Source organism: Bacillus salacetis (genome assembly GCF_049177075.1).
GTDB classification, from domain to species: domain Bacteria; phylum Bacillota; class Bacilli; order Bacillales; family Bacillaceae_B; genus Rossellomorea; species Rossellomorea salacetis_A.
The window spans coordinates 1598082-1655752 of sequence record NZ_CP185377.1 but is presented as its reverse complement, the minus strand read 5'-3'; the positions used below and the strand labels follow the sequence as shown (position 1 = coordinate 1655752).

Annotated in this window: 48 protein-coding genes and 1 other annotated feature (2 of these 49 cut by a window edge); of the genes, 4 read left to right on the top strand and 44 right to left on the bottom strand. The window is 42.6% G+C overall.

Annotated elements, in window-relative coordinates:
• The 3 genes from ACOJQI_RS08315 to yfcC all read right to left on the bottom strand — a co-directional run.
• Nucleotides 1–878: the 5' portion of a nitrilase-related carbon-nitrogen hydrolase gene (locus tag ACOJQI_RS08315; protein ID WP_421384752.1), read on the bottom strand. The gene continues 13 nt to the left of window position 1, outside the view; 878 of the gene's 891 nt are visible here — the first part of the coding sequence; it begins with the start codon at nucleotides 876–878; its stop codon lies beyond the left edge, outside the window.
• A 426-nt stretch (nucleotides 879–1304) separates the two neighbouring features.
• Nucleotides 1305–2483: a beta-aspartyl-peptidase gene (iadA, locus tag ACOJQI_RS08310; RefSeq protein ID WP_421384750.1), complete on the bottom strand. Its 1179-nt coding sequence runs from the start codon at nucleotides 2481–2483 to the stop codon at nucleotides 1305–1307.
• A gap of 76 nt (nucleotides 2484–2559) precedes the next feature.
• Entirely contained in the window at nucleotides 2560–4062 is a 1503-nt protein-coding gene (gene yfcC, locus ACOJQI_RS08305; RefSeq protein WP_421384748.1) for a putative basic amino acid antiporter YfcC, read from the bottom strand.
• A 161-nt stretch (nucleotides 4063–4223) separates the two neighbouring features.
• Between yfcC and ACOJQI_RS08300 the strand changes: the two genes are divergently transcribed.
• Complete coding sequence (locus ACOJQI_RS08300) at nucleotides 4224–6263, top strand: sigma-54 interaction domain-containing protein (protein ID WP_421384746.1); 2040 nt, start codon at nucleotides 4224–4226, stop codon at nucleotides 6261–6263.
• Between the two features lie 118 nt (nucleotides 6264–6381).
• Here the strand turns inward: ACOJQI_RS08300 and spoVK are convergent, their stop codons facing one another.
• From spoVK to ACOJQI_RS08275, 5 genes are all read right to left on the bottom strand, one after another.
• Complete coding sequence (gene spoVK / locus ACOJQI_RS08295; protein ID WP_421384745.1) at nucleotides 6382–7332, bottom strand: stage V sporulation protein K; 951 nt, start codon at nucleotides 7330–7332, stop codon at nucleotides 6382–6384.
• A gap of 332 nt (nucleotides 7333–7664) precedes the next feature.
• A complete protein-coding gene (gene hfq, locus ACOJQI_RS08290; RefSeq protein WP_421384743.1) occupies nucleotides 7665–7898 on the bottom strand; it encodes an RNA chaperone Hfq in 234 nt (77 codons plus the stop codon).
• Nucleotides 7899–7925: 27 nt separating this feature from the next.
• Nucleotides 7926–8879 carry a tRNA (adenosine(37)-N6)-dimethylallyltransferase MiaA gene (gene miaA, locus ACOJQI_RS08285; RefSeq protein WP_421384741.1) on the bottom strand — a complete coding sequence of 318 codons (954 nt, stop codon included), beginning with the start codon at nucleotides 8877–8879 and terminating at the stop codon, nucleotides 7926–7928.
• 368 nt (nucleotides 8880–9247) lie between these two features.
• The gene (locus tag ACOJQI_RS08280; protein ID WP_421384739.1) at nucleotides 9248–9814 is read right to left on the bottom strand and encodes an MFS transporter; all 567 of its coding nucleotides are present in this window, start codon (nucleotides 9812–9814) and stop codon (nucleotides 9248–9250) included.
• On the bottom strand, nucleotides 9811–11247 hold the full coding sequence (locus tag ACOJQI_RS08275) for an FAD-binding protein (RefSeq protein WP_421385426.1): 1437 nt from the start codon (nucleotides 11245–11247) through the stop codon (nucleotides 9811–9813). Before ACOJQI_RS08275 ends, ACOJQI_RS08280 begins: the two co-directional genes overlap by 4 nt.
• 163 nt (nucleotides 11248–11410) lie before the next feature.
• Between ACOJQI_RS08275 and ACOJQI_RS08270 the strand changes: the two genes are divergently transcribed.
• Nucleotides 11411–11665 carry a small, acid-soluble spore protein, alpha/beta type gene (locus ACOJQI_RS08270; RefSeq protein WP_421384737.1) on the top strand — a complete coding sequence of 85 codons (255 nt, stop codon included), beginning with the start codon at nucleotides 11411–11413 and terminating at the stop codon, nucleotides 11663–11665.
• 55 nt (nucleotides 11666–11720) lie between these two features.
• Here the strand turns inward: ACOJQI_RS08270 and ACOJQI_RS08265 are convergent, their stop codons facing one another.
• Complete coding sequence (locus ACOJQI_RS08265; RefSeq protein WP_421384735.1) at nucleotides 11721–12209, bottom strand: GNAT family N-acetyltransferase; 489 nt, start codon at nucleotides 12207–12209, stop codon at nucleotides 11721–11723.
• 13 nt (nucleotides 12210–12222) lie between these two features.
• Nucleotides 12223–13218, bottom strand: a complete 996-nt coding sequence (locus tag ACOJQI_RS08260; protein WP_421384733.1) for a tryptophan--tRNA ligase — start codon at nucleotides 13216–13218, stop codon at nucleotides 12223–12225.
• 39 nt (nucleotides 13219–13257) lie between these two features.
• Nucleotides 13258–13491, bottom strand: a binding site (T-box leader).
• 153 nt (nucleotides 13492–13644) lie between these two features.
• Between ACOJQI_RS08260 and ACOJQI_RS08255 the strand changes: the two genes are divergently transcribed.
• Nucleotides 13645–13980 (top strand): DUF948 domain-containing protein, encoded by a 336-nt coding sequence (locus ACOJQI_RS08255; RefSeq protein WP_421384731.1) that lies wholly within the window; start codon nucleotides 13645–13647, stop codon nucleotides 13978–13980.
• 40 nt (nucleotides 13981–14020) lie between these two features.
• Here ACOJQI_RS08255 and ACOJQI_RS08250 read toward each other — a convergent pair whose 3' ends face one another.
• From ACOJQI_RS08250 to cotE, 6 genes are all read right to left on the bottom strand, one after another.
• On the bottom strand, nucleotides 14021–15691 hold the full coding sequence (locus tag ACOJQI_RS08250; RefSeq protein WP_421384729.1) for a glycerol-3-phosphate dehydrogenase/oxidase: 1671 nt from the start codon (nucleotides 15689–15691) through the stop codon (nucleotides 14021–14023).
• A gap of 160 nt (nucleotides 15692–15851) precedes the next feature.
• The gene (gene glpK / locus ACOJQI_RS08245; RefSeq protein ID WP_421384727.1) at nucleotides 15852–17342 is read right to left on the bottom strand and encodes a glycerol kinase GlpK; all 1491 of its coding nucleotides are present in this window, start codon (nucleotides 17340–17342) and stop codon (nucleotides 15852–15854) included.
• A gap of 180 nt (nucleotides 17343–17522) precedes the next feature.
• Nucleotides 17523–19427, bottom strand: coding sequence for a DNA mismatch repair endonuclease MutL (gene mutL / locus ACOJQI_RS08240; protein WP_421384725.1), 1905 nt, complete (start codon nucleotides 19425–19427; stop codon nucleotides 17523–17525).
• A gap of 12 nt (nucleotides 19428–19439) precedes the next feature.
• Complete coding sequence (gene mutS / locus ACOJQI_RS08235) at nucleotides 19440–22064, bottom strand: DNA mismatch repair protein MutS (protein ID WP_421384723.1); 2625 nt, start codon at nucleotides 22062–22064, stop codon at nucleotides 19440–19442.
• Nucleotides 22065–22259: 195 nt separating this feature from the next.
• Nucleotides 22260–22628 carry a VOC family protein gene (locus tag ACOJQI_RS08230; protein WP_421384721.1) on the bottom strand — a complete coding sequence of 123 codons (369 nt, stop codon included), beginning with the start codon at nucleotides 22626–22628 and terminating at the stop codon, nucleotides 22260–22262.
• A gap of 194 nt (nucleotides 22629–22822) precedes the next feature.
• Nucleotides 22823–23359 carry an outer spore coat protein CotE gene (gene cotE / locus ACOJQI_RS08225; protein WP_421384719.1) on the bottom strand — a complete coding sequence of 179 codons (537 nt, stop codon included), beginning with the start codon at nucleotides 23357–23359 and terminating at the stop codon, nucleotides 22823–22825.
• 264 nt (nucleotides 23360–23623) lie between these two features.
• Here cotE and ACOJQI_RS08220 point away from each other — a divergent pair, with 264 nt between their 5' ends.
• Nucleotides 23624–24355 (top strand): class I SAM-dependent DNA methyltransferase, encoded by a 732-nt coding sequence (locus ACOJQI_RS08220; RefSeq protein WP_421384717.1) that lies wholly within the window; start codon nucleotides 23624–23626, stop codon nucleotides 24353–24355.
• 333 nt (nucleotides 24356–24688) lie between these two features.
• On the opposite strand, the gene ACOJQI_RS08215 is transcribed toward ACOJQI_RS08220, so the two are convergent.
• From ACOJQI_RS08215 to dpaB, 28 genes are all read right to left on the bottom strand, one after another.
• Nucleotides 24689–25117: a RicAFT regulatory complex protein RicA family protein gene (locus tag ACOJQI_RS08215; protein WP_421384715.1), complete on the bottom strand. Its 429-nt coding sequence runs from the start codon at nucleotides 25115–25117 to the stop codon at nucleotides 24689–24691.
• Between the two features lies 1 nt (nucleotide 25118).
• Nucleotides 25119–26684, bottom strand: a complete 1566-nt coding sequence (gene miaB, locus ACOJQI_RS08210) for a tRNA (N6-isopentenyl adenosine(37)-C2)-methylthiotransferase MiaB (RefSeq protein WP_421384713.1) — start codon at nucleotides 26682–26684, stop codon at nucleotides 25119–25121.
• Nucleotides 26685–26971: 287 nt separating this feature from the next.
• Nucleotides 26972–27892: a dipeptidase gene (locus ACOJQI_RS08205; RefSeq protein ID WP_421384711.1), complete on the bottom strand. Its 921-nt coding sequence runs from the start codon at nucleotides 27890–27892 to the stop codon at nucleotides 26972–26974.
• 143 nt (nucleotides 27893–28035) lie between these two features.
• Entirely contained in the window at nucleotides 28036–28296 is a 261-nt protein-coding gene (gene spoVS, locus ACOJQI_RS08200) for a stage V sporulation protein SpoVS (protein WP_119116493.1), read from the bottom strand.
• An 807-nt stretch (nucleotides 28297–29103) separates the two neighbouring features.
• On the bottom strand, nucleotides 29104–29904 hold the full coding sequence (locus tag ACOJQI_RS08195; protein ID WP_421384708.1) for a TIGR00282 family metallophosphoesterase: 801 nt from the start codon (nucleotides 29902–29904) through the stop codon (nucleotides 29104–29106).
• A 165-nt stretch (nucleotides 29905–30069) separates the two neighbouring features.
• Nucleotides 30070–31632: a ribonuclease Y gene (gene rny / locus ACOJQI_RS08190; RefSeq protein WP_421384706.1), complete on the bottom strand. Its 1563-nt coding sequence runs from the start codon at nucleotides 31630–31632 to the stop codon at nucleotides 30070–30072.
• A gap of 272 nt (nucleotides 31633–31904) precedes the next feature.
• Nucleotides 31905–32942 carry a recombinase RecA gene (gene recA / locus ACOJQI_RS08185; RefSeq protein ID WP_421384704.1) on the bottom strand — a complete coding sequence of 346 codons (1038 nt, stop codon included), beginning with the start codon at nucleotides 32940–32942 and terminating at the stop codon, nucleotides 31905–31907.
• 340 nt (nucleotides 32943–33282) lie between these two features.
• Nucleotides 33283–34530 (bottom strand): competence/damage-inducible protein A, encoded by a 1248-nt coding sequence (locus ACOJQI_RS08180; RefSeq protein WP_421384702.1) that lies wholly within the window; start codon nucleotides 34528–34530, stop codon nucleotides 33283–33285.
• Between the two features lie 121 nt (nucleotides 34531–34651).
• The gene (gene pgsA, locus ACOJQI_RS08175; RefSeq protein WP_421384700.1) at nucleotides 34652–35230 is read right to left on the bottom strand and encodes a CDP-diacylglycerol--glycerol-3-phosphate 3-phosphatidyltransferase; all 579 of its coding nucleotides are present in this window, start codon (nucleotides 35228–35230) and stop codon (nucleotides 34652–34654) included.
• A 48-nt stretch (nucleotides 35231–35278) separates the two neighbouring features.
• Nucleotides 35279–36193: a helix-turn-helix domain-containing protein gene (locus ACOJQI_RS08170; RefSeq protein ID WP_421384698.1), complete on the bottom strand. Its 915-nt coding sequence runs from the start codon at nucleotides 36191–36193 to the stop codon at nucleotides 35279–35281.
• Nucleotides 36194–36202: 9 nt separating this feature from the next.
• Nucleotides 36203–36994 (bottom strand): DUF3388 domain-containing protein, encoded by a 792-nt coding sequence (locus tag ACOJQI_RS08165; RefSeq protein ID WP_006837460.1) that lies wholly within the window; start codon nucleotides 36992–36994, stop codon nucleotides 36203–36205.
• Between the two features lie 579 nt (nucleotides 36995–37573).
• Nucleotides 37574–37831, bottom strand: a complete 258-nt coding sequence (locus tag ACOJQI_RS08160; RefSeq protein ID WP_421384696.1) for a DUF3243 domain-containing protein — start codon at nucleotides 37829–37831, stop codon at nucleotides 37574–37576.
• A 148-nt stretch (nucleotides 37832–37979) separates the two neighbouring features.
• The gene (ymfI, locus tag ACOJQI_RS08155) at nucleotides 37980–38702 is read right to left on the bottom strand and encodes an elongation factor P 5-aminopentanone reductase (RefSeq protein WP_421384694.1); all 723 of its coding nucleotides are present in this window, start codon (nucleotides 38700–38702) and stop codon (nucleotides 37980–37982) included.
• Between the two features lie 75 nt (nucleotides 38703–38777).
• Nucleotides 38778–40070 carry an EF-P 5-aminopentanol modification-associated protein YfmH gene (yfmH, locus tag ACOJQI_RS08150; protein ID WP_421384692.1) on the bottom strand — a complete coding sequence of 431 codons (1293 nt, stop codon included), beginning with the start codon at nucleotides 40068–40070 and terminating at the stop codon, nucleotides 38778–38780.
• A gap of 3 nt (nucleotides 40071–40073) precedes the next feature.
• On the bottom strand, nucleotides 40074–41348 hold the full coding sequence (gene yfmF / locus ACOJQI_RS08145; RefSeq protein ID WP_421384690.1) for an EF-P 5-aminopentanol modification-associated protein YfmF: 1275 nt from the start codon (nucleotides 41346–41348) through the stop codon (nucleotides 40074–40076).
• Nucleotides 41349–42004: 656 nt separating this feature from the next.
• Nucleotides 42005–42970, bottom strand: coding sequence for an ABC transporter permease (locus ACOJQI_RS08140; RefSeq protein ID WP_421384688.1), 966 nt, complete (start codon nucleotides 42968–42970; stop codon nucleotides 42005–42007).
• The gene (locus tag ACOJQI_RS08135) at nucleotides 42971–44014 is read right to left on the bottom strand and encodes an ABC transporter permease (RefSeq protein WP_421384686.1); all 1044 of its coding nucleotides are present in this window, start codon (nucleotides 44012–44014) and stop codon (nucleotides 42971–42973) included.
• Nucleotides 44007–45542 (bottom strand): ABC transporter ATP-binding protein, encoded by a 1536-nt coding sequence (locus tag ACOJQI_RS08130; RefSeq protein WP_421384684.1) that lies wholly within the window; start codon nucleotides 45540–45542, stop codon nucleotides 44007–44009. Before ACOJQI_RS08130 ends, ACOJQI_RS08135 begins: the two co-directional genes overlap by 8 nt.
• A gap of 209 nt (nucleotides 45543–45751) precedes the next feature.
• Nucleotides 45752–46834, bottom strand: coding sequence for a BMP family lipoprotein (locus ACOJQI_RS08125; RefSeq protein WP_421384682.1), 1083 nt, complete (start codon nucleotides 46832–46834; stop codon nucleotides 45752–45754).
• Nucleotides 46835–46894: 60 nt separating this feature from the next.
• The gene (locus tag ACOJQI_RS08120; protein ID WP_421384680.1) at nucleotides 46895–47620 is read right to left on the bottom strand and encodes a GntR family transcriptional regulator; all 726 of its coding nucleotides are present in this window, start codon (nucleotides 47618–47620) and stop codon (nucleotides 46895–46897) included.
• A 442-nt stretch (nucleotides 47621–48062) separates the two neighbouring features.
• Nucleotides 48063–50411 (bottom strand): DNA translocase FtsK, encoded by a 2349-nt coding sequence (locus ACOJQI_RS08115; protein WP_421384679.1) that lies wholly within the window; start codon nucleotides 50409–50411, stop codon nucleotides 48063–48065.
• 236 nt (nucleotides 50412–50647) lie between these two features.
• The gene (locus ACOJQI_RS08110) at nucleotides 50648–50854 is read right to left on the bottom strand and encodes a YlzJ-like family protein (protein ID WP_421384677.1); all 207 of its coding nucleotides are present in this window, start codon (nucleotides 50852–50854) and stop codon (nucleotides 50648–50650) included.
• Nucleotides 50851–51600 carry a ClpP family protease gene (locus tag ACOJQI_RS08105; RefSeq protein ID WP_421384676.1) on the bottom strand — a complete coding sequence of 250 codons (750 nt, stop codon included), beginning with the start codon at nucleotides 51598–51600 and terminating at the stop codon, nucleotides 50851–50853. The genes ACOJQI_RS08110 and ACOJQI_RS08105 overlap by 4 nt, the downstream gene beginning before the upstream one ends.
• 173 nt (nucleotides 51601–51773) lie before the next feature.
• Nucleotides 51774–53441 carry a ribonuclease J gene (locus ACOJQI_RS08100; protein ID WP_421384674.1) on the bottom strand — a complete coding sequence of 556 codons (1668 nt, stop codon included), beginning with the start codon at nucleotides 53439–53441 and terminating at the stop codon, nucleotides 51774–51776.
• 275 nt (nucleotides 53442–53716) lie between these two features.
• Nucleotides 53717–54589, bottom strand: coding sequence for a 4-hydroxy-tetrahydrodipicolinate synthase (dapA, locus tag ACOJQI_RS08095; protein ID WP_421385425.1), 873 nt, complete (start codon nucleotides 54587–54589; stop codon nucleotides 53717–53719).
• A 13-nt stretch (nucleotides 54590–54602) separates the two neighbouring features.
• Nucleotides 54603–55841 carry an aspartate kinase gene (dapG, locus tag ACOJQI_RS08090; RefSeq protein WP_421384672.1) on the bottom strand — a complete coding sequence of 413 codons (1239 nt, stop codon included), beginning with the start codon at nucleotides 55839–55841 and terminating at the stop codon, nucleotides 54603–54605.
• Nucleotides 55842–55940: 99 nt separating this feature from the next.
• Nucleotides 55941–56993 (bottom strand): aspartate-semialdehyde dehydrogenase, encoded by a 1053-nt coding sequence (gene asd, locus ACOJQI_RS08085; RefSeq protein ID WP_421384670.1) that lies wholly within the window; start codon nucleotides 56991–56993, stop codon nucleotides 55941–55943.
• A gap of 278 nt (nucleotides 56994–57271) precedes the next feature.
• Nucleotides 57272–57671, bottom strand: the 3' portion of a protein-coding gene (dpaB, locus tag ACOJQI_RS08080; RefSeq protein ID WP_421384669.1) for a dipicolinate synthase subunit B. It continues 194 nt past the right edge of the window; only the last 400 of its 594 coding nucleotides appear in the window; the start codon falls outside the window, past its right edge — the gene reads right to left on this strand; the stop codon is at nucleotides 57272–57274.

Here is a 57671-nt window from a genome sequence, read left to right as displayed (position 1 = left end):
GCAGTCATTTCATTGTACGTTTCTGGCCTGCGGTCACGGTAGAACTGCCATGTATCCCGCACCTCCCGAATCATCTTCTTATTCATTTCACCTATGATTACTTCATCACTGGCCCGGCTTCCGATTGACACGAAACCTCCCCGTGGATCCACCAGGTATGACTGGCCGTAAAATTCACCCATATTCCACGGACCTTCATATCCCACTCGGTTTATCGCTCCTAAATAGTAGCCATTCGCCACAGCGTGGGCCGGTTGTTCCAGTTTCCATAAATACTCGGAAAGGCCGGCAACCGTGGCAGAAGGGTTAAAGACTATTTCTGCCCCTTTCAAGCCCAATAGGCGTGCGCCCTCAGGAAAATGGCGGTCATAACAAATGTAGACGCCCACTTTGGCATATGCCGTATCAAAGACTGGATATCCAAGGTTTCCTGGTTTAAAGTAATATTTCTCCCAGAATCCATATCCTTTATCCCCTACGCCGACATGTGGAATATGCTGTTTTCGGTATTTTCCAAGATAAGAACCATCGGCATCAATGACCGCGGCCGTATTGTAATATGTAGCAATCCCTTCCCTTTCATAAATCGGCAGGACAATGACTACGTTCAACTCTTTCGCCAAATCTTGAAATCTCTTCGTGGTTGGTCCATTTGGGATTTCCTCCGCGGAATCGTACCATTTAGGATTCTGTTCAGAGCAAAAATAAGGGCCATAAAAAATTTCCTGGAGACAAATGATTTGCGCTCCCTTCTTGGCCGCATCCTTTACCAGTTCAATATGTTTTTTGATGGCCTGCTCTTTATGAACCTCAACTGGCTCGTTTCCATCCACATCATGCGAAGCCTGGATCAGGCCGATCTTAACCACATCTGACATTTCAATTCCCCCTTAAAAGTCTTATTATAGAAAGCGCTTACAAATATATAGCTATACTTTCAGCGCTTTTCTGCAAGCTTGGCTATTCATCTGTATATTCATGGGATTTGCTTCATTTTAACTCGTACACCTGCTCAAAACATCTTACATTCTGTAACATCTAATCCAGAATATAATTGTCAAAGTGTCTACTCATACTTTAAGAACTTCCCTTGCTACTACCCTAGCACAGGTAATCTACGAAATTTGTAAAACAAGCTGTCCTGTTCAGAAGAAAATTCTTCTATTTATCGACAGTTTTTATAATTTTCAGATATTAATATTTATTATTAGCGAAATCGATAGAGACAATCGGCCGCCAAACTGCTGGAAAAGAAAAAAACTCGAACAAGATTTGTCCAAGTTTTTTTCTTTTCCATATTATCTTTACTCGAATGTTCCTTTTATTACAGCTTGTCCTTTTTCAACCATCACTTTCCCTCTTGCAACAACGGTATGAACTGCAAGAGTCTCTTTATCAACAATTACCGCGTCTGCATCTTTCCCTACCGTGATCGAGCCCTTCTGGTGAAGTTTCAGTATTCTGGCTGGGTTTGAGGTGATGACCTTGATGGCTGTCTCCAGGGGTATTCCCTCTTCAAGGACAGCATCCCTGACAGCATTGAACAAACTCGATACCTGTGCCACCTTAAGGCCTTTAAACTCTCCTTCTTTATTAAATTCCGGCAAGCTTCCCTGTCCATCTGAAGTAAAGGTAATATTTTCAACAGGCACCCCTTCATCAAGCATACGCTTCAATCCTTTTCCACACTCCACTTCACCGTCTTCAAGGAACTGAGGGATGGTACTTGTAGTGAAATCAACATATCCCCCCTTAAGGGCGAAATTGATTCCTTCTTCGAATAAATAAGGGTTGCGGTTAATATGTGTCGGATAAAATTGCTTAATCGGGATATCTGTATTTTCAATGACCTCATAAATTAATTTTAAGCAGTCACGGCTGTCTCCCAGGTGCACATTCACCACTCCTGATTTGCCGGATAATATGCCGCCGACCCTAGACTGGGATGCAATCCGCGCAAATTCTTCAGCTGTCGGCTGTGAAGAACGATGATCGCTAATCGCAATCTCACCTGTACCGATGATTTTATCTACAAGAAGAATGTCATCCTCAATTTTTCCAGTCAACGTTCTGACTGGCACTTGATAGGAACCAGTCTGTACATAGCAGGTGATCCCCTCTTCATCAAGTCCGCGCGCTTTTGCAACCAGGCTTGCCATCGTTCTCGTCGTGCCATCCGTCCCGATTACACCGACCAGCGTTGTGATTCCTGATAATGTCGCGTCAGTCAGCTTGATTTCCGGGGTCCGGGTTTTGTAGCCACCCTCACCTCCTCCGCCAAGTATATGGACATGGGAATCAATGAACCCGGGAAGAATTACTTTCCCCTCTGCATCAATGACCTTTATTCTCTCTGCAAAAAATCCTTCCGGTATATCTATCCGGTCTTCTATGAAACCTATTTTCTCATCGATGATCAATAAATCTTTCCTGCCTAAGTAATCTGGAGCATAGACTTCTCCATTACGTATTAGTACCAACATGATGTAAGCTCCTTTCAGTAAAGCACTTCCTTCTCAGGAGGAATCAATTCTCCCTCCTGAGCCTATTTATCTATCTCTAATATCCCATAAATACAGCTGTTATAACAAAAATCGACGACAATAGAAAGAGAATCAGCATAAATTTAATAATAAATTTCGCCCAAACACCCCAATCAACACGGGCAGCTCCCAAAGTCCCCATCAAGGCGGCAGAAGTCGGAACAAAGATGTTCGTCAATCCATCTCCCAGCTGAAACGCAAGAACGGCTACCTGCCGCGTTACACCGGCAATATCGGCAAGCGGGGCCATCAATGGCATCGTCAGTGCTGCCTGGCCTGAACCGGATACAACGAAAAAGTTGAAGATGGATTGAAACAGATACATGCTCCACGCTGAAATAGCTTCAGGGAAATCCCCTACAACCTGACCGGCTCCATATAAAACCGTATTGAGGACAGAAGGTGCATCCGGGCTGTCTCCGCCAAGAATGATGACAATACCCTTCGCCATACCGACTACAAGTGCTGCCGGAAGCAAATCTTTGGCCCCTTCAATAAATCCTTCTGCTAAGTCGTTCCAAGTCATGCCATTCAATTTGAACAATACTCCGATAACACCTGCAACTAAGCCGATGGTAAAGAACTGACTTGCAATCTCAGGGATATAGTAGGCATGTTCAATGACTCCCCAAATAATCCAGCCGATTCCTACCGCCACTGCACCAATCACAAGCATATGACCAATCGTAAAGGAAGCATTCAGATCTTGTACCCTTCCCTCTTTCCGAAAATAACTGTCTGTTTCATAAGAAGCACTTCTCTTTGGATCTTTCTTGATACTCTGAGCATACTTCCAAGTATAAAAAATTCCGAAAGCCGTGAAAACAACCCACATAACAATACGGAATGGCGCCCCGGAAAGAACCGGAACTCCGGAAACCCCTTGGGCGATCGCAACTCCGAACGGGTTCATCCACGAGGTGGCAAATCCTATTTGTGTCGCTACGTAAGTAATCATGATTCCTGTGATGGCATCATAACCAATTGCAACCATGATCGGAATCAGAATCATCGCAAACGCTATGGCTTCTTCACCCATTCCGAATACAGCCCCACCTAATGAAAATAGGAAGAACATAATAGGGATAATTAAAACTTCTTTGCCTTTTGTCCGGTCAATCACTTTCAATATCCCTTCTTCAATCGCCCTTGTCCTCATGATGATTCCGAATGCTCCGCCAATGATAAGAATAAAGGCAATAACACCAACAGCTGACCCCCATTTATCTCCAGATACAAGTCCTTCAAAGACATAATTTAAGAAACCTGCACCACCGCCAGGTTCAAATAAACTAGTTCCTTCCCTGACAAGATTCCCGTCATCATCTGTCACATAACTGAAAGAATTCGAATCAAGAACCGTTTTCGTCTGCTCTTCTCCGTCTTTCATATAAGTTATTTCCTGTGTTTCAAATTGCCCTTTTGGCACCATGTAGGTCAGCAAGGCTGCCAATATTACTACAAAAAATACAATTATGAATGTATGCGGCACCTTCCATGCTTTTTGTTCTTTACTCATTTCTTCCTCCCCCTCAATTTGTTCTCGCTTACATAGATGCAAGAATCGTGCCAATAAAAATAATCAGAAAATACTAATAAAATTGTGTTAAACTAATAGAACAGGTTAACCAATTACAACTCAAAACAACAAACATAAACCATTTAAAGGGGTGTACATAAATGCGTAAGTTAATTGTCATTGCCGGAACAAAAGAAACAGAGAAAGCATTGGTGAATCAGTTATCCTCTATTTTTGGAAAGCTCATTCAATTAGAAGGCTATGCAATTGATGAGGGGCTGCCTGACCGGTTTGAAAATGACCTCATTTTGTATTCTTCCTCATTAATAGAGGAAGAAGTCGAGAAACATATAGATTTTTCAACATGCACCATCATCGTTTCCACCAGAACGGTCAACTATGAGTTTATAGACCGTATCTTTGAATTATCTCCAGGCCAGAAGGTTTTATATGTAAATGACTTCATGAGAACAGCAGATGAGGCGATCGCCACACTGAAGGGTCTTGGAATCAACCATGTAGACTATATTCCCTTTTCCAGTGAAAGCGAAAGTATTCCCCCTGAAATTGATGTTGCAATTTCTCCAGGTGAAAACCATTTGATACCTGAAAGAATCAACACCAAAATTGATATCGGGGTAAGGCTCATTGATTTGAATACCATCATGAAAATCATCAGCCACTTTCGTTTATCTGATGAACTGAGTATCGATATCACCAACCGGTATACTAAGAAAATCATCGATCTTAGCCAGAAATTGTCCCATGTCCATATGCAGGCCAGGACTCTTAATAAATTTCTGAACAGAGTAGTAGACGGAGTGAACGACGGGATACTGGCATTTCAGGAGAATGGAGAAATCACCGTCTTTAATGAAGTCCTTGAAAAAATGCTTGGAATTTCTGCTAACTTCGCTAAAGGCAAAAAACTTTCACAGGTGTTTAAGAATATTGAACTGACCAAGTTCCTTTATTCTGAAGAAACAGAAGCCCAGGTCTTTCTTACGTTACGGCAGAGGGATGTCATGGTCTTTCGTTTTAGGATGAACGATGAAGCCATCACTGTGGCTACCTTTAAAGATTTGGATGAAACCCTGGAAATGGAAAAGGTCCGTAAGCAGGAACTGCAAAAGAAGGGCTACATTGCCAAGTATACCTTCTCGAGCATTCTCGGTTCTTCTACCATAATAAAGGAGACGAAAGCGATTGCTGCAAAACTTGCCAGAAGCGGACTCCCAATATTGATCCATGGAGAAACCGGAACAGGGAAAGAGTTGTTTTCTTCTGCCATCCATAATGAATCATCCAGGAAACATGAACCCTTCCTGGCGATCAATTGCGGTGCACTGCCGGATGATCTGCTTGAAAGTGAATTATTCGGATATGAAGAGGGCGCCTTTACAGGCGCAGTGAAGGGCGGCAAAAAAGGTGTGTTTGAGCAGGCAGACGGAGGCACTCTTTTTCTTGATGAAATCGGTGATATCAATCTGAAACTGCAGGCCAGGCTTCTAAGGGTACTGGAAGAAATGGAAGTCAGGCGGATCGGAGGAACCAAAAATATTTCCGTAGACGTCAGGATCATTTCAGCAACGAATAAAAACCTGGCCGAACTCGTTGCTGATGGAACCTTCAGGGAAGACCTTTATCATAGATTAAAAGTGCTGAATTTGAATCTCCCAAATCTCAAGGAGCGCAAGGAAGACATCCGCCTGCTGGCTGAGACGTTTATCCTGCAAGAATCGGGTACCCAAAAGACCTTATCACCAGAACTTCAGCACACTTTGGAAAATGCTGAATGGAAAGGGAATATCCGTGAGCTGAAAAACACGATCCTTTATATGCTTGCTGTTTCTGAAAGCAGCACGTTGACGGTACACGATCTTCCAAAGTCAGAATCTTTCCATCAACAGGAGGCACACGTTCAGGACTCGGATAGTATCCCGCCGTTAAGAGGAAAGGAATACCTGGCATTGTTGATGGCTATGGAAGTACTTCTCAACCAGAATCAAAATGCCAGCAGGCAGAAATTAAAAGAAAAGCTTGCTGGTAGCCCCCACCCCCTTTCCCTTCAACAAATCAGAACCAGGATGAAAGAACTCGAAGAGCTGGACTGCATAAGAATATACAAGGGCAGAAAAGGCACGGAGTTGACGGAAAAAGGGATAAACATGATTCAATATTTAAAAACCGAATTATATTAAAACTAAGGCAATCTGTTTATGTGCGCCACTTGAAATTCAAGAAGTGCAGACTGTAAATCAACGGCTGAACAAACAACAGCCAGCCCGGATTTTACATCCGGAACTGGCTGTGAGCTTCTTAATCTTCATTTGATGGGAAAATCAAATCATTGCTTCGGATGGTTAACAATTCATGACGGTCATAGGAATTGTGCATAAGCAGCCGCATCGCCTGGGAACGAATGGATTTTTCAATCACGTTCCTGACATATCTTCCATTCGAGAAAGCCGCAGGGCTGATGGCTGTTTTTATTTGTAGAAGGTGATCCCTCATTTTCCTCTCTGCATCGGTACTTAACTGATATTCTTTATCCGTCAGCATTCTCCGGCCAATCTCCATAAGCTGTTCGACGGAATAGTCCTGAAATTGAAACACAAGCGGAAAGCGCGAATGAAGTCCCGGATTCAACGTCAGGAATTGATCCATTTCCCGGGAATATCCCGCAAGGATAAGTATGAAATCATGCTGCTTATCTTCCATATGTTTTACAAGCGTGTCGATAGCCTCTTTTCCGAAGTCCTTTTCTCCTCCACGGCCAAGCGAATATGCCTCATCGACAAAGAGAATACCGCCCATCGCTTTCTTAATCAGGTCCCTTGTCTTCTGTGCGGTATGTCCGATATATTCACCAACCAGGTCTGCTCTTTCTGCTTCAATCAGATGGCCTTTGGAAAGTACATTCATTTTATGAAATAACTTACCTATTAACCTGGCGACCGTAGTTTTTCCAGTTCCGGGGTTCCCTTTAAACATCATGTGCAATGCCTGCTTACCTGCTTTGAGACCCGCTTCTTCCCTCTTTTTATTCACATATATCCACGCATATATTTCTTTCACCATTTTTTTCATATCTTCCATACCCACTAAGGTGGCCAGCTCTGATTCAATTTCTTTCAGTGCTGCGTGTTCCTGAGGAATGACTTTGACGGGCTCTTCCGCTTTTTTCAACTCCCGAATCGGGTTTCGTTTATGTGAATTTAATACGATGCTAATTTGTCCATTATTCTTCATTCTCATCGGTTGTTCCATATCTTCACCTCACCATTCTATACAGTATACGTCTGGAGGTTTTTAACGGTGACAAATGCCCATATACCTTTAGAAAAACTCTCTTATCATCCTATTCATGTTGTTATGAATTCATTATCACTATTTTGTATTGAGGCAGGTTCCATAAGCCCGGCATAAAACTAATGTATGCCTGGTATGAGATAAGTATAATTTTCGTTGTCATTCTTGACGATAAATATATTATGTAAAGTCCTTTATAAAAAGGATTCTGGTTTTTGTAAAAGGAAGCAAGCGGATTAAACGACAAAAAACACACCGGAAACCCGATGTGTTTTATCACTTAAATTGAATTATTGGTTTTCATCATAATTAATTTGAACGTTTCGCTGTGGGGAGAAGGTTGAAATTGCATGCTTATAGACCATCTGCTGCTTTCCTTCTGACTCAAACAGTACGGTAAAGTTATCAAAACCTTTGACAAGACCGCGGATTTGGAAACCGTTCAATAAGAATACAGTGACTTGCGTGTTGTCTTTTCGTAACTGGTTAAGAAATTGATCTTGAATATTAATTGCCTGTTTCATGTTAAGTCCTCCTCTTCTATCTCTATCTTAACTATTCGACCATAACCCTAGCTTTCCTGCAACAAAATCCGATATCTCTTCAATTTTTTTGTTATTTTCCCTTGTATTTGTCATGTCAAACCACTCGACATCCATTTTATTACGGAACCAGGTCAACTGACGTTTAGCGTATCGCCGCGAGTTCTGCTTCAGATTTTCCACTGCATCTTCCAAGGTCACTTTACCGTCGAGAAATTCATAGATTTCTTTATAGCCGATTGCCTGTATGGACTGGGCTTCCTTTAATCCCTGGTCATATAAGGATTTCACTTCTTCCAGAAGGCCCTCTTTCATCATCAAGTCAACCCTCAAATCGATCCTGCTGTATAATACATCCCTGTCCATGGTCAATCCGACAAGTGCCACATCATACAGTAGTTCGTTATGCTGATTTTGTTGATACTCTGTCATCGTCTTCCCGGTACAGTGATAAATTTCCAACGCCCTGATGACTCTCCGGATATTATTTGGATGGATATTGAAAGCAGCTTTGGGATCAATCTGTTCAAGCCTTCTATGTATCTCTTCGTTTCCGAGCTTTTCGGCTTCCTTTTCCAGTCCGTTTCGGTATGCTTCATCTCCTGGAGCATCTGTGAATTGATAATCGTAAATGACAGATTGAATGTATAAACCAGTGCCGCCGACGATCATCGGCAGCTTCCCGCGGCTGTGGATTTCTGAAATTTTTCCTCTGACCAGCTCTTGAAATTCTGCTGCAGAAAAATTCTCTTCCGGTTCCCTAATATCAATCAGGTGGTGGGGAACACCTTTCATCTCTTCTTCACTTATTTTGGCTGTACCGATATCCATTGTTTTGTAAATCTGCATGGAGTCCCCGCTGATGATTTCCCCATTGAATTTTTGCGCCAAATGGATGCTTGCCGCTGTTTTCCCAACAGCAGTAGGGCCTATAAGTACGACGAGTTTCTCTTTCTGTTTCAAACGATTCACTGCTTTCTATGTAAAAGGATAAGTTTACATATTATCGTACCATAAGAATTCAATAGTTACATATCAGAAGAGTATAACCAAGTGTATCTTTTTTATACATATATTTTGAATAGAGTTTTTGTTATGATTTCCGCTTCAGGTACCCGACTCCGCGGGGCGTGCGGTGAGCCTCCTCGGGTTCCCCTGCGGGGTCTCACCTGTCACGCTAGTCCCGCAGGAGATCGAGCACCTTCCGCTCCAATCAGACATAGTTTACAGTCCTGGTCAAAGGAGCTTGCCTTTCTGTAAGTACTTCAATTTCAATTCAATGATCACTTAACTCTTCTAATAGGACTTAGAATATTTTTCGGTTTCCGTTATTATGCCGAAAGGTCTTCCTTTACCGGATTGCCGCCATTCTTCTGTTCAAAGAAAAGCAGCGCTATGCCGCTTCCTGCGAATAAGAACGATCCAATGTAGAAGATGAACGAAATGGTAAAGAAGTCAATCAGTACACCCGTGGCAAATACTGCAAAGGCAGCAAATAGAGATGTCCAGAAGTGGTATTTACCGATTTTCCGTCCAGCGTCCTTCCCCTGGAACACTTCACCTGCCATGGTCTTTTCACATGTTTTTTGAACAGCTCCCAAAAAACCCAAAATCACTTGCAGAATGTAAACCCCAATGAGTGTCTCCACTACAGGAATCAGCAAGAAGATAAAAGCCATTCCCCAGGCGTATCCTATAAGGAAGTTGCGGCTTCCGACCTTATCTGAAACCGACCCAATCCAACGGTGAAATAGCGCGGAACTTAATGTGAATAATCCGTAAGCAAAGCCGAAACTGGAAAAGTTTGAGCCTATATTCTTAATGAAGAGTAAATAAAAAGGAAACGATACAGAACTGGCCATCGTGGCAAAACTTTGCGAAAGTATAAAATATCTCATTCTCCATACACCTCATAAAAATGATTCATGAACACTTTATTTGGATCGAGTCTTCTTTTGCTCTCGAAAAATTCTTCTGTTCTTGGATAAGCTTTGCGCATTTGTTCCTTTGTTGGATAAGAGTAATATGGCAGGTAGTAGCTTCCTTGATGCTTCAACGTTACATCTACCATTTTCCTGATAATCCTTTCTGTGTCTGCTTTTCCTTCAATTGATTTGTCCTGATTGATCAAAAGAACCAATGCAAACATATCCTCCTTGGAATAAGACAAGACAGCATCCTCGTTTTCTTCAACATACCGGATTGTGACATTGATCAGATTCAATTCTTCTTCTTCCAATACATCCCTCAAGTCATCTATATACTCTGTGAATCTTTCCACAGGAACGAAATACTCTTGCAGGACATCCGTATCTTTACTGCTTTCATATTCCATAAACTTTGATTCCGATCTCATTGCATTATTCCTGGTAACGAAATCTCCATCTTTTCCAGTGAAATAAGTCTTTTGCATGTCCCAGAATATATCCTTTCCCCAATCAGAATTCCTGGAGACTCCAAGCATGAACTTTGAAATGAAAGTTCCTTTTTCCCCTTTGAGATCCTTATATTTTTCTGTTCCTTCACTATCTGAATGGACATAATCTGTAACATACATATCCTTTAGGAAAGTATCTGGTGCAGTGGAAATTCGGGCAAGGTGCATTTTGACATCCGGGTTCCCTTTTACCTCTTTTTCAAAAAATTCGCTGTATTCATCATACGTTAGATGAGTTGTTTTCATTTCATAGAGCTCATCTTCTGTCAGTTGCAGTTCCACATCAAGGATGACTCCAAATAACCCGTATCCGCCGATGACCAAAGGGAAATATTCTTCATTTTCATTCCTTGAAACATTGATAATCTCTCCATCATGTTTTAATAATCGGAAAGAGTTGACTGTTTCAATTAATGAACCATGCCTTATATCCCTCCCATGAACATTGACTGAGAGCGAACCGCCAATTGTGAATATATTTTGCGACTGCATTACTTTAACAGCCAGGCCATGAGGATTGGCTGCTTCTTGCACATCTGCCCAGGTTGCACCGCTTTGAACCCGGATGGTCTTCTTATCGATATCCAAGTCCAGTACTTTATTATAAGTGGTCATATCCAGTACGACACTTCCGGGATAATAGGTGTGACCTCCCTGGCTGTGCATTTTTCCAGCTATTGAAACTTTCAAATTATCCCCAACGGCTTTTTCCACCGTATCAACAATCCCTTGTTCTTCTTTCCCCTTCATAACCTTTTCTATTTTGGTCGGCATCAATCCACCTATATCACTCACTGTTTTTGAGTTTTTTGTCTCTGGTTCCTGAATCAAAGTAACAAACAGGAGACTGTAACTGAGAAGAAATAAGATCAGGACACCAATTTTTCTGGACATACTTCGTTCAATGTTCAACTTCCTCACTACTTCCACCCCTCATTTACCAAAATTCCCATCCTTTTCTAAGTGTAATTTTACACTATTAAAGTTAAATTACAACATTTTTCTGATATATTTTTTCCTTCTTCCCATAATAATAATAAGCGAAAGGATGATTGATATGAGTAAAAATAAGCTGCTCGTTCCCGGGGCAAGGAATGGTTTGAATACAATGAAAGCCAACTTATTTCATCAAAAAGATCCTTCTGCAGTAAAATTTGAAGCTGCAAAAGAGCAGGGAGTTCCGTTAAGTAATAGATATAACGGGGAATTGAGTTCGAGGGAAGCTGGAAAAGTCGGTGGAAAAATCGGTGGAAACATGGTCAAAGAAATGATTAAGATGGCAGAGGAATCGCTGGCTAAGAAGGGGAAGTAGAATTCAATTTGAACAAAAAAAACAGACCAGATCGAGTTGGTCTGTTTTCAGCTTGTTATTTAGACAAATACTTTCCATTGCCTTTTAGCGAATAAGTCAAAATCGACTGCCAGCCTTTTCTACCCATCAATTTGTTACCTTGGTCTTCAAAACCCGTTCTCAAATATAATGTTCTCGCTGCTATATTTCTTTCGTTTACAGCAAGGACAACTTCATCTGTACCAGGAAAATGTTTTCTGATGAAATCGGAAAGCAGTTTCATTGCCTCTTTTGCATATCCCTTGCCTTGGTGAATTTGATTAATGGAAAAGGCTCTCAACAGCAGAGCATTTGGGTTTGTCGTATAATCCCTGATTGCTTCCCCTTGATGAAGCACAAAAAATCCAACGGCTTTCTCGTTAAGAGTGATAACAACAGGAAATCTATTTTCATCAATAATCTGTAATGCTTCTTCAGGTAAAGCCGTGAATTGATGCTGTTCATTCACAAGCGAGAATGCATACAGATCCTCTTTGAATTTTTCACTGTAGAACTGAAGTTCCATATAGTTCCCCCTCTCAGCAGCCGATCATTTCTTTGATTCGCTTTAGTTGTGCTGCCGCCGTTTGCCTTGCTTGTTCAGCACCTTTCGCAAGGATTTTGTCAATTTCTTCTTTATTGTTCAGAAAATCGTAGTATTTACGTCGTGGTTCACTAAGTTCCCTGTTCATCACTTCAAACACTTCTTTCTTCACTTGTCCCCAGCCTATGCCAATCTCGTATTTTTCCCTCATCGCTTCCATTTCCTCTTTGGTCGCAAACTCCTTATAAAGAGTAAACAAGGATGAACCTTTAACATCTTTTGGCTCCTCTGGCGGTGTTGAATCAGTGACTATTTTGTTGACAAGCTTTTTCAGGGCTTTCTCTTCAGCGAACAGCGGGATGGTATTTCCATAGCTTTTACTCATCTTTCTTCCATCCAGACCAGGAATGACTGCCGTTTCTTCCTCTATTACATACTCTGGAAGCTTGATTGCATCACCGAAGGTACGGTTGAAATTTTCAGCTATATCTCTCGCTATCTCCACATGCTGTACCTGATCTTTTCCTACAGGAACTTTATTAGAGTTAAACAACAGGATATCTGCTGCCATCAGAATCGGATACGTAAATAATCCCATATTGACTCCCGCATCCGGATCATTCCCTTCCTGATTATTTTCCTCTACCTTGGCTTTATAGGCATGTGCCCTGTTCATCAGGCCTTTTGGTGTCAAGCAGGATAGAATCCAATGGAGCTCAAGGATTTCAGGTACATCTGATTGTCTATAGAAAACCACTTTTTCGGGATCCAATCCAAGAGAAAGCCATGCGGCGGCAATTTCATACGTATATTCTTTATATTTTTGCGGGTCCTGCACTGAATTCAATGCATGATAATCCGCTATAAAATAAATTCCTTGTGAGCTGCTGTCCTCTGCCATCTCAAGAGCCGGTTTAATCGCGCCGATATAATTTCCGAGATGGGGATGTCCTGTCGGTTTTATCCCTGTTAATACTGTTGGTTTTTCCATGAAAATTCCCCCTAAAAAATAAAAAGGGGCCCCCCATCCGAAAAGGACGAGAAACCCCGCGGTGCCACCTTCATTTACCCTTTAATAAGGGCAATCTTAAAAAAGAGCTGATTGAAGCTCTTCTATTCCTTTTATCGGTGGAACTCTCCGCCGGCCTATTGTTTCAGCCTGGATGCTCTAAAGCCCATTCAGCACAGACCGACACTGATTCCCACCAGCCATCAGCTCTCTTAAGTCTTTTCCGCGCCTACTCTTCTTCTTCATCGCATAATATTAAAAAAATTTTGATTTCATTATAGCTGATTGTATTCCAGAAGGCAAACAAATTTTTCCACTGTTTTCTGTCTGTTTCATTCTTGCCATTAAGGGTAAAGAAAAATAAAGATTTTTTCACCTATGGACAATAGAAGTAATAGGAGGTCTAACATGATCATTGTCTATTTAAGCATCGCACTATTTGTCCTTTCCATCGCCTATTTGGGATTTGAAGGATTTAAGTTCATGAAAAAAACAAAGCCGACTTTGAATCATTTGAACAAAACTGTGGAAAGCCTGCAGCAAAGAGCTCAGTCACTGCAGGAGGAAACCAATGAACTTTCCACTCACAGCCAGGAAATCAAGGGAGATATTGATGAAAAGAAAGATAATATCCAATATACGGTTGGTGCCGTTAAACAACTGCCAAAACCCGTAAAGAAGATTTGGGAGAACAATTTCAAAAAACCGGATGAAGGGAAAAACTATCGTACTTCGAATGGTTGATTAGCTAGAAAAGTCTCATACCAGCGTATGAGACTCTTTTTTATATTCGTTTATTTACTGGCACCTGAGCATCTCTGATGGCATTATCCAATTCAATCATGTACTTTTTCTTCAGATCGGAATTCCAATCAAGAAGGATTGCCATCACATTAACAACACTTTTTTTCCATTGCTTTACCCATTCAATATCAAAGAATAGCTTACCTGTTCTTCTCATAAAAAAGTCAATTGGTGTGACGGCCATTTCTTCGTTAATCGAGTAAAGCAGAATTGCATAAATTTCAGCTGGAAGTTCTTTTTCCGAAGCCGTTGTCGTCTTTTTATATGCATGAGCGACCTTGAACAATTCATCCACATTGGACCCGTATTGCTGGACAAGTTCCCGTCCCGATTCAGTGCTCACACCGAATTGTTCAGCCTCGATTGTCTTTTTTTCTAAGAATGATTGAAATCCTGCTGAACCGCCAACATCACCTCCAGATATGGGCATATGTTTGGTTTTGGATGCGGGATAATTCTTTTGGGTTTCTTGTTTCATCCTTCTGGCAATCAAGTCGACTACATGCTCCGCCATTTTACGATAACCGGTCAGTTTGCCTCCGGCTATGGTCACCAAGCCGCTTTCTCCTTCCCACACTTCATCTTTCCTGGAGATTTCCGAAGGGTCTTTTCCTTCTTCAAAAATCAGCGGCCGGACACCTGCCCAGCTGGATTCTACATCTTCCTTTTCCACCTTCACATTTGGAAACATATAGAGGATTGCTTTCAACAAATACTCGCGGTCATCTTCGGTCATTTGAGGACTGGATGTATCACCTTCAAAAAAAGTATCAGTCGTGCCCACATAGGCTTTTCCTTCCCGTGGAATGGCAAAAACCATTCTTCCATCAGGTGTATCAAAATAAACAGCCTGCTTTAAAGGGAATTTTGCCTGGTCAATCACAATATGGACACCTTTTGTATGTCTGAGCTTTTTATTATTGACTGAATAATCTCTTTTCCTCACCTGATCCACCCAAGGACCTGAGGCATTGACGACCTTTTGGGAATTGACCTCGAATGTTTCCCCTGTCAGAACATCCCTTGCTTGAATGCCCTTCACTTTTTTCCCTTTATAAAGGAAATGCTCTGCTTTTACATAATTCAATGCTGCTGCACCATGTTCAACAGCCTTTTTCATCACTTCTATGGTCAAACGGGCATCATCTGTCCTGTATTCAACATAGTACCCTCCCCCCTTTAACCCTTTTTTCTTAATTAAAGGCTCTTTTTCAAGAGTTTTGGAAGCAGAAAGCATTTTTCTTCTTTCGTTTTTTTTGACTCCGGCAAGATAGTCATACACCCTTAAGCCAACCGAAGTACTGAACATGCCGAAACTTCCCCCTTTATGTATCGGCAGCAGCATCCATTCCGGTGTGGTGACATGTGGACCATTTTCATAGACAATCTCTCTTTCCTTCCCGACTTCTGCAACCATCCTCACTTCATATTGTTTTAAATAGCGCAGTCCTCCATGGACCAGCTTGGTTGAACGGCTGGAAGTGCCAGCTGCAAAATCCTGCATCTCCACCAAAGCGACCTTCATGCCGCGTGATGATGCATCAAGAGCAATGCCGGCACCCGTTATTCCACCGCCAATGACGATAAGATCAAAGTGTTCCTGTATTAATTGTTCTTTTATTTGGTTTCTTTGCAGGCTTGAAAAACTCATCTGCCACTCCCCCGCTTCTGTTCTGTGCAATAAAAAAGAGACCCGGGACAAACATTACCGAAAAAGCATAATGTTGTCAGGTCTCTCTACATACTCAAAGTGTTTATTAACTTGATTTTCATAATAACATAACTTTCATATTTTTTAAATTATTTTCAGGTCATTTAAAAACCATCGCCGCCTTCACAGCTTTCTTCCAACCCCCGTAATATTTTTCAATTTCAGCTTCTTTCATTTCCGGTTCGAACTTTCGATCCAAGTTCCATTGAGCAGTGATCTCACTTGTATCTTTCCAGTAACCTACCGCGAGGCCGGCGAGATAGGCAGCTCCCAATGCAGTCGTTTCATTCACGACAGGCCGCTCAACTCCTGTTCCTAGAATATCACTCTGGAATTGCATTAAGAAGTCGTTTTTGACTGCTCCCCCATCAACCCGAAGCGTCTTAAGGCCTAAGCCGGAATCGGCTTCCATGGCAGTGAGTACATCTTTTGTTTGGTAAGCTAGGGATTCTAAGACTGCACGGATAAAATGTTCCTTGGATGTCCCGCGGGTAAGCCCAAAAACAGCTCCGCGAACATCACTGTCCCAGTAAGGAGTACCGAGCCCGACAAAGGCAGGAACGACATAGACGCCTTCATTGCTTTCCGTTTTCTCCGCATAACCTTCCGTCTCGCTTGCATTCTTAATCATACGCAATCCATCACGCAGCCATTGGATTGCCGAACCGGCTACGAATATACTGCCCTCGAGTGCATACTCTACCTTGCCGTTATAACCCCAAGCAATCGTTGTCAGCAGTCCATTTTCAGATTTGACTGCCTTTTCACCTGTGTTCATCAACATAAAGCAGCCAGTGCCATAGGTGTTCTTTGCCATCCCTTCTGAAAAGCAGGCCTGGCCGAACAATGCTGCCTGCTGATCTCCTGCCACCCCGGCAATGGGGATTTCCTGTCCAAAGAAATGGTAGGGGACCGTCTGGCCGTAAATTTCAGAAGACGGTTTCACTTCAGGCAGCATGCTTTCCGGCACCCCTAAAATATCGAGCAGCTCCTGGTCCCACTTTAAATCAAAGATATTATACATCAGTGTACGGGAGGCATTAGAGTAATCTGTTACATGAGTTTTGCCGCCAGAAAGCTTCCAGATCAACCAGGTATCAATCGTGCCAAAAAGCAGCTCCCCTTTTTGTGCTTTCATTCTTGCTCCTTCCACATTGTCAAGAATCCACTTCACTTTGGTTCCTGAAAAGTAAGCATCGATCAGCAGACCTGTCTTCTTGCGGAAAATATCTTCAAATCCCTTTCCCTTTAACTCTTCACATATATTAGCTGTCTGGCGTGACTGCCAAACGAGTGCATTATAGACAGGCTCGCCGGTATTCTTGTCCCATACCACCGTTGTTTCCCGCTGGTTCGTGATTCCGATAGCTGCAACCTCAGCCGGTTTGACTGAGGATTCAGAAAGCACTGCCGCTATAACCGCCAGTATCGATCCCCAAATTTCATTTGGGTTATGTTCCACCCAGCCTGGTTTCGGGAAATGCTGGGTAAATTCCTTTTGTGCGGTATGGACAATCCCCCCTCGTTTATTAAAAAGGATCGCCCTCGAACTGGTCGTTCCTTGGTCTAAAGATAATATGTATTTTGCCAAGTCTACCACTCCTTCTTGGAAGTAATCTCAGTAACCCGGAAAAAAGCAGAAAAACCCACACAACTATCGCTTGCGATAAACTGTGTGAGTCTCATCTTTTTCCTTCACGAATCATTTTCTTAATTTTAGATTAATAAATTATGGAAACGTTGTCAAATATCTTCTTTTATCCCCTGTCTCCTACATAATCCTTTTAAACATCTTTTCCATTTCATACACGGAATAGTGAATAATGATCGGCCTGCCATGCGGGCAGGTGAATGGATCTTCCGACCTTCTTAATTCATCTAACAATGCTTGTATTTCTTCATTTTTCAAGTATTGATTTGCTTTGATGGATGCCTTACAGCTCATCATGATAGCTGCCTCTTCACGCAGTTTTTTGATATCGACCTTTTTCATATTGAGGAGCTGCTCGATCATTTCATCAATGAGTTCCCCCTCTTGGCCAGAAGGAAGCCACTGAGGGTGTGAACGGATGATGAAACTGTTATAGCCGAATTCTTCAAGAAACACACCGACCTTTTCCAGTTCATCTTTATGCTCGATGATTTTCATATATTCATCTGCAGAATACTCGAGCGTAATCGGCACTAGCATTTCCTGGAGTTCATTCTCCACTTTCCCGACCTTCTCCCTGAAATATTCGTATTTAATCCGCTCCTGTGCCGCATGCTGGTCAATAATGTATAATCCTTTTTCGTTTTGCGCAAAGATATAAGTTCCATGCATTTGGCCAACCGGATATAAAGGCGGCACCCTTGAAGCGCTTGGTTCCTCTTCGGGCTGTTCTTCAGTTTGCGGTTGAGTAAATGGCTGCTGCAAAATCGGTGCTTCCTCAAAGACAGTGGAACCTTCCTCTTCTCCGGTCACGTTACCTTCCGGCTTATAAAGCAATTCCATGACCTCTTTTGGAGGCATCTTTTCCGGTTGGTATTTCCTTTCCGGCGGCTGCTGTTCAACAGTCCGTTCCTGCCGAAAAGGGCTTTCTGCCTCCGGCGATGTCCATCTCTTTTCCGGCAAATGATCCAGTGTCAACGAGGTCTGTTCTGACTGAGGCTTCATTGCTTTTGGTTCTTTGTTGCCGGAAGGAATCAACTCTTTTGTTTTAAAAGCATCCTTTATTGCTGTGGAAACGAGTTCAAACAGTTCCGGTTCCTTACTGATTCTTACTTCCATTTTAGAAGGATGCACATTGACATCCACCAGGAGGGGATCCATTTCAATGGATAACAGTACAATCGGGTACCTGCCTATCGGAAGCAGCGTATGATATCCTTCCCCGATTGCTTTTGCCAGTCCATAGTTTTTGATGAATCTTCCGTTTATCATGGTAGAAATATAGTTTCGGGATGCTCGAGTAATTTCCGGCAGCGAAACATATCCCTTCACAGAGAAATCCAATGAAGAAGCTTCAATCCTCACCATTTTCCTTGCGATATTGGTACCATAGATAGCGGCGAGCACCTGCCGCACATCTCCATTTCCATTCGTATGAAGCAGTGTCTTTCCGTTATGGATCAGCTTAATGGATACTTCCGGATGGGAAAGGGCAATCCTGTTCGTTACATCAGTTATATTTCCAAGCTCAGTATGAATGGTCTTCATATATTTCAAACGCGCAGGTGTATTAAAAAAGAGATTGGAAACCGTAATATCTGTCCCTTTTCTGCTTGGCGATTTTTCTTGAGCAGTAACACTGCCGCCTTGCAGCTTGATTCTTACCCCGGGGCCATTTCCCGTGCTTGTATTCATCTCCAGAAGAGAAACAGATGCGATACTCGGAAGTGCTTCCCCCCTGAAACCGAGGGTACGGATACGGAACAAATCATTTTCATCCTTGATTTTGCTGGTAGCGTGCCTGCTGAATGCTGTCAGGACATCTTCTTCCATGATGCCATCACCATCATCTATAATCCTGATGGAACCAAGTCCTGCTTCCTCGACATGTATCTCAATCACCGATCCATTGGCATCGATTGCATTCTCAAGTAACTCTTTAACAACAGAAGCAGGTCTTTCGACGACCTCACCTGCAGCAATTTTATTAGATAAGGCATCATCAAGCTGAAATATTTTCCCCATATTCCCACCTCCTTATTTTTTCAGTTTCTTTTGAAGATCATAAAGGGCATTCATAGCCTGTAACGGATTCATTTCGAGAATATCGAAGGACTTCAATTCTTCAAGAAGTTTTCGTTCCTTTTTGGTTAAATCATTTCCGCCGGCTGCAGCCTGTTTTTCCTCCTGGAAGAATGAAAGCTGTGAGGGCTGTTCGTCTTGTACCTTTTCCAAAGCAGCGGCACCCTGCTGATAGGCAGGACTTTGCTCAGCGTTTTGATCGGTCTTCTGTTCAAGCTTCCTAAGGATTTCATTGGCCCTGACAATCAGTTTTTCAGGAAGCTCTGCCAATTGAGCTACATGGATACCGTAACTCTTATCTGCCGCTCCCTCTTTAATTTTGTGGAGAAACACCAGATTCCCGTTATGTTCCATTGCGCTGACATGAATATTTTTTACATGGGCCAGTTCCTGCTCAAGAATCGTCAATTCATGGTAATGAGTTGAAAATAAAGTTTTCGCTTTGATTTTCTCGTGGATGTACTCAATGATCGCCTGCGCCAAAGCCATTCCATCATAGGTACTCGTCCCTCTTCCGATTTCATCAAAAAGAATCAAGCTGTCCTGTGTGGCATTGGTGATGGCATTTTTCGCTTCCAGCATCTCAACCATGAAGGTGCTTTGTCCTGAAATAAGGTCATCCGCTGCACCGATTCGAGTGAATACCTGGTCGAAAATCGGAAGACTCGCTTCTTTCGCAGGAACATAACATCCGATTTGCGCAAGGATGGCCGTAAGAGCCAGCTGTCTCATGTAGGTACTTTTACCGGACATATTCGGCCCTGTTATCAGCAAGATCTCTCTTTCCTGATCCATATAGCAGTCATTCGGTACATATTCTTGTGCATCCATCACTTTTTCAACGACTGGATGGCGGCCGTCTTTAATGACGATTCTTCTCTCTCGATTGAAAGTTGGTTTAATATAATGTCTTTTTTCACTGACTGTCGCAAAACATTGGAGAACATCAATTTCACTTACCACCTTAGCCAGTTTCTGCAGACGAGGGATGTATTGTTTAACTGTTTCCCTGATATTCAGGAAGAGGTCATATTCCAGCTCGATACATTTTTCATCTGCCTGTAAAATCAATGCTTCCTTTTCCTTCAATTCAGGAGTGATAAAGCGTTCTGCGTTGGTCAGTGTCTGTTTCCGCTCGTAACGGCCTTCTTCCAGTGAACCGAGATTTGCCTTGGTCACTTCGATATAGTAACCGAATACGCGGTTATATCCGACTTTCAGGGAGCGGATTCCGGTTCTCTCGCGCTCTTCCCGTTCAAGCTGGGCAATCCAGTTCTTGCCGTTTCTGCTCGCATCTCGGTATTGATCAAGTTCATTATGGTAGCCATCCTTTATGATACTTCCTTCTTTGATGGAAAGCGGCGGCTGATCATGAAGGGACTCATGGAGCATATCTGTCAATTCATCACATGGATCGATGGTTTTCAAGATTTCATCAGCGATATCGTGGCCCAGTTCGCCAATGATACTTTTCAGAAGCGGGATCTGAGAAAGTGATTTCCTTAATTGGATTAGATCTCTTGCATTTACATTTCCAAATGCTACTCTGCCTGCAAGCCGCTCCAAGTCATAGACTTCTTTAAGAAGCTCCCTGATATCTTCCCGTTCAAAGAATCGCTCCTGCAGAAGTTCAACCATACTGTGTCTCTTCTCGATTTCCCGCTGATCGATCAATGGACGGTCAATCCATCGTTTCAACATCCGGGCCCCCATTGCTGTCATCGTTTCATCAAGGAGCCATAACAATGAACCTTTCTTTCCCTTTGCACGGATGGTTTCCGTTAATTCGAGATTTTTCTTTGAATAGTAGTCTATCTTCATAAATTGGTGAACCTGATACGTTTCTACTTTCTGCAGGTGATCAAGGCTTCTCTTCTGCGTCCTGAATAAATAGTTTAACAGCCTGCAAACCGTATCTTTAAGCTTATCTTGTTTTAACTCATCTACAAGTGAACCGAAGTTATCACCTATGGCCGTTTCGTTTTCAAAGGACACCGTGATTCCCGTTCGGTCAATCATTTTCTTTTTCAAATCTACTTGAAATTCTGAGTGGATGACTACTTCTTTTGCCCCAATTGTGGCCAATTCATTGATAACTTCATCAAAGGTGGCGGATAATTGGGTCACCTTCGTTTCACCTGTCGAAAGATCACTGTAAGCCAATCCTGCAGTGTCATCACCAAAAAGGCTTATGGAAGCAATGTAGTTATTTTCTTTATCCTGAAGCCCTTTTCCGTCCATCACCGTACCCGGAGTAATCAGTTGAACAACTTCTCTTTTTACGACGCCCTTAGCCTGTTTGGGGTTCTCGGTCTGTTCACAGATTGCCACTTTATATCCTTTTTCAATCAATTGTTCAATATAATTTGGTGCTGAATGATACGGAACACCGCACATCGGAATCCTTTCAGCACTTCCGCCGTCACGGCTGGTCAGTGTGATTTCAAGTTCCTGGGAAGCTTTTATGGCATCCTCAAAAAACATTTCATAAAAATCGCCTAAACGAAAAAACAAAAAGGCATCCTGATACTCTGCCTTCACCTGTAAGTATTGCATAATCATTGGAGTGTATGTCGCCATTGGCCAACCAAACCTTTCCGATCTTATCTAGTAATCTACAAACATTAATTATATCACAGCAGGAGAGTTTTTTATATTGAAGGAAACAACAGGCAGCTCCCTGAGATTCGTGGAAGGAAGTGCTGGAGCGGACTAAGAAAGAGCTTAATAAAATAACCGCCCTCTTAAAGAGAAGCGGTTGTACAGGCGTTTACATCAATAATACTCCAGAAATTCAACTCTGTTTCCAAAAGGGTCGTTGACAAAGATCCTCTTTCTGTCTTCAATTCTTGTGTCTTCTTGCACTTTGTAACCATTTTCTTCAAGCGTCCGTCTTACCTCTTCAATATTTTTCACTACGATCCCGGGATGTGCTTTCAATGCTGGTGAAAATTCATTTTCTACTCCGATATGTATTTCATGGCTTCCGCAGTGGAACCAGCAGCCGCCTCCTGCTTTAAGTTTCTCAGGCTTCTCCATTTCTTTAAGACTAAGAACCTCTCCGTAGAACTTTCTTGCCTCGTCCTCAGATCCTTTAGGCGCAGCCAGTTGAACGTGGTCTATTCCAATCATTTCAAAACCCATATGACCCCTCCTCTTTTCTTTCATGATACTACTTTTTTTCTCTATATTACCAACCCGGTGAAAATATTTTTTGGAAAACAAAACAATAAGATGCAGCCCGGGGACTGCACCTTCATTTCCTGGTGCCATTTAATTAGCACCATATACTCCTTTTAATAAAAAAAACTAGGAAGAGGCCGTCTTCCTAGTCTTCGTTATTCTTCGTCAAGCCCTTCCAGGAAGTCCGGGTCGAGCTCTTCAAAATCGTCATCGTCGAAGTCGCAATCCCAGTCGTCATCACAGCCATCAGGGTTAACCAGGACACATACCTTTGTTTCGCCGATGACTTCAACTTGGAATTCTCGTTCTACATGTACGATGATTTTGTTGCCGTTTGGTGAAATAACCGCTTCCACGCAGTTAGGCTGCTGAAGTACGATTGCATTTACTTCTTTATCATCTAAGCAGTCAGGATCACGGTACTTCAACTTAATGACATCACAGTATTCCACTTTCTCTGTAACAACAGAAGTTTTTCTGTTGTCGTCATGAGAATACCAGACGTTGATTTCGTAGAAGCCGGACACTTCGACTTTTTTGCCGACTTTGTGTGCTTCGTACGTGTGATTTATGATCCAGCAGCCTAAAATGCTCGATGGATGATGCGGCGGGCTAATCGTATGATGGGATTGTGTGAATTTACGTCCCTTCGCTACGACCGCTTTGGTAATAATCTCTCTGTATTCTGCCATTCGAGCGTACCTCCTCATTCATTTTCAATTCATCTTATGCGGGCGTCTAGACGTTTGTGCGAGTATTTTAAGAATGGTGACAAATTAGTTTCGAGATAGTTCATTGTATGCTTAAAAATAGTGAATGTTCCCATTTTCCGGATCAGCTGCAATCGGGAAAAGGATCTTACAGAAGAAAAAATTTTATAGAAAAAAGGATTCTGCATCCGTAATATAATATGATGGTGTAAGGAAAAAAGACATCATTTATCAGGGGGGATTACTTTGTTACATAAAGGATCCAATGTATATGAAGAAAAAGAATTCTTCGAAAGTTTCATGGCCAGGAGGAATCGAAAGGATAGCCCGAATAACGCTATGGAAAAGCCGGCCATGATTGAACTTCTCGGCAATGTTCATGATATGGAAATCCTGGATCTTGGATGCGGGGATGGTCTATTTGGCAAAGAACTGATTGATGCCGGCGCTGGCCGCTATATCGGGATTGATGGTTCCAAAAACATGATTGAAAGTGCAATGGCCGGAATACAAACTGAAAAAGCTTCCTTCCTTTTAGCTAACCTGGAGAGTCTGAAGATTAATGAAGGAAGTTATGACTTGATTGTTTCTCGGATGGTCCTTCACTATATTGAAAACATCGATCATTTAATGAACGAAGTATATGAAGCGTTAAAACCAGGGGGACAATTTGTTTTCTCCGTTATGCATCCGGTGATTACTGCTACTTTTGATCATTTTTCCGGTAAACAAAAGCGTTCTCACTGGATTGTTGATAACTACTTTGAAACAGGGAAAAGAGTCGAAGCCTGGATGGATCATTCAGTTATAAAGTATCACCGTACGATAGAGGATTATTTCTCATTAGCGCTAACTGCAGGATTTTCAGTCAATAATTTAAAAGAGGCGAGACCGAGGATGGAAGCCTTTGATGATGAAGAAGAGTACAAAAGAAGAACGAGAATACCGTTGATCCTTATCTTTCAGCTGACGAAATAAAGGCTTTCTTCATTCCTCATTTCGTGCTTAAATAGAATTACCTCCTTTGGAGGAATTTAAGTACGGGGTGAGTATCCATGGCCAAAAGCAGGGCTAAAAAGCAACGGGAACATTTATTAAGGACGAGAGGAAAAGATGTAACCTGTTTAAGGGGCAGTAAAGCCGACTTCAGCACTCACGAGAGAAGAACGAAAACCAAGGATGAAAAAATGAAAAGAGTCCACACAAAACATAAAAAGCGTTATCTTCAAGATCAACATCGGGAAGATAACGCTTTTTATTTTGTTTAAAAGAAAACTGACTCCGAATGAAAAGGAATCAGTTTTCAAGTTATTAACAGCTGCCTGGAGTGGAATTCTTTACTTGCGAACCCGTTTCACCTCTTAAGAGGTCTCCGCCTGTAGAAGTTAAGATTTGGTCTGTAACAGTGTTTGAAATGGTAGACGCAACGATCTGAAGAAGATCATTGACATCAACTTGAGACTGCTTGAATTCCTGGACAACCGGAATTGCATCGATTTCTTCCTCAAGCTTTTCAATTTTTCCTTCCACCATTTTCAATGCTTCTGTTTTACCATAGTGCTGGAAGTTAACTGCCTGTTTCTGCAGGCTTTTGATACTTGCGATCATTTCACGGACCTTTTGATTTTCATGAATTTGTGCTTCCGCACGTTTGAAAAAATCAACTTCCTCAGTTTCAGCGATCATGTTTGCAAGATCTTCTGCTCTTTTCATAATATCGTCTTTTGTATATTTCGCCATATTACTTCACCTCTGCCGCTTCCTCTAGAAATTCTGAACCAATCCGGCCTTCCTCAATCATTTCCCCATTAAGTGACCAGGATTTTGTATCTGTAATTTTCACTTTTACAATTTTGCCGATTGCCGTTTTAGGAGCTTTAAAGTTTACAAGCTTGCTGCGGCGTGTATATCCGGCAAGGATTTCAGGGTTCTTCTTGCTTTCCCCTTCAACCAGCACTTCGACGATCTTGCCTTCATACTTTTTAAGGGCTTCTCCAGAGTACTCATTGACTACCTGATTCAGGCGCTGGAGACGTTCCTTCTTCACTTCCATTGGTACGTTATCGTTCATCTTCGCCGCAGGTGTGCCTTCCCTTGGGGAATAGATATATGTGTAGGCTGATTCAAAACCGACTTCACGATATAAAGAAAGTGTTTCCTCGAACTGTTCCTCTGTTTCATTAGGATAGCCGACAATGATATCGGTCGTCAGTGCTACATCCGGCATTGCTGCTTTGATTTTTCCAACCAGCTCAAGGAAACGTTCACGGGTATATTTACGGGCCATGATTTTCAATACAGCAGTTGAACCGGATTGTACCGGAAGATGGATATGCTCGACAAGATTACCTTTCTTCGCAAGCACTTCGATTAAATGATCATCGAAGTCACGAGGGTGGCTTGTCGTGAATCGGATCCGCGGGATATCGATTTTGCGGAGCTCATCCATTAAATCACCAAGACCATAATTGTCAAGGTCTTCGATGTCCTTACCGTATGCATTTACATTCTGGCCAAGAAGGGTAACTTCCTGATAACCTTGAGCCGCAAGATGACGGACTTCCTGAATGATCTCTTCAGGGCGTCTGCTGCGCTCCTTCCCTCTTGTGTATGGAACGATGCAGTATGTGCAGAATTTGTCGCAGCCATACATGATGTTCACCCATGCTTTGATATTGCCCCTGCGTACCTTAGGAAGGTTTTCAATGACGTCTCCCTCTTTAGACCAAACCTCAACTACCATTGCTTTGGACATGTACGCTTCACTCAGGATATTCGGAAGGCGGTGGATATTATGAGTGCCAAAAATCATATCTACCTGGTGATACGTTTTCAGGATTTTGTTCACGACTGATTCTTCCTGTGACATACATCCGCATACACCGATTAGAAGCTCGGGCTTCTCACGTTTCAGATGCTTTAGATGGCCAAGTTCACCAAACACTTTGTTTTCCGCGTTTTCACGGATGGCACATGTATTTAGAAGGATGACATCTGCATCCTCTGTGTTATCTGTCGCTTCATAGCCAAGTGCCATGAAGATCCCTGCCATTACTTCTGTATCATGTTCATTCATCTGACAGCCGTAGGTGCGGATGTAGAACTTTTTGTTATCACCCATTCCACGGTACTTCTCGTCAATTTTGAAATCGTTATGATACGCAACCGACTCTTTTCCACGCTTTTTCGCGTCTTTCAAGGACGGCGGGATATAGACGCTTTGGAAGTATTTCGAATAATCTTTTTCTGTCTGTTTATCTTTGGAATCGGCCGCTTGCTGACCGTGTTTTCGCTGTTCTTCATTCATTGAAAAATGACTCCTTTCCTGCCCTTGCTCAACTGCGGTTCCCAGGCTCTCCAGAACTCCAGGCCTGCGCATTTTAAGAACGATACTTATAATGCTGTTTCTATTATAAAAATATTGATAGTTTTTTACAAAAGGATTGCACGTTAATCTAGTATAAAGCTTTTTCGCCCCTGACACAATAGAAGCCTCCAGATGTTGCAAAATGTTCATTTAATATAATAAAAGCGCTGAGAGGGACTGCCCTTCAGCGCTTTCATTTGGTAGATAAACTTCTTTTGGACTTAATGTTATTCAGGTAATGACTCATAGAAATTTTCAAATAGAAATTTCTTGACCTGGCTCTCGTTATAATTTCTTTGCAGCTCCTCGACTAAGTTTTCATATTCCCTGTAAGAGGACAACCCTTCTACTGTCTGGGAGATTCCATCAAAGTCAGAACCGAAGCCTACATGATTTTCGCCGCCCAATGAACATACATGATCCAGGTGGCGAAGGATATCGGAAACGTCCGCTTCTTTTGGATTTAAAAACGGTGGAACGAACGTCAGTCCCATTACTCCGCCTTTATCGATCAGTGCTTTAATCTGATCATCTTTCAAGTTTCTCGGGTGTGCACAATGGCTGAAAGTATTGGAGTGGGAAGCAATTGGATACTTTGCGATTTCAATGGTATCCCAGAAAGACCGCTCACAAAGATGGGAAACATCTGTTATCATTTGATGGTCATTTAAAAATTCCACCGTTTCCCTGCCAAACTTCGTCAACCCTGCCGCCCGTGGTTCCAGCGCCCCATCTGCAACCGCATTAGCCCAATTCCACGTTAATCCGACAGCCCTGACTCCAAGCTGATACAATGTGTGGAGCTTGACCAGGTCTTCCTCAATGGCCTCACAACCTTCAAGGGTCAGCATTGCGCCAATCTCATCTTCTTTCAATCCTTCAATATCTTTTTTTGACCGGACCATTTTCATTTTTGGATTAGGCTCTAAGATTCGTTTATGAAATACTTCCACCATCTCCAATGCCGTTTGAAAACGCTGGCCCGGCTTCAAGTAAGATGGAAGATAAATGGCAAATAGCTGCACCTTGCTTCCTGCCTGTATTAACTGGGGATATGTTATATGTAGATCGGATTCACTCTGGAACGAAACGTCCTCCTTATAATGGTGAAGTTTCAACAATACGTCGCAATGGCCGTCAAAAATCATCTGAAAACTCCTCTCTTTATTCTATCTAGTCTTTATATATACTTCTTGAAATTCCATTAAACTCCTTTTCTCATATATAAAAAACCTTTAAAACTAAAAAAAGGCTGTCCCATTCGTTTTTCCCGGGACAGCCTTAGATTGGTTCATCGAGGTTCAATTATCAACTTGATAGCCGTGCGCTCTTCTCCGTCAATCTGAATATCGGTGAATGCAGGAATGCATATAAGGTCCACTCCGCTGGGAGCGACAAATCCACGGGCAATGGCAACCGCTTTGACTGCCTGATTCAGGGCGCCTGCCCCGATCGCTTGTATCTCTGCTGCTCCTCTCTCACGAAGAACTCCGGCAAGTGCACCAGCTACAGAATTAGGATTAGATTTTGCTGAAACTTTTAATATTTCCATTTCTTTTCCTCCTTGTCATTTCCCCATACCGAATGTTCAAAGCAAAGAACAACCTGGTATAAACGATTCCACTGCTACTATATTCACGAAAACGTGAAATCATTCCCGCTTGGCCTAAAAAAGAGGTTGACAAGCATAAAAAGCGGAAGCGGCCGTTCAGCGCCGTACGGATTGGAGGGCTCCTGCATGAGATAAAGGAAACACAACGAACGAAGTGAGTTGATGTTGACTTATCGCAAGGAAGGAGACCGAAATCCGCTAGGCGCTGGCCGCTGGAGCTGGATTGACTAAAAAGCGGAAAGGCCCCGCTCAGCGGCGTACAGATTGGAGGGCTCTCGCATGAGATAAAGGAATCACGAAGAGCGGAAGCGATTCGATGATGACTTATCGCAAGGAGAGAGACCGAAATCTGCTAACCGCTGGGGCCTTGAAGCTGGATTGACTAAAAAGCGGAAAGGTCCCGTTCAGCGCCGTACAGATTGGAGGGCTCTCGCATGAGATAAAGGAATCACGAAGAGCGAAGCGATTCGATGATGACTTATCGCAAGGAGAGAGACCGAAATCTGCTAGCCGCTGGGGCCTTGAAGCTGGATTGATAAAAAGCGGAAGCGGCCGTTCAGCGCCGTACAGATTGGAGGGCTCTCGATGGCTTTTAAAACTACTTAGAAGCGCTTTGAAGACTCCGATTCACCCTTTCTGCCAATTCGACAGCCCCATAGGGCATCTTTTAAAAATTCAAGAGATTTTAATGAGAATATAATAAAAAAAGCAAAAGCAACCGGACGGCGGCACTTTTGCTTTTTCATTTTACTCAGCTATAAATGGATGATCATCGTTAATCAATATCCGGTCGATACTCTTTGCTTTCCCCGTCTTTTCATTGATCTCGATAATGACACCGCTCAATATCTTCCGGCCTTTGCTCGGTACTTCAAAGCGTACAGGGAGGCTTGTTCTGAACTTGGTGATGACTGATTCCTTGTTCATCCCCAAAATCTCATCATACGGGCCTGTCATTCCTACATCCGCTATAAAGGCAGTACCGTTCGGCAGGACACGGTTGTCAGCAGTCTGAATATGTGTATGAGTCCCAACGACAGCAGACACCTTTCCATCAAGGAACCACCCCATCGCCTGTTTCTCACTTGTCGCCTCTGCATGAAAGTCGACAAACACAAACGGAGTCCTTTCTTTTGCTTGAGCAACAAGATCTTCGGCTGCTTCAAAGGGACAATCCAAAGCTGGCATGAATGTCCTGCCCTGCAGGTTGATGACTGCAGTTTCAAACCCATTGATATTAATGAACGTTATACCGCTGCCCGGAGTACCTTTTGGATAGTTGGCGGGCCTGACCATCAATTTAGTAGTATCAATGAAATCAAAGATCTCTTTGTTATCCCAAGTGTGGTTACCCATCGTGATAATGTTGGCACCATCATTTAAGAACTTTTTATATATTTTTTCTGTAATCCCTCTGCCACCGGCAGCATTTTCCCCGTTCACAATCGTGACGGAAGGACGATATTTCGCTTTCAGTTTCGGTAAGTATTCTGTAACCATCTCACGGCCCAAAGACCCGACTACATCTCCAATAAATAAGATATTCATTTGCAAACCCTTTCTGCTTCAACGTTTGTTCCATTTTACCATAGCCTATACAAAAACTCCTACTTTACCATATTAACGCACTAAGAGGGACAGTTCCTCTTAACACGCTAAAGGGATACAGCAGGTTGATGGGCAAAGAAAAAGCGGTGTGAGAAATCACACCGCTTACTTTGCGTATTCAACCGCTCTTGTTTCCCGAATGACCGTGACTTTGATATGGCCTGGGTAATCCAGCTCCTCTTCAATCCGTTTACGGATGTCACGCGCCAGTCTATGGGCTTCCAGGTCATCAATTGATTCTGGTTTAACCATGATTCGAACTTCCCGGCCTGCCTGAATAGCAAAAGACTTCTCAACTCCCTCGTAGGATTCAGAGATGTCCTCCAGCTTTTCTAAGCGGCGGATATAGTTTTCAAGCGTTTCACTTCTTGCACCTGGTCTTGCAGCTGAAAGAGCATCAGCAGCAGCCACAAGTACTGAAATGACAGACGTTGGTTCCGTATCACCATGGTGGGAAGCGATACTGTTGATGACAACCGGATGTTCCTTATACTTTGTAGCCAATTCAACACCGATTTCAACATGGCTTCCTTCCACTTCATGGTCAATTGCTTTACCGATATCATGAAGCAGTCCGGCACGGCGGGCAAGCGTTACATCTTCACCCAGTTCGGCAGCAAGCAATCCTGAAAGGAATGCCACTTCCATTGAGTGCTTCAGCACATTTTGACCGTAGCTTGTACGGAATTTCAAGCGTCCTAATATCTTGATTAAATCTGGATGGAGCCCATGAACACCAACATCAAATGTTGTCTGTTCACCAATTTCACGGATATGTTCATCCACTTCCCGTCTTGCTTTATCGACCATTTCTTCGATTCGGGCTGGATGGATTCTTCCGTCTTGTACCAATTTTTCAAGCGCAATTCTCGCAGTTTCACGACGAATCGGATCAAAACCGGATAAGATAACCGCTTCAGGAGTATCATCGATAATTAAATCGATTCCAGTCAGCGTTTCTAATGTACGAATATTACGTCCTTCACGTCCAATGATGCGGCCTTTCATTTCATCATTCGGAAGGTTTACAACAGATACCGTCGTTTCTGCAACATGCTCTGCTGCACAACGCTGGATTGCAAGTGAAAGAATTTCTTTCGCTTTCTTGTCAGAGTCCTCTTTCGCACGTGTTTCATGCTCTCTGATCATCAAGGCAAGATCATGAGACAATTCATTCTCAGTGCGGTCCAGGATGATTGCTTTCGCCTCTTCACGCGTAAGTGCAGAGATGCGTTCCAATTCGGTCTGCTGTGATCGTATCATCTCGTCCACTTTGCTTTCCATCTCTTCAATATGTTGTTGTCTTTCGTTCAGAGCATCCTCTTTCCTCTCAAGCTGGGATTCACGCTTATCGAGCGATTCATCTTTGCGGTCGAGGTTCTCCTCTTTTTGCATTAAACGATTTTCCTGCTTTTGCAGTTCATTTCTTCGTTCACGAAGGTCATTTTCCATATCAGTACGAAGCTTATGATTCTCATCCTTTGCTTCTAAGAGCTTTTCCTTCTTCAGAGCTTCTGCCTCGCGCTTTGCATCTTCAAGAATCTGCTCTGCGGAACCTTTAGCTCCAGCAATTTTTGCCTCAGCAATGGATTTACGAATAAAATATCCAACAACTACACCGACGATTAGGCCAAGCAAAATGGAGATGATTGTTATGAGTTCCATCATTTCACCTCCCCTTGCTATGAACTTTTGTCATGTCTTTTACATGTCGGCTGGTACATTGTTTCCAAAGGTTTCAATATACAGCGCTAGGCTTTCAAATATTAACATTCGAAAATTTGTAAAATATACATGTTAATTTTAAATCTCAGAATATTCATTGTCAAGGGGGTGAGCCTTTTCCCCCTTGATTCCGCTGGATTTTTTGATTACCAGCACAATATTTCAGGTTGATTACAAAAAAGAAGCAGAGAACGGCTCCCTGCTTCTTATAAAGCTTATTCTTCTAAGAACAATTCATCTTGACCTTCTTCAGTTTCTGCCCTGCCAGTATCCAAGCCATAATGATCACGAATTTTTTGCATGATTTCATTACGGATTTCAGGGTTTTCTTTTAAGAATACTTTTGCATTCTCGCGTCCCTGGCCAAGTCGCTCTTCATTATAAGAATACCATGCACCGCTTTTTTGAACGATATCCAGTTCGGAGCCCATGTCGATGATTTCCCCTTCTCTGGAAATCCCTTGTCCATACATGATATCGACTTCAGCAACCCTGAATGGAGGCGCTACTTTATTCTTGACAACTTTGACTTTCGTTTTGTTTCCGACCATTTCGTTTCCTTGCTTCAATGCTTCAGCACGGCGCACCTCAAGACGGACAGAAGAATAGAACTTCAGCGCACGTCCTCCTGGTGTAGTTTCAGGGTTACCGAACATGACCCCGACTTTTTCACGAATCTGGTTAATGAAGATCGCAATTGTTTTGGATTTATTGATGGCACCTGATAGTTTTCTCAGGGCCTGGGACATCAAACGCGCCTGCAGACCAACGTGTGAATCCCCCATCTCCCCTTCAATTTCCGCCTTAGGTACAAGCGCAGCTACCGAGTCGATAACAAGAATGTCAACCGCTCCGCTTCGAACCAGTGCTTCAGCTATTTCCAATGCCTGTTCACCCGTATCCGGCTGGGAAAGCAGAAGTTCATCTATATTCACTCCAAGTTTTTGCGCATAGACAGGGTCAAGAGCGTGCTCTGCATCTATGAATGCAGCCTGTCCGCCCTGAGCCTGCACTTCAGCGATTGCATGAAGGGCAACAGTTGTTTTACCTGAAGATTCGGGACCATATGTTTCAATGATCCTTCCGCGCGGATATCCACCAACACCAAGAGCAACATCCAATGCCAATGAACCACTTGGAATTGTTACTATATTTCTTTCTGTTTGTTCTCCCAACTTCATGATAGAACCTTTACCGAATTGTTTCTCGATTTGTTTAAGTGCCATATCTAAGGCAGCTTGACGATCGCTCACAAAATTTCCTCCTTTTAATCTCTTACATATATAGAAAGACAAAATAGCAATTTATCAACTGCTTGTCTCATTTCAACAACCTATCTCTACTATAAACCTTTTTGTTCAATTTAACAAGAGAAAAATCGAACATTCATTCGGTTTTTTTGTCCGGCATTACTTTTCTAAAAACGTCTTTTCTTCTTGGAGAAAAATGGTTTTAAGCGGAAGGAGAAATCAAAAAATCTGTTTTGCCTTTTTATCTAACCTTAATAGTGCAGCCCGTAAAAAGAAGGTGGTAGGAAGTTGACTGAGAGACAAAACAAAGGACCAACAGGATTACCTGTTAGTCCCAGCTCCCTTATTCGTCACCGCTTTTTAACTCCTTAAGCAGGAAGTGACATCCATACTTTACTGTCCTGGCGCGGTTGCCGTTTCGTGTCCCTGCCAGGTTTAATAAGAAGGTTTTGGTTTTTTGATCTTTTCTGGCAATGCCGATCCAAATTGTCCCTTCATCTTTCCCTTCATGAGGGCCCGGTCCTGCTGCACCAGTAAAACTGATGCCAATATCAGAGTCGAATTTTTCCCGCACGTTTTCAGCCAGTTCTTTTGCACAAGGTTCACTTACGGTACCATGGATGGCAATTGTATTTTTTGATACATCAAGGATTTGCTTTTTGACTTCGGGCGAGTAACAGACAATGCCTCCTTTTAGAATGGAGCCCGCCCCCGATATGGATGTCAATTGTGACTGGAACAGCCCGCCTGTCAAACTTTCCGCACAGGCAATGGTCAGCTCATTCTCCTTAAGAGCCTTGGAGGTTTCCTCCATTAAAGTTGTATCGTCATAACCATAGAAATAGGGCCTTACCCTTTTTAAGATTTCATCTTCCACTTTTTCAATCATCTTCTCTGCCGTTTCTTTCGAAGCATCTTTGGCAGTTAATCTCAGGGTTACTTCACCGTCTGAAGCCAAAGGGGCCACTGTTGGATTCGACTGGGCTTCAATAAGGTCCATCAATTCGGTTTCAAGCTCTGCTTCCCCGATACCAAAGAATCGTAATACACGCGAAGCAATGGTTTCCTGCCTTCCCAAAGCTTTCTCGATCGCAGGCCGTCCATACTTTTTAAACATTGGAATCATTTCAGAAGGCGGCCCCGGGAGAAGCATGTAGTGACAAGGGGATTTCACAAGGAACATCCCCGGTGCCATTCCCTGTTCATTCTTCAGGACCTCAGATCCTTGTAAGACCAGTGCTTGCTTTTCATTATTGGGCGTCATTTCCCTTTGGGCCCTTTTAAAATAATCTTTGATATATGTTAAAGCGTCTTCATCTTTTTCCAGGGTGGTATTTATATGTTTTGCAATTGTTTCCTTAGTCAGATCGTCCTTTGTCGGTCCGAGCCCCCCGGTAAAGATAATCAGCTGCGCCCTGGATTCGGCAACCTCGATAGCTGTTTTCAACCGGTCGGGATTATCACCAACGACAGTATGGAAATACACATTAACACCGATTTCAGCCAATTGTTCTGATAAAAATCTGGCATTGGAATTGACTATCTGCCCAAGAAGCAATTCAGATCCTACGGCAATGATTTCTGCATTCATACCTTTATCCCCTTTACAATTTACATTTAAATTTCTATACAACAAATTATAGGCTTTTTGCATTGATACCACAAAAAAGAAGCCCTAAACCATCATGAAAGAATGGCGGGCTTCGGAGTCATTACTTAGAATTTACAAATGCCTGGCGGTTCTTATAGAAATATTCCCAGCCGGACCAGATTGTAATTAACATTGCGATCCATAAAGCAATCACATCAAATGGAATCGAAATCGCTTCAAAAATAATATTATGCAGGAGCAGGGATGAAATGGCAATGATCTGAGCCCAGGTTTTAATCTTACCAAGCATGTTGGCTGCTACTACTTCACCTGTTCCGGCAAGGACCAACCTCAATCCTGTTACAGCAAATTCCCTGCTGATAATAATGATGACAATCCAAGAAGGAGCAAAGCCCAACTCCACCAATATAATCAGTGCGGCAGAAACAAGAAGCTTATCTGCCAGGGGATCCAAAAATTTCCCCAGGTTAGTGACCATGTTCAGTTTACGGGCATAGTACCCGTCAATCCAGTCTGTCGTGGAAGCGATTATAAACAAAAGGCCACCAGCGAAATGTGTTACAGGCATGTCTGCACCAAGAATGGAGATTGTTCCCCAATCAAATGGATAAAGCATGATGATCATGAATAGCGGAATCAAAAAAATCCTCGACACAGTAATTTTATTTGGTAAATTCACTCTTACTACCTCCTTAAATCATAACAAAACAGAATAGCCACATGGTGACTATTCCTGCGCAGAACGCCTGATAATGATGTCCTGTCTTACGACTTCCGTCGGTGATACTTCATAACTGATTTGTTCTCCATTAACCTTGATATTGGTTGCTGAAGCATTACCGACAATGATGAATGCTTCTCCATCTTGTGAGAGATCGAAGGTTTGAGTATTACCCTCATTCATCATCTGGTTGAAAAGCTGTTCATCCTTGGAATTATATACACCAATCCAGGTATCCCCGGTTGCTGAAATTTCCAGGTTGAAGTCCTCTGTGTTTTTCAAGTCATACGTGGTTTCTTTGCCGCTTACATTTGCAACAGTAATTTCCTGGGCAGGTTCCTCTGCGGGTTCTTCCGTTTCTTCTTCATTTTGGCCGGTTTCTGAGCCGCCGGAATCACTTCCTTCATCAGCGGATTCTTCAGTACCTTCACCCTCTTCTTCAGGCTCCTGTACTTCATCAGATTCAGATAAATTAACAGACTCTTCCTGATTATCATCAGTTCCCGCATTGTCATTACCAATTTGATTTGGGAGCAAGTACCATACCACAAAGATGGCACCAATGACAAAAAGGGCGACAAGAATTTTGGGAATTACGTTCATGACTTTAGATGAGCTTTGGGAAACGGGCTTCCTGGATTGAACTCTTGAAAGTTCCGGAAGGTCGTTCGTATTCGTCACTGGTATGTCATTAGGGTATTCTGCAAAGAGCATTTCAGGGTCCAGAGCAACTGCTTCTGCGTATTGCTTTATGAATGCCCTGACATAGAACTTGCCGGGCATCATATCATAATTTCCTTCTTCAATTCCCATTAAATAACGCTTTTGAATTTTGGTCATATTCTGCAAGTCATCCAGGGAATATCCTTTTGCTTCACGAGCTTCTCTGAGTCGTGTTCCTAGTTCAGTCAAAACAAACACCTGCCAATTTTAAAAATCGAATCCTCCAAAATCAGAATTCTGGAAGAAGTTGTTCTTTTCCACCAAATCATATGTAATTTCTTCATCAGGGTCATTTCGAAGCTCAATAATATAATCGAAATCATCCAGCGAGTATTCAGAATTCTGCACAAAGATGTCAGGATGCTCGATTACCTTGACAGCGGAAAGCCTCATGATTTCCCTGACCAGCTGCCAATGGCGTTCATTCGCTCTCCTGGTTGAGACAATTCCATCGATGAGGAAGATATTCTCTGAAGAATACTCATCGTCAATCAGCTGGCTCCGGATCGTTTGTTTCAATAAAGTCGAAGAAACAAACAGCCATTTCTTGTTTGCACAAACAGAAGAGGCCACAACGGATTCTGTTTTCCCGACTCGCGGCATACCTCGTATCCCTACAAGCTTATGTCCTTCCTGTTTGAACAGTTCCGCCATGAAATCCACCAATAATCCAAGTTCATCCCTGATGAACCTGAAAGTCTTCTTGTCATCCGCGTCCCTTTGGATATACCGGCCGTGCCTTACTGCCAGACGGTCCCTTAATTTGGGTTCTCGAAGCTTTGTTACATTTATCGTATCCATTGTCTGCAATATCGATTCAAGCCTGGTGATCTGCTCATCGCTGTTTGCCAAAAGCAGCATGCCCCTCCGGCCTTCATCCACACCATTAATTGTGACAATATTGATTGAAAGCATACCAAGCAATGAAGAAATGTCACCAAGGAGTCCAGGACGGTTTTTTTGAATTTCATATTCTAAATACCATTCTTTTCGTTCCATAAAATCCCTCCGCATGTGAAAGTGACATTTGCATTCGACAAATCTCTGCATCAATCCTGAAAATCAGAGTCTAAGTCATGTCTCATTAGCTTCTATAATAAATGATTTTCCTTTATTAGAAAAGGAAAACCTTACAAATGAGACTAATATTTAGTCATTTCATATTCATCTTACCCTTCAAGTCGAAAAACAAATCATATCAGGCACATTCAATAAGATTTGTAAACAGTACATAGGTCTTTACAGATTGTTAAATAGTTGATTTCCGCTACAGGTTCACGACTCCGCGGGGCGGGCGTTGAGCCTCCTCGGCTGCGCCTGCGGGGTCTCACCTGTCCCGCTAATCCCGCAGGAGGTCGTGCACCTTCCGCTCCAATCATTTTTGTAACAAAATCCTGAAAAAATTAAAAGTTAAACAACATTCTCTTAGAACAAAGCCATAGATAACTCAGCGGATAGTGTAGTTGTTCGAAAATATGGTCAAGAGATATTATCTTTTCAGAACTTTCAAGTACAGCAGAAAATAATACGGTACAGCACATCAGAGACAATAAAAAAAAGAGAGGAATCAATCCTCTCTTAGCGAGTGCCGTCATTCTTAACCAGTTTGACCATCATGCTTGCAATGGCATGCTGCTCTTCAGTGGAAGCAACAGACCAAAGATCGGCAAGGACTTTTTCCTGCTCATTCTTCGGTTCAACTTGGTTAGCCAGATAATCACCAACTTGGTATGCAAGGTCTGAAACTACACCGCCCTGCATCCCTTCACTTTGTGCTTGATTCAAACGGTCACCCAAAAAGTTTTTCCAATCTTGCCAGTTATCAAGTACAGACATAAATGGAGCCTCCTTATAAGTCATGCTTTATTACAGGCCTCATTCTGCAGATTAAAGGCCTTGAATGCATTTCTTATTGAAATACAACCTTAGTTTGCATCTTCTAAAGGAAAATATTCATGTGCCCAATTAAAAAATCTGCTGTTAATCAGGTGTACCATCCTCCATTGACGGCAAGGACTTGTCCAGTAATATAGGAAGACTTCGGTGAAACCAAAAATTCAATAGTTTGAGCGACTTCAACTGGTTCAGCCATTCTTCCCATTGGGATTTCATCCGAAATCTCATTCAGCTCCTCGGCAGAAAAGCTGTTCATCATATCTGTATTCACAGCTCCAGGGGCAACCGCATTAACTCTGATGTTGTTCCTGGCCAATTCTTTGCTTAATGATTTAACCAAAGCAATCTGCGCTCCTTTTACAGTTGAATACAGCACTTCACATGCCGCTCCTGTCTGACCCCAAATGGAACTGACAATAACAGCACTGCCGATGTCGCTGTTGAATAACTTGGGCAGAAGCGCCTGAAGAATTCTCATGGGCGACTTTACATGGAGGTTCCACATCTCATCCATCTCGTGCTCTTTAGTATCCTGAAACAACCCGTACAGCGGTCTGCCGCTTGCATAAATTACAGCATCCACATGAAAAACCTGAGAAAGAAGTGTTTCCGCCCCATCTCCAGCGGTTAAGTCTGCTTTTACGGGTATAAATTCCCCGTCATATCGACTAAGATCCTGAAGGAGACGTTTTATTCCATCTTCACTTGAATGGTAGTGAAGATAAAGGCTCCAGCCTTGTTGGGCCAATGTAAAAGCTGTCTGCTTCCCAATCCCTCCCGATGCTCCGGTTATTAAAGCAAATTTCCTCATGCTCTCCTTCTCCTTCATTCTTTTCTTTATTTTCCAAAATAAAAAAGGGGATTCCTCCCCTTTTTTAAATGATCATCATTTCCCTTTTGGAAGAACCTGACAAACAGTAAATCTTTCCTCTTCAAAAAGTTCGCCAACCACAGATTGGATATCATTGAAAGTGATCTTTTCCAATGTAGGCACCACATTGAATAAATTCATCTCATTGAATGCATAACGCGTAAACTGGTTAGCTATATATTCAGGAGAATTGATCGCTCTTAAGAAGGCGCCGATTTTCTTTTTCTTCGTCCGCTCAAGGGCCTCTTTTGTTAAGGTGCTGCCTTCTTTTGCATTTAGGAGGATCTCCTTGATACGGTCTGCAAGTTCATCCGGTTTCTCAGTATCTCCTCCAAGAATGGCAAATCCAAAGCCTTTTTCCTGAGTAAAGTCAAAGTGGAACGTTTCATCGATAAGACCGTCATTATATAAAGAGAAATAATTCTCGGAGCTTTTACCAAAAAGCATATCCAATGCGATGTTCATCGAAAGCTCATTCTTCAGCATTTCTTCCCCTTGCCGTTCCGTGTTTACAGCTTTAACACCTACAAGGCACTTTGGAGTCTGGACGTTCATGTGCAGGACCTGCTTTTCCTGATCCACTTGTACAGGCTCATCATCAAACTCCCGCTTAATTTCATCCATCTCTTTATAGTCTTTTTTACTTTGATTATTTTTCACCTGCTGAATGATGTCTTCCGGATTAACAGGCCCGACTATGAACATAAGCATGTTGCTCGGATGATAAAAGGTTTCATAGCACTGATACAGCATATCCTTTGTTATATGGGAAATGGATTCAATTGTCCCGGCTATATCAATTTTTACCGGATGGTTTTTATACATGTTCTGGATTACACCAAAATACAGGCGCCAGTCGGCATTATCATCATACATTGTGATTTCCTGGCCGATGATACCTTTTTCTTTTTCAACAGTACTTTCCGTAAAATATGGGGCCTGAACAAAATCAATCAGCGTTTCTAAGTTCTTCTCAACATCAGAAGTAGAAGAAAATAAATATGCAGTCCTTGTAAAAGAGGTAAAGGCATTTGCAGAGGCGCCCTGCTTACTGAATTTCTGAAATACGTCCTCATCTTCTTTTTCAAAAAGCTTATGCTCAAGGAAATGGGCAATGCCATCAGGAACCTTTGTGAATTCTGTGCTTCCCTTTGGCACAAAGTGATTATCTATCGATCCGTATTTGGTTGTGAAAGTAGCGTACGTTTTATTAAAGCCCTTTTTTGGAAGGACGTAAACTTGAAGGCCATTATCCATTTTTTCATAAAATAACTCTTCCTGAAGCTGATCAAATGAGATTTTTTCCATATTTTATCCCTCCATTCCTGTAAGAAAATAGATGGTATCCATGTTTACTTTTTGCGCCACTGCCGTGATATCCTCTTTGGACACTTGTTCGATACTGCCGAGCCATTCATCCAATTGGATCTTTTTCCCGGAAACAACATTATGATATAGGATCTCGACCAATCCGCGTGGAGTGTCTATTGTTTCAAGGATCTGATTGCGGATGACCGCCTTTGTCTGCTGGATTTCGGCATCTGTAAATTCCCCATTCTTCATCGCCTGCAATTGTTCTTTAATGATCGTCACGGCCTGATCATAATTTTTAGCATCAATTCCGGACATTACCATCATCAGTCCCTTGTGGCTTTCAAGCCTGCTAGCTGCATAGTAAGCAAGACTTGCCTTTTCACGGACGTTAATGAATAACTTGGAATGTGAAAATCCGCCGAAAATACCGTTAAAGACCTGTAAAGCCCAGTAATCTTCAGACCCATAAGCGACATTTGTACGATACCCGATATTCAGCTTACCTTGTTTAACATCCTGTTTTTCTATGAATTCATTTACCTCAGAGGCAGTGTTGGCATTTGAAGCGTCCGCTTTCTCAGCTTCTCTGTTTTGAAGTGAAAAGATCTCCTCACACATTTTTTCAGCCTCTTCAGCATCGACATCACCGATAATATATAAATCAAGCTCATCCTTTTGGATGGCTTCCTGATAATAATTAAAAAGACTTGCCGCCGTAGACTTTTCTACATCTTCAAGAGTTCCATTTGGATGGAGGGCATAAGCTTCCCCTTTGCACATTTCTTCTACCAGGCGGGAATTTGCATACCTCATCTTGTCATCAAAAACGGACTGGATCCTTACCTTTTGATTTCTTTTCTCTTTTGCAACTGTCTCCTCATGAAAAGATCCCTTTTCAACATTCGGGTCAAAGACGACATCAGCTAAAAATTGCAGTCCCTTTTTCAGCAGCGGCTCTGAATCTTTAAGGAATTTTTCATTGGCTACCTCAACCGAGAAGCTCATCACATGATATTCACCCTTTTTAGCCAGGTCGACAAAGAAATTTGCCCCATAGAGTTCATCAAGATAAGAACGGAGGGCCGTTGTGCTTGGATACTTCCTGGAACTGCTTTGGAGTACGTGAGGCAGCAGTCCCCGCAGTGTTACTTCTTCTGCTTTCAAAGGAGACTTCATTCTCCAAACAAGAGTGTTTGTCTTATATTTATCAGTCTTTACGATATGTAACGAATAACCATCTTTCGTTTTCACTACTTCATTGACTTTAGACATATGCCATCCTCCTTTTGCTTACAAATCAAAATTTCAAATGGTGTCTCACCATTCACTATCAAAAAACCTGAATATCATATTTATTTTGAGGTAAATTCTCCTTTACTATACATGTTACACTTTAACGTTTTCAAGTTTTTACCTCTCATACCAATTTGAAATTGTGGTCATTATTTTACTATATGCAGTAATGAGGTAAGACAGTTCAAATTTTTGTATAAGGAGTAGATTTCCGCTCCAGGCGTGTGACTCCGCTGGGCGGGCGGTGAGCCTCCTCGGCTTCGCCTGCGGGGTCTCACCTGTCCCGCTAGTCCCGCAGGAGATCACACACCTTACGCTTCAATCAACCTAAGGTAACAACATTCAAAAAACTAGACTCAACCCATAAATCTTTAACATCTAAATTAGGGGGATTGGAGACAATGAAATGATCATTAAAACAATTTAAGGAGTTTCACATAAAAATATTGAAACTAAATTTTCAGCGGATTCAAGGAAAGGGAGAGAGGTAATGATGCGTTATGGGGCTTATTAAAATCCAAAAGGAGATGAATTGGAAATTGATCACTTTTATTGAGTTTATCTGTATGAGGATGACTAGGATGTAAAAAAACGAGCGCAAAACCATAATGGTTTTGCACTCGTTCATAATTGTATTATCTGCTGCCTTTGATATAAGGATTACCAAGAGCTTTTGGTGCATCGGCACGTCCGATGAATCCTGCAAGGGCAAGAATCGTTAATACATATGGTGCGATTTGCAAGTAGACGCTTGGTACATTTTCAAATAGCGGGATGCTTGATCCGACAATACTCAAACTTTGAGCAAAGCCGAAGAACAACGCAGCACCCATTGCCCCAAGTGGATTCCACTTACCGAAAATCATGGCTGCAAGGGCCATGAACCCTTGTCCAGTAATGGTAGAGTGACTGAAATCCAAAGAAATGGATTGAGCATAAACGGCACCTCCAAGACCGCCAAGCAAACCGGATAAAAATACACCGATGTAACGCATTTTTGTAACATTGATCCCCATAGTGTCAGCAGCCATTGGATGTTCACCGACAGAACGCAATCTCAGACCGAATGGAGTTTTATAAAGGATATACCAAACGACGAAGGCCAGAATGATTGCAATATAAGCTGTATAAGTCACCCGGCTGAAGAACAAGTTCCCTATAACCGGGATATCGCTCAAGAAAGGTATATCCACCTTTTTAAAGCTGTACTCAGTACGGATGATATCTGTTTGGCCTTTTCCATAAATCAGTTTTACCAGGAATAGACCCGCTCCGAGAGCAAGGAAGTTAATCGCTACACCACTGACGACTTGATCGGCACGAAAGGTGATAGATGCAAGCGCGTGCAGAAGTGATAGCAAACCGCCGACTGCCATTGCAGCAAGCAGTGCGATCCAAGGTGTTGCAGCTCCAAAAGTAGAAGCAAATGTTAAGTTGAACACAATGGCAGCAAAAGCTCCAATGACCATTAGTCCTTCAAGTCCGATATTAACTACTCCGGAGCGCTCGGAGAACACTCCACCTAATGCAGTGAAAATAAGCGGAGCAGCTACAACCAATGAAGAAGAGATGATGATCTCCAATATTGTCATGATACCCACTTATTTCACCCCCTTTTTCGTACGATTCAGCAGCCATCTGATCATATAACTTGATGCAACAAAGAAGATGATCAAGGCAATGACGATTTCTACGAGTTCATTTGGAACACCGGATTCAAGCGGCATATTCAATGCTCCCACTTTTAATCCGCCAAAAAGGATTGCCGCCAGGATGACACCTATAGCTGTGTTTCCTCCAAGCAGGGCTACAGCGATTCCATCAAAGCCGACACCCGAAAAGCTTGAATGCAAGAAAGCGAAACCGAATGTACCGAGGCCTTCCATTGCACCTGCAAGACCGGCAAAAGCCCCTGAGATAACCATTGATAAGACAATATTCTTATTTACGTTCATACCTGCATATTGAGAGGCATGCTGGTTGAATCCAACTGAACGCAATTCATAACCAGTTGTTGTTTTTTCAAGTAAAAACCACATGATAATGGCTGCGATGACAGCTAAATAGATCCCATTATGAAGTGTAGAATAGTCCGTTATCGTTTCAAAGAACCCACTCTTTAGTGACGCCGATTCTGCAATGCTGTCTGTAGCATCCGCTTCATCAGCGATAACATTCCTGATTAAATAGTTTGTTGTATATAGTGCGATATAGTTCATCATGATTGTGACAATTACTTCATGCACACGCCATTTTGCTTTAAGAATACCAGGTACCAGACCCCATAGTGCACCTGCTGCGGCCGCAGCCAGGATAGATACCGGCAAATGAATTACTTTAGGAAGATCGAAGGCAATCCCGACCCATACTGCAGCAGTCCAGCCAACCAATAGCTGCCCTTCTACCCCGATATTGAATAGTCCGGTACGGAATGCAAAAGCAACCGCCAAACCAGCCAAAATGTATGGGATTACCTGTCTCAATGTTTCCCCTACATAGAATCGGTCACCAAAAGCACCGTTCCACAAGGCTGCATAACCATCTATAGGGTTATAACCTGTCACCAGCATGATGATTGCACCGGCAATCAAACCAAGAATAACTGAAATAACAGGGATTAAAATATTCTGATACTTATTAGACATTGACAGAGTCACCTTCTTTCTTGCGTTTGGAACCAGCCATCAACAGTCCTAACTCCTGTTCTGTTGTTTCTTTCGGGTCAACGACAGCTACTATCTCGCCTTCATAGATAACGGCGATCCGGTCGCTGACATTGATGATTTCGTCCAGCTCAAAAGAGACTAACAGGACAGCTTTGTTATTATCGCGCTGTTCGATCAAGCGCTTATGGATGAACTCGATTGCTCCGACATCCAATCCCCTTGTAGGCTGTGCGGCAATCAGCAGATCCGGGTTACGGTCAATCTCACGCCCGATAATAGCCTTTTGCTGATTTCCTCCAGATAGAGCACGAGCAAGCGTATACTCACTTGGAGTCCGGACATCATATTCACCAATTAAAGAAGCAGCTTTTTTATATACCTGTTTGAAATTCATGATGCCTGACTTAGAAAAAGGTTTTTGGTAATAGGTCTGAAGCACCATATTTTCACCGATTGGAAAATCGAGAACAAGGCCATGTTTATGACGGTCCTGAGGAATATGGGCTACTCCTGATTCAGTAATATTTCTTGGCTTATTGTTCTGAATTTCCTTGCCATTCAACTTGACTGTCCCGCTTGATGCTTTATGAAGACCTGTGATTGCTTCAATCAGTTCGGATTGGCCATTTCCATCAACCCCGGCAATACCGACGATTTCCCCGGCTCTTACCGTCAGATTCAAGCCACGGACAGCCTCTACTCCCCGTGAATCTTTCACTCTCAGATCGTTTACTTCAAGGACAGCTTCTTTCGGTTGGGCTTCGCTCTTTTCTGTAGAGAACGTCACTTCACGTCCAACCATCAGGCTTGCCAGTTCATTCACATCTGTATCAGCCACGTTGACAGTTCCGATTCCTTCACCTTTTCGGATTACCGTACAGCGGTCGCAGACTTCCATAATTTCTTTCAATTTATGAGTGATGAGAATGATTGATTTGCCTTCTTTAATCAACGTTTTCATGATTCCTATCAACTCTTTGATCTCCTGCGGTGTCAATACAGCGGTAGGCTCATCGAAAATAAGTATTTCGGCGCCACGGTATAGTGTTTTTAAGATCTCAACACGTTGCTGCATACCGACAGAAATATCAGAAATTTTAGCTTGAGGGTCAACAGACAATCCATACCTGTCTGAAATCTCGCGTACTTCCTGCTCTGCTTTCTTAATATCAATTTTGCCGCCTGATTTAGGCTCCTTACCCAAAATGATATTTTCTGTAACCGTAAAGGTATCAACAAGCATAAAATGCTGATGGACCATTCCGATTCCAAGGTCATTTGCGATATTTGGATTTGTGATTTTCACACTCTTCCCATTGACTTTAATTTCACCCTTTTCCGGCTGATAAAGCCCGAAAAGAACATTCATCAGAGTCGATTTTCCAGCGCCATTTTCTCCCAGGAGCGCATGGATTTCTCCCTGTTTTAATTGAAGAGTGATATTATCATTAGCCACTATACCAGGGAATTCTTTGCGAATATTAAGCATTTCAATTACATATTCCACCCAGTTTCACTCCTTGCTATGAATAGAGTCTGTTTATTAAAGTATGAGGTCAGACTTTAAAATTTTAGGAAAAGGGATGCTGCTCCCTGAAAAAATCCTAAATAAAAAGCAGAATCGATAAAAAAATTCTACTTTTTATTTAAAACATTTTCATAAAGTAACCGGAGAAAGGGTTCATGACCCCTCCCCGGTACAAATTGCTATTTAGATTACTCAGGCTTAGTTGGAACTTCAACTTCACCGTTAACGATTTTTTCTTTCCACTCGTCAACTGCAGCCAATACGTCTTCAGAAAGATTATCTTGTGTAGCAGCAATACCTACACCGTCATCTTCCAATCCGTATTCTACGATTTCCCCGCCAGGGAATTCACCGTTCATCGCTCTTTCAGCAACGTCGATTACCGCAGTATCTACACGTTTAACCATGGAAGTCAATGTTACGTTCATTTCTTCACCATCAACAGTTACAGCACCTTCTGCAGCCTGGTCACGGTCAACACCGATAACCCATAGCTCTTGGTCAGGGTTTTGCTGTTTACGGTTTTTAGCTTCAGTGAATACTCCGTTTCCTGTACCGCCTGCAGCATGGTAGATGATGTCGTTACCAGCTTGGTACATAGAAGCAGCCATTGATTGTCCTTTATCAGCTTTGTCGAAAGCACCAGCAAACTGAATGTCTACTACAGCGTCCGGATTAACAGCTTTCACACCAGCTTGGAAACCAGCAGCAAACTTGTTGATAAGGTCAGAGTCAGTACCGCCGATGAATCCTACTTTGTTAGTTTTAGTAGTAAGACCTGCTACTACACCAACAAGGAAAGAACCTTCATGCTCTTTGAAAGTTACACTTGCTACGTTGTCCATGCCTTCAATCACACTGTCAACGATTACAAAATTGCTGTCTTTACGTTGTTTCGCAACTTCTTCGATTGCAGGCTGCAATTTGTATCCAATTCCATAGATTAGATCAAAGTTGTTACGTACAGCTGTATTTAAGTTTGTTTTATAGTCTGCATCAGATTTTGATTGCAGATAGTCAAAACCATCAGTGCCTTTTTCAAGTCCATTGTCCTCACCGAATGCTTGAAGACCTTCCCATGCAGATTGGTTGAAAGATTTGTCATCAACACCGCCGACATCCGTTACCATTGCTGCAGTGAATTTGTCAGCTTGGCCATCTTTAGCCGGTGCCACATCTTCAGTATCATTGTTGTTAGATCCGCAAGCACCAAGAATTGTACCTGCCGCAAGAACCATTGAAAGCGCTAAACCAAATTTACGTTTTTTCACCTTGGTTACCCCCTGTTAATTATGTTGATAGTAGTAAGAAAAATAAACTTACAGAAATGATCAGACCCGCTTTCTTAACACTTGGAAGCTGAACTTGTCCGAACGGAAATAATTCACTGAATAAAGAATCGGATTATCCTGTTCATCGAAGTGCAGCTGCTTTAGGACAAGCAGCGCTGACTCCGGTTCACAATTGAGTATTGGAGAAATTCTTTCATGATATCCCAATGGTTCAATTTGCGTTACCGCGTAGGCGATTCTCCTATTCTCTTCCTGTTCTAAGACTTGAAAAAGTGAATTGACATCCGTGGTGAATTTCTGCGGGTACACACTGGATGGCATCCTATCCACACAGTAAACAACCGGTTCCCCGTTTGCTGTTCTCACACGTTCCACCATCACGATGTCTTCTTCCTCTTCCAGTGTAAATCGACGGATATCTTCATCTGTCGGGCCTTGAAAACTTGAGCTTAAGAAAATGGTCCCAGGTTCCATACCTGCTTGCTTAATCATATTCGTGACACTATTCAGCTGCTCGATACCAGAAGTAAAGAGCGGCTTAGCGTTTACGAAAGTACCAACCCCGTGTCTGCGAATAATGACATTTTCTTCTTCGAGAATCCTTAAAGCTTCTCTCAGTGTCGCCCGGCTAACTCCAAGCTGTTTTGCAAGATCGAATTCAGAAGGAAGTTTTTCTTTCTCTTTATATAGGCCTTCCTCAATATCTTTTTTTAGACGGTCGATCACTTGTAAGTACAAATGCCTATTGTCTGCTTTTATTGTCATCCAAGAACCACCACCATTTTTTCTCAAGACACCAGACTATGATGTATATCTTTCCTACTAATCCAAAATACTATATCATTTTTAAAAAAATAAATAAATAGATTCTTGGATTTTTGTCGAAAAAACAAGAAAATCAAAACTTTCGAAATTTTCAACTGCGAAACAAGGCTGGTTTTGAAGCTTGGAAATTTATCCATGACAATACTTTGAAAGCTGAAAGGTTAATGTAAACGCTTTTAAAAGTATAACACATTGATGTTTCTGAAGGCTAGAGGTCTGACATCATAATTTTAAATTTATTTTTTTCCAGCCGAAAAAACGTTTACATCTTCACCTTTAACCTTAACAGGCTATTCTATTGATACAAAAGGATTTTACCCATTTTTTGATAAAAAAATAGTAAAAAACTGCCCGGAATGTCTCCGGACAGTTAGAAATTCTCTTATGATGAGTGTTCTTCAGATGGCTTTCCGATTAACACTGTTCTGGGTTTACTTCCTTCATATGGACCGACGACCCCTCGTTCTTCCATTGCATCGATCAATCTGGCGGCCCTTGTATACCCTATTCTAAACCTTCTCTGCAGCATGGACACAGAAGCAGTCTGCATTTCGGCAATAAGTTGGACAGCATCATCATACAGATCATCTTCCACAGAGGCAGCACTGTCTCCTTCCGGTACTTCATCCGGAATCATTTCTTCTTGATATTGGGCCCTTTGCTGGCCAATGACATAGTCTACAACTTCTTCAACCTCATCATCGGAAAGAAATGCCCCCTGTACCCTTGTCGGTTTTGACGCACCGACAGGAATAAACAGCATATCTCCCCGGCCTAGAAGCTTCTCCGCCCCGCCGCTGTCCAATATGGTTCTGGAATCAGTTTGTGATGAAACAGCAAATGCAATCCTGGAAGGGATATTTGCTTTGATGACCCCTGTGATTACATCCACAGATGGCCGCTGTGTAGCGATAATCAGATGGATCCCTGCAGCTCGGGCCATTTGCGCCAGACGTGTAATGGCATCTTCCACATCGCTTGAAGCTACCATCATTAAATCGGCAAGCTCATCCACGATGACAACGATATAAGGAAGCTCAGGCTGCTTTTCTTCGTTTTCATTGTTATGCCTCTTGATATATTCATTATACCCTTCTATATTTCGGGTACCTGTGTGGGAGAACAGCTCATACCTTCTCTCCATTTCACTCACAACTTTTTTTAATGCCTGAGATGCCTTCTTGGCATCCGTAACCACCGGTGCCAGCAGATGGGGTACACCATTATAGACATTGAGCTCAACCATTTTGGGATCAATCATCATCAATTTGACTTCATGCGGTTTCGCTCTCATGAGGATACTGGTTATGATGCCGTTAATACATACACTTTTCCCGCTCCCTGTCGCTCCGGCAACAAGCAGATGGGGCATCTTATTCAGTTCAGCCAGTACAGCTTCACCGGTTATGTCACGACCGAGGCCGATCAAAAGTTTTGAGTTTGGTTTATCATTCGATTTAGACTCCAGTACTTCCCTTAAGGAAACCATGGCAACCTCGGAATTAGGCACTTCGATTCCAATGGCGGATTTCCCCGGGATCGGCGCTTCAATCCTGATATCCTTTGCGGCAAGTGCCAAAGCAAGATCATCGCTTAAATTGACAATTTTGCTGACTTTCACACCTGTGTCAGGATGTACTTCATATTTCGTGACAGCCGGCCCCAAATGAACCTGTGTTACCTTGGCTTTTACACCGAAGCTTTGGAATGTGCGTTCAAGTTTGGCTGCATTCGCATGGATCATTTGGTATTCATTGCTTTGGTCGGTCTGGCTCGGCCTGTTTAATAAAGAAATAGGAGGAAGTTTATAGTCTTTATTCTCCACCTCAGTAAAGGTAATAGGAGGTGCCTCCTCGTCCCCTTCAGATGGCGGTTCGCCGGTATCCTTTCCGGTTTGTTCATCTGCTGTCGAAGGATCTCCTTCTGCAGGCACTGGAGCTGATTCCTCAGGATACGCTCTCTCATTGAAACTGGAGATGATCGGCTCCACTTTCACTTCTTCGGCCTGCTCCCCTATTGAAACAGCATCCTCTTTTTCCTTAACTTGTTCTTTTTTCCGCTGTTGTTTTTCTTCTTTCTTTTCGATCCGTTCTTCTTTCCACTCTTTCATATCCTCGCGAAAAGCTGTCCATTGATTGCCGATAAATTCGGTTGATGCATTGCCCATCTTGCCGAGGGCCGATCCGAAAGATTTACCTGTTATCAAAACGATTCCAATCGCAATCAATGCCATGCACAAGATTTTGGTTCCAGCTGATTCGAACAAAAAGAAGGAAACTGCGTATAGAATGGCTCCAATTATTCCTCCACCAAGGTCGGACGTACTCGATTCTCCCCGTACTTCCATCCAGTATAGCTCCCATGTGTTGGCAATTACACTCGGATTCTGAAAGGCTCCATCATTTGAGAGCAGTTCAAACAACTTTACATGGCTGAGGAGCAATGTGCTGATTAAAATTATGTATATACCGGCAAGTCTCCTTGAGAAGAAATTCGGCATTTCCCTCTTGATCATCATATATCCCGCAATAAGCAGCATGCCAATAAATGCGAGCATATACCATTCACCGAGGAAAAAACGGAAAAAGAGAACGAATGCCTTTCCGACTGCACCAAGCTGGATAATGGCTATTAAGCTGAGTGCGATCAAAAGCATTCCGATCAATTCATATTTTATTGTCTGTTTAATGTTGGAGGACTTTTTCCTGCTTCTTCTTTTTCTTTTCGCCAACGTTCTTTCACCTAAATTCTTTTATATTATGCTCTTATTTTCAGGCTTTTGGTGTTCCTGACTTTGTGATGACAACATCATATAGACGAAGAAAGGGCTGGCATTTACAGCTTCGTCAAAAGCCGGAAATACCAGTCCCGTATATTCAGAAAGCTTGTTTCTTGAGTTCCTAATACTGCCGCTTTCTCCATATTATATCATATACTGTCAGTGGCGAAAATCAATCGTTTCAAACATTACATCTGCAGATACTGGCCTGGGCATATCTGCTCATTCAAGTAATGCGCGGGATCACTGCTCATGACCCTTATCACTCTATATTGCTGTTGTGACTGCTCGACAAGCAACGGGATGCCCTGCCACTCGACGATAGTCTGCTGGGAGAAGGCCGCTTGCTCAGTCGGAAATATCAATTCCTGCGGTATAGTGGTATGGAGTATCATTGGAGCATTCCTTCTTCCTTGCTGCCGCCTTTCAGGTCAATAAGTTCATTCAATTTCTTGATGGCCTCACCGACACCGCCTACTCCGTCAATCAACCCATATTTCACAGCATCTTCTCCGACAACATTAGTTCCTATATCCCTCGTCAGGTTTCCTTTGGCAAACATAAGCTCTTTAAAGTCCTCTTCAGTGACCTTGGAATGTCTTGTAACGAAGTTTACGACTCTTTCCTGCATCTTGTCGAGATATTCAAAAGTCTGCGGCACCCCTATAACCAATCCTGTGAGCCTGACTGGATGGATCGTCATGGTTGCCGTACTGGCAATGAATGAATAGTCACATGACACTGCTATAGGAACACCGATAGAATGACCTCCTCCTAATACGATGGAAACAGTTGGTTTTGACAAGGAAGCAAGCATTTCGGAAATGGCAAGGCCAGCTTCAACATCTCCTCCAACCGTATTCAATACAATCAGCAAACCCTCTATTTTCGGATTCTGTTCAATAGCAACAAGTTGAGGGATGACATGTTCATACTTTGTTGTTTTATTTTGTGGAGGAAGCTGCATATGCCCCTCAATCTGTCCGACTATCGTTAAACAATGGATATTTGAATCATTTGAAAGCTGGGGCACGTTTGTTTGGCCGAGCTGTTGAATTTTTTCCATTAATCCGGAAGGTTTACCTTCTTTTTCTTTTTCATCACTCTTATTAGGCTGGTTTTGACTCATACTGAAATTCATTAACCGATACACTCCTTCATAAGCAATAATAAAGATAGTATTTTCCTGATGCTGTTTTTCAATTCATGAACCGCTTAGAAGGTGTGAAATATTTTAACTGCTTGAAAGGCTGAATGCATGCATGAAAAAAAGAGCCGACCTACAGGTCAGCTCTTTCCAGCTTGATTTTTAATTTATACTTCCATAATGATCGGCAGTATCATTGGCCTTCTTCTTGTTCGGCCGAAAAGAAGATGGTTTAACTGATCCCGGATATCCTGCTTAATGTTGGACCATTCAAAAGTCCCTTTTGCAAGATAGCCATCAACAATTTGTTTTACGAGTTGAGTGGACTCATCCATCAGCTTTTCAGATTCGCGGACATACACAAATCCCCTGGAAATGATTTCAGGACCCGAAACAAGTGTTTTCCCTTTTCGGCTGATTGTTACAACCACAATGAAAATTCCGTCCTGTGAGAGCAGCTTTCTGTCACGAAGGACAATATTTCCGACATCTCCAACCCCGATGCCGTCGATGAGGACATTTCCAGCCTGGACCCTGCCGCTCATCTTCATCTTCCCATCTTTATATTGAGCTACATCCCCCTTATCAAGGATGAAAACCCGATTATGGGATATGCCGACAGTGTTGGCAATCTTACTGTGGGCAATCAGCATTCTGTATTCCCCTTGAATCGGAATGAAATATTTAGGTTTCATCAGATTCAGCATCAGTTTCAAATCTTCCTGGCTGCCATGCCCTGAAACGTGTACTTTTTTACTTGCTGTAAGGACATTTGCACCTGAGCGGTAAAGCATGTCCACGGTTTTTGCCATTGTGAGTTCCATTCCATGAGATGGTGTAGCCGTAATGAATACCGTATCCCCATCCTGGATATTCACTAACTTGTGGTTCTGTTTAGACATTCTTTGCAAGGCTTCAAATGGCTCTCCCTGATCTCCGGTTGCAATGATGACAAGTTCATCATCATTGTACTTCGAGATATCATTTATTGGAATGATCACATCTTCCTTGATTTGCAGATAACCGAGGTTCAAAGCAATTTCATAGACTCTTTCAAGGCTTTTCCCAACTACCGCTACTTTTCTATTATTTTTGTAAGCAGCATCAAACACTTGTTGAATTCTGATCAGGTTCGAAGCAAAACTTGCCACGATGATCCTTTGCTTTGCAGCATGGAAAGCAGAATTCAACTGATTCGCAATAACTTCTTCAGATGTTGTATATCCCGGCCTTTCAGCTTCTGTACTGTCTGACAGCAGGCAAAGGACGCCTTTATCTCCGATTTTCGCCATCTTCCCCATATCAGGGCGGTACAGCCCTTTTGCAGCCTGATCAAATTTGAATTCACCCGTATGTACAATGGCTCCTTCGGAAGTGTTGATACAGACTCCAACAGAATCAGGAATGCTGTGTGTCGTCCTGAAGAATGTCACATCCACTCCGTCAAAGTAGAGCTTGCTGTCAGAATGCACGTTATAGAATTTGATATCTTCCTTGATCTCTTCATCTTTTAGTCTTCCCTTAACAAGGGCATTGGTCAGCTTTGTGCCGTATACCGGAGCTTTAATCTTTCTCAGGACATAGGTAATGGCACCAATGGCATCTTCATGTCCATGTGTGAGAAAAATCCCTTTTACACGGTCTTTATTATCAACAAGATATTGAATATCCGGAATGACCATATCTATCCCGAACATTTCGTCTTCAGGGAACATCAACCCTGCATCAATGACAAAGATTTCCTCATCCACTTCTATTACGTACATATTCTTGCCGATTTCCCCTACGCCTCCAAGGGGAATGATTTTGATACTTTCATTCTTTCTCTTGCTCAATGCGTTTTCCTCCTATGCTGTAATTCCCGATCATTAATCAGTTAGATACATTATACTTTAAGAGATTTTATCTTTACAACGAAAATCATCATAATCGGTCATTAAATTCAAAATATTATGCAATTCCAACAATTTATAATCCGTCCTGACGGCCCTTATATGTATTCTCTTTACCCTTTTGATTTTCCTTTTAATGATTTTTTCCTTGTTTAAATAAAAAAGACCGCGAGCCAGGAGCCTATATAGTCTCCGGCATGCGGTCTCGTACTCTCAATTCAGTTTAATTCAAGCGCTTTCGTCAGGCGGTTCCTTTCTTCCTCTGTCAATGGGATAAGAGGAAGTCTTACAGATCCGACATCCATCCCCTTCAATTGCAGAGCCGTCTTGACAGGTGTCGGGCTTGGTGCTGCAAATAGTTCATTCATGACAGGAAGCAGCTTACCATGAAGTTTAGATGCTTCACGAAGTTTGCCCTCGAGGAAGTTCTTGATCATTTCCTGCATTTCGTTTCCGATCACATGAGAGGCGACGGATACAATACCAGTTCCTCCAATAGATAGGACAGGAAGTGTCAAGCCATCGTCACCGCTGTATAGTAAAAATTCATCCGGAGTATTGGCAATGATCTCAGTCATCGCGTCAAGGTCTCCGCTGGCTTCTTTTACAGCAGTGATATTTTCAATCTCCGAAAGCCGGATAATTGTTTCTGGAGCAATTTTTGCAACTGCACGGCCGGGTACATTATATAGCATAACCGGAAGTGTTGCAGCCTCAGCAACTGCTTTAAAGTGCTGATACATTCCTTCCTGGCTTGGTTTATTGTAATACGGCGCCACCACCATGACAGCATCGATTCCAGTTTCTTCTGCCTTTTTGGTGAATTCCACGGATGCATAAGTATTATTGCTTCCAGTACCTGCTATTACAGGGACCCTGCCGTTTACCGCCTTAACGACATGACGGAAAAGAGCCAGTTTCTCCTCTTGGGATAAAGTAGGAGACTCCCCGGTCGTTCCTCCGACCACAAGAGAATCGGATCCATTTTCAATAAGGTAGTTTACAAGTAAGGTTGTTTTTTGGAAATCAATGTTTCCTTTGTTATCAAATGGTGTAACCATTGCTGTTGATACACGGCCAAAATGCACAATTCTCCACTCCTTTTCATTCTTCTATTCCCAGTGTACTCGTTTCTGCCTCCAGTTGAAAAGAGTCATGAAGAGCATTAACTGCGGTTTTTAGATCTTTTTCTTTAATCAGGACCCAAATTGTCGTATGGCTGTCTGCTGATTGGAGGATGCGGATATTATTCTCAGAAAGGGCTGTCACGATTGCTGCCGTGACTCCGGGAACTCCTTTCATCCCTGCTCCGACAATGGATACCTTTGCACATTCCGTTTCAATAAGAGGATCGTGTCCCAGCTCCTTCAACACCCTGAACGCTCTGGATGTCAAGTCAGACGGAACGGTATATACCACCCCTTGAGGAGAAATGTTAATGAAATCAACGGAAATATCCTCATTCGCCATCGCTTTGAATACTTCCGACTGCAGGTTATATTGTTCTTTCTTTGCATATACCTTGATTTGAGACAGGCTTTCCACATGGGCAATACCTGTCACTGTTCCGTCCTCCAACCCTTTTTCCTTCTTTTTCTCAAGCGATGTCACCAGGGTTCCGAGATTATCGGAATAGGTGGAACGGATACGGATTGGGACCTTGGCCTCCATAGCTATTTCCACTGCGCGGGGATGGATGACTTTTGCTCCCTGGTTCGCCAGGTTGCAAACCTCATTATAGGATATAACCGATAGTGGCCTTGCTTTATCGGTCACCCTTGGATCTGCCGTCATGACGCCCTCAACATCTGTGAAAATATCTACCCATTCTGCCTTCAGTGCAGCACCAAGCGCGGCAGCAGAGGTGTCACTTCCACCTCTGCCGATTGTCGTCACTTCTCCATTAGGGGATACCCCTTGAAAGCCAGCGACTACTACTGCCTGATTCTCTTTAAGTTCAGTCAGCAGCCGGTCACATTTCATGTTTGTGATTTTAGCATTGGTATGGTCACTGTTCGTATGGAAACCAGCTTGAGCCCCTGTCAATGCCACTGCCTTGATTCCCTGCTCTAACAGCAGGTTCGTAAATACAACCGTGGAAATCGTTTCTCCGCAGGAAAGCAGGATGTCCTGTTCCCTCTTGCTCACCTTCGTATTTCTTCCACTGATCAATGAGAGTAAAGTATCGGTGGAATAAGGTTCTCCCTTTCTGCCCATGGCAGAAACGACAACTACCACCTTATATCCGTCTTTCACCGCCCTCAATACATGTTCAGCCGCTTTTGAACGGCCTTTCTCATCACGAACCGATGTTCCTCCATACTTTTGAACAGTTATCTTCATTTCTACACCCCAATGTTTTTAAGATAAAAACAAGAGGCTTGCTGTCAAATTTACAAGGATGTCAGAAGTAATCATTAGTAGGTGTACCTCGAATGCTTCTTATTTCTTTGTGATTAAATTTAGTTTGATAAGGCTTTCTGCAATCTGGACGGAATTCCATGCTGCGCCCTTCAGAAGGTTATCTGAAACAACCCACATATGGAAACCGCAAGTGTCATCAAGATCCTTCCTGATTCTGCCTACAAACACATCATTGCTTCCCACTGCGTATGCCGGCATTGGATATAATTGTTCTTCCGGTGAATCCTGCAGTACGATACCGGGGGCGTCTTTTAATAATGACTTGATATCTTCTGCAGTCACATTTTCATCTTTAATTTCAAAATATACACTCTCAGAATGTCCTGTGACAATTGGCAGCCTTACACAAGTCGCAGCCACCTTCAATTCAGGCATAGACATAATTTTCTTGGTTTCGTTAATCATCTTCATTTCTTCGAATGTATAACCATTGTCTTCAAAGTTATCAATCTGCGGAACAGCATTAAATGCGATCTGGTGGTGTTTCTTTCCACTCTTGACCGGGAGCACTTCCGCCTTAGGCTCTTCCCCATTCAAGATCGCGTGTGATTGTTCGTGAAGTTCATCGATTGCGGCTGCTCCTGCACCTGAAACGGCCTGATACGTCGAGACGATGACTTTTTCAAGACCATATTTTTGCCGAACCGGTTCCAGTGCAGCTACCATCTGGATGGTAGAACAGTTGGGATTCGCAATAATTCCATTGTGGTTTCTGATTTCCTCTTCATTCACCTCAGGAACTACCAGTGGTACGTTCGGGTCCATTCTAAAGGCACTTGTGTTATCGATACAAACAGCTCCCCGCTTTGCTGCTTCAGGCGCCAATTCTTTAGACACGCTTCCGCCCGCGCTGAATAAGGCTATATCAATATCATCAAAGATTTCAGGTTTTGCCTCCTGAACGGTTATCTCTTCACCTTTATAAGTAACTTTCTTACCCGCGGAACGGGCAGAAGATAAAAGAGTCAGTTTTCCAATAGGAAAATCCCTGCTCTCCAGTGTTTTAATCATTTGCTGGCCGACTGCGCCTGTTGCACCGACAACCGCTACATGAAATCCTTTTGCGTTCATCAATCATTCTCCTTCCAGACCATATAAATCTCAAACTACACATTTCGGAATGAAAACATTTTAATCATTTACCGTAATAAAGAATATTTTAACATAAACAATAGTTAGACAATATCCTTTTTTATTAGGAGCTGCTGGAATTAATTATCTTAAACACCGTGTAATGCCAGCCTGTTCAGGGCAAGCCAAAACCGCCCCCAGAATGGAGCGGCATTTATCCGATGTACTCTGTAAGCTTCCATTCACCGAAGATCCAGTGCAGGTTCAAAGCTTCCTTATCAATCTAAATATCTTTCTACTACTACAGGCTGCAGCTGTTTCCCTTCAAGGGCGGCTTCCACTGTCTCTAAGAGACGGGTCATCCTCGCTACCATCGATTTCGGTTTCTTCTCAGGATCATCCTGGCCAAACGGAATGAAGTAAATATCTTTTGCGGATATCAATCTCATTAAGTTAACACCATTTAAGCCCAGGGCATCATTTGTAGAAATACCGACAACAACCGGACGGTGATTTCTTAAAGTGGCTTTGGCTGCCATCAATACCGGTGAATCTGTCATCGCATTGGCAAATTTACTCATTGAATTTCCCGTTAAAGGAGCTATGACCATACAATCAAGCGGGAGCTTCGGGCCAAGAGGTTCTGCTTTAACTATAGTATCGACTACCTTATTTCCT

Bases quoted from the DNA above. Each gene is read 5' to 3' on its own strand.
- ACOJQI_RS08230 (WP_421384721.1), bottom strand. From the start codon at position 22,628: ATGGGTTTTGAAATGATTGGAATAGACCACGTTCAACTGGCTGCGCCT.
- miaB (WP_421384713.1), bottom strand. From the start codon at position 26,684: ATGAATGAAGAACAGCGAAAACACGGTCAGCAAGCGGCCGATTCCAAA.
- ACOJQI_RS08105 (WP_421384676.1), bottom strand. From the start codon at position 51,600: ATGAATTTCAGTATGAGTCAAAACCAGCCTAATAAGAGTGATGAAAAA.
- yfmF (WP_421384690.1), bottom strand. From the start codon at position 41,348: ATGTCTAAAGTCAATGAAGTAGTGAAAACGAAAGATGGTTATTCGTTA.
- ymfI (WP_421384694.1), bottom strand. From the start codon at position 38,702: ATGAGGAAATTTGCTTTAATAACCGGAGCATCGGGAGGGATTGGGAAG.
- iadA (WP_421384750.1), bottom strand. From the start codon at position 2,483: ATGTTGGTACTAATACGTAATGGAGAAGTCTATGCTCCAGATTACTTA.
- ACOJQI_RS08300 (WP_421384746.1), top strand. From the start codon at position 4,224: ATGCGTAAGTTAATTGTCATTGCCGGAACAAAAGAAACAGAGAAAGCA.
- ACOJQI_RS08120 (WP_421384680.1), bottom strand. From the start codon at position 47,620: ATGACAATAAAAGCAGACAATAGGCATTTGTACTTACAAGTGATCGAC.
- ACOJQI_RS08270 (WP_421384737.1), top strand. From the start codon at position 11,411: ATGAGTAAAAATAAGCTGCTCGTTCCCGGGGCAAGGAATGGTTTGAAT.
- mutS (WP_421384723.1), bottom strand. From the start codon at position 22,064: ATGGCGACATACACTCCAATGATTATGCAATACTTACAGGTGAAGGCA.
- ACOJQI_RS08250 (WP_421384729.1), bottom strand. From the start codon at position 15,691: ATGAGTTTTTCAAGCCTGCAAAGAAACCAAATAAAAGAACAATTAATA.
- ACOJQI_RS08255 (WP_421384731.1), top strand. From the start codon at position 13,645: ATGATCATTGTCTATTTAAGCATCGCACTATTTGTCCTTTCCATCGCC.
- rny (WP_421384706.1), bottom strand. From the start codon at position 31,632: ATGATGGAACTCATAACAATCATCTCCATTTTGCTTGGCCTAATCGTC.
- mutL (WP_421384725.1), bottom strand. From the start codon at position 19,427: ATGGGGAAAATATTTCAGCTTGATGATGCCTTATCTAATAAAATTGCT.
- yfmH (WP_421384692.1), bottom strand. From the start codon at position 40,070: ATGGAAAAAATCTCATTTGATCAGCTTCAGGAAGAGTTATTTTATGAA.
- ACOJQI_RS08165 (WP_006837460.1), bottom strand. From the start codon at position 36,994: ATGGAACGAAAAGAATGGTATTTAGAATATGAAATTCAAAAAAACCGT.
- ACOJQI_RS08265 (WP_421384735.1), bottom strand. From the start codon at position 12,209: ATGGAACTTCAGTTCTACAGTGAAAAATTCAAAGAGGATCTGTATGCA.
- ACOJQI_RS08135 (WP_421384686.1), bottom strand. From the start codon at position 44,014: ATGTCTAATAAGTATCAGAATATTTTAATCCCTGTTATTTCAGTTATT.
- ACOJQI_RS08260 (WP_421384733.1), bottom strand. From the start codon at position 13,218: ATGGAAAAACCAACAGTATTAACAGGGATAAAACCGACAGGACATCCC.
- ACOJQI_RS08280 (WP_421384739.1), bottom strand. From the start codon at position 9,814: ATGAGATATTTTATACTTTCGCAAAGTTTTGCCACGATGGCCAGTTCT.
- hfq (WP_421384743.1), bottom strand. From the start codon at position 7,898: ATGAAACAGGCAATTAATATTCAAGATCAATTTCTTAACCAGTTACGA.
- ACOJQI_RS08215 (WP_421384715.1), bottom strand. From the start codon at position 25,117: ATGGCGAAATATACAAAAGACGATATTATGAAAAGAGCAGAAGATCTT.
- ACOJQI_RS08205 (WP_421384711.1), bottom strand. From the start codon at position 27,892: ATGATTTTTGACGGCCATTGCGACGTATTGTTGAAACTTCACCATTAT.
- dapG (WP_421384672.1), bottom strand. From the start codon at position 55,841: ATGAAGATAACTGTTCAAAAGTATGGAGGAACATCGGTTCGTGATGAG.
- ACOJQI_RS08195 (WP_421384708.1), bottom strand. From the start codon at position 29,904: ATGAATATCTTATTTATTGGAGATGTAGTCGGGTCTTTGGGCCGTGAG.
- ACOJQI_RS08275 (WP_421385426.1), bottom strand. From the start codon at position 11,247: ATGTCCAGAAAAATTGGTGTCCTGATCTTATTTCTTCTCAGTTACAGT.
- spoVS (WP_119116493.1), bottom strand. From the start codon at position 28,296: ATGGAAATATTAAAAGTTTCAGCAAAATCTAATCCTAATTCTGTAGCT.
- ACOJQI_RS08160 (WP_421384696.1), bottom strand. From the start codon at position 37,831: ATGTCTGTACTTGATAACTGGCAAGATTGGAAAAACTTTTTGGGTGAC.
- cotE (WP_421384719.1), bottom strand. From the start codon at position 23,359: ATGGCAGAATACAGAGAGATTATTACCAAAGCGGTCGTAGCGAAGGGA.
- yfcC (WP_421384748.1), bottom strand. From the start codon at position 4,062: ATGAGTAAAGAACAAAAAGCATGGAAGGTGCCGCATACATTCATAATT.
- ACOJQI_RS08110 (WP_421384677.1), bottom strand. From the start codon at position 50,854: ATGATACTCCATACCACTATACCGCAGGAATTGATATTTCCGACTGAG.
- spoVK (WP_421384745.1), bottom strand. From the start codon at position 7,332: ATGGAACAACCGATGAGAATGAAGAATAATGGACAAATTAGCATCGTA.
- asd (WP_421384670.1), bottom strand. From the start codon at position 56,993: ATGAACGCAAAAGGATTTCATGTAGCGGTTGTCGGTGCAACAGGCGCA.
- ACOJQI_RS08180 (WP_421384702.1), bottom strand. From the start codon at position 34,530: ATGAATGCAGAAATCATTGCCGTAGGATCTGAATTGCTTCTTGGGCAG.